At 45.4% G+C, this 57,671-nt stretch carries 45 protein-coding genes and 2 tRNA genes (2 of these 47 cut by a window edge); 17 read left to right on the forward strand and 30 right to left on the reverse strand.

Annotation, left to right across the window (positions count from 1 at the left end; translation table 11 throughout):
• The 11 genes from K1X61_13960 to K1X61_14010 form a co-directional block, all read right to left on the reverse strand.
• Window positions 1-372, reverse strand: partial view of a cation:proton antiporter gene (locus tag K1X61_13960; protein MBX7109753.1) — the beginning only. Its footprint begins 933 nt before the window's first position; the window shows 372 of its 1,305 coding nt (coding positions 1-372); its start codon is at window positions 370-372; the stop codon falls past the left edge of the window.
• Window positions 373-923: 551 nt separating this feature from the next.
• Window positions 924-1,166, reverse strand: coding sequence for an Rrf2 family transcriptional regulator (locus K1X61_13965; protein MBX7109754.1), 243 nt, complete (start codon window positions 1,164-1,166; stop codon window positions 924-926).
• Window positions 1,167-1,541: 375 nt separating this feature from the next.
• A complete protein-coding gene (locus K1X61_13970; GenBank protein ID MBX7109755.1) occupies window positions 1,542-2,390 on the reverse strand; it encodes a phosphate ABC transporter ATP-binding protein in 849 nt (282 codons plus the stop codon).
• 11 nt (window positions 2,391-2,401) lie between these two features.
• Window positions 2,402-3,253, reverse strand: coding sequence for a phosphate ABC transporter permease PstA (gene pstA, locus K1X61_13975; protein MBX7109756.1), 852 nt, complete (start codon window positions 3,251-3,253; stop codon window positions 2,402-2,404).
• A gap of 45 nt (window positions 3,254-3,298) precedes the next feature.
• Complete coding sequence (gene pstC / locus K1X61_13980; GenBank protein ID MBX7109757.1) at window positions 3,299-4,198, reverse strand: phosphate ABC transporter permease subunit PstC; 900 nt, start codon at window positions 4,196-4,198, stop codon at window positions 3,299-3,301.
• A gap of 10 nt (window positions 4,199-4,208) precedes the next feature.
• A complete protein-coding gene (locus K1X61_13985; protein MBX7109758.1) occupies window positions 4,209-5,201 on the reverse strand; it encodes a substrate-binding domain-containing protein in 993 nt (330 codons plus the stop codon).
• A gap of 174 nt (window positions 5,202-5,375) precedes the next feature.
• Window positions 5,376-6,539, reverse strand: a complete 1,164-nt coding sequence (locus K1X61_13990) for an OprO/OprP family phosphate-selective porin (GenBank protein ID MBX7109759.1) — start codon at window positions 6,537-6,539, stop codon at window positions 5,376-5,378.
• A 316-nt stretch (window positions 6,540-6,855) separates the two neighbouring features.
• Entirely contained in the window at window positions 6,856-7,287 is a 432-nt protein-coding gene (locus K1X61_13995) for an Rrf2 family transcriptional regulator (GenBank protein MBX7109760.1), read from the reverse strand.
• A 205-nt stretch (window positions 7,288-7,492) separates the two neighbouring features.
• On the reverse strand, window positions 7,493-8,881 hold the full coding sequence (lpdA, locus tag K1X61_14000; GenBank protein MBX7109761.1) for a dihydrolipoyl dehydrogenase: 1,389 nt from the start codon (window positions 8,879-8,881) through the stop codon (window positions 7,493-7,495).
• Between the two features lie 277 nt (window positions 8,882-9,158).
• Window positions 9,159-9,806 carry an outer membrane lipoprotein carrier protein LolA gene (locus K1X61_14005; protein ID MBX7109762.1) on the reverse strand — a complete coding sequence of 216 codons (648 nt, stop codon included), beginning with the start codon at window positions 9,804-9,806 and terminating at the stop codon, window positions 9,159-9,161.
• Window positions 9,807-9,872: 66 nt separating this feature from the next.
• Window positions 9,873-12,431 (reverse strand): DNA translocase FtsK, encoded by a 2,559-nt coding sequence (locus tag K1X61_14010; protein ID MBX7109763.1) that lies wholly within the window; start codon window positions 12,429-12,431, stop codon window positions 9,873-9,875.
• 195 nt (window positions 12,432-12,626) lie between these two features.
• Here K1X61_14010 and pruA point away from each other — a divergent pair, with 195 nt between their 5' ends.
• Window positions 12,627-14,258: an L-glutamate gamma-semialdehyde dehydrogenase gene (gene pruA / locus K1X61_14015; protein MBX7109764.1), complete on the forward strand. Its 1,632-nt coding sequence runs from the start codon at window positions 12,627-12,629 to the stop codon at window positions 14,256-14,258.
• Window positions 14,259-14,356: 98 nt separating this feature from the next.
• On the opposite strand, the gene argS is transcribed toward pruA, so the two are convergent.
• Window positions 14,357-16,135 (reverse strand): arginine--tRNA ligase, encoded by a 1,779-nt coding sequence (argS, locus tag K1X61_14020; GenBank protein MBX7109765.1) that lies wholly within the window; start codon window positions 16,133-16,135, stop codon window positions 14,357-14,359.
• A 111-nt stretch (window positions 16,136-16,246) separates the two neighbouring features.
• Complete coding sequence (locus tag K1X61_14025) at window positions 16,247-17,194, reverse strand: arginase (GenBank protein ID MBX7109766.1); 948 nt, start codon at window positions 17,192-17,194, stop codon at window positions 16,247-16,249.
• A gap of 264 nt (window positions 17,195-17,458) precedes the next feature.
• Here K1X61_14025 and K1X61_14030 point away from each other — a divergent pair, with 264 nt between their 5' ends.
• Entirely contained in the window at window positions 17,459-18,853 is a 1,395-nt protein-coding gene (locus K1X61_14030; GenBank protein MBX7109767.1) for an arginine decarboxylase, read from the forward strand.
• A gap of 60 nt (window positions 18,854-18,913) precedes the next feature.
• Entirely contained in the window at window positions 18,914-19,393 is a 480-nt protein-coding gene (locus K1X61_14035) for a methylated-DNA--[protein]-cysteine S-methyltransferase (GenBank protein ID MBX7109768.1), read from the forward strand.
• A 170-nt stretch (window positions 19,394-19,563) separates the two neighbouring features.
• Here the strand turns inward: K1X61_14035 and K1X61_14040 are convergent.
• From K1X61_14040 to K1X61_14060, 5 genes are all read right to left on the reverse strand, one after another.
• A tRNA-Leu gene (locus K1X61_14040) sits at window positions 19,564-19,647 on the reverse strand.
• Between the two features lie 91 nt (window positions 19,648-19,738).
• Window positions 19,739-20,554 (reverse strand): 2,3,4,5-tetrahydropyridine-2,6-dicarboxylate N-succinyltransferase, encoded by an 816-nt coding sequence (locus tag K1X61_14045; GenBank protein MBX7109769.1) that lies wholly within the window; start codon window positions 20,552-20,554, stop codon window positions 19,739-19,741.
• An 81-nt stretch (window positions 20,555-20,635) separates the two neighbouring features.
• Window positions 20,636-21,619 (reverse strand): 6-phosphofructokinase, encoded by a 984-nt coding sequence (gene pfkA, locus K1X61_14050; protein MBX7109770.1) that lies wholly within the window; start codon window positions 21,617-21,619, stop codon window positions 20,636-20,638.
• Window positions 21,620-21,771: 152 nt separating this feature from the next.
• The gene (locus K1X61_14055; GenBank protein MBX7109771.1) at window positions 21,772-22,173 is read right to left on the reverse strand and encodes a hypothetical protein; all 402 of its coding nucleotides are present in this window, start codon (window positions 22,171-22,173) and stop codon (window positions 21,772-21,774) included.
• Between the two features lie 118 nt (window positions 22,174-22,291).
• The gene (locus K1X61_14060; protein ID MBX7109772.1) at window positions 22,292-23,029 is read right to left on the reverse strand and encodes a VTT domain-containing protein; all 738 of its coding nucleotides are present in this window, start codon (window positions 23,027-23,029) and stop codon (window positions 22,292-22,294) included.
• A gap of 89 nt (window positions 23,030-23,118) precedes the next feature.
• Here K1X61_14060 and K1X61_14065 point away from each other — a divergent pair, with 89 nt between their 5' ends.
• Both K1X61_14065 and K1X61_14070 read left to right on the forward strand, forming a co-directional pair.
• Window positions 23,119-24,897 (forward strand): Na+:solute symporter, encoded by a 1,779-nt coding sequence (locus K1X61_14065; GenBank protein ID MBX7109773.1) that lies wholly within the window; start codon window positions 23,119-23,121, stop codon window positions 24,895-24,897.
• A gap of 24 nt (window positions 24,898-24,921) precedes the next feature.
• Window positions 24,922-26,583 carry a capsule assembly Wzi family protein gene (locus tag K1X61_14070; GenBank protein MBX7109774.1) on the forward strand — a complete coding sequence of 554 codons (1,662 nt, stop codon included), beginning with the start codon at window positions 24,922-24,924 and terminating at the stop codon, window positions 26,581-26,583.
• A gap of 9 nt (window positions 26,584-26,592) precedes the next feature.
• On the opposite strand, the gene K1X61_14075 is transcribed toward K1X61_14070, so the two are convergent.
• The 3 genes from K1X61_14075 to K1X61_14085 form a co-directional block, all read right to left on the reverse strand.
• Entirely contained in the window at window positions 26,593-27,018 is a 426-nt protein-coding gene (locus K1X61_14075; GenBank protein ID MBX7109775.1) for a MerR family transcriptional regulator, read from the reverse strand.
• Window positions 27,019-27,131: 113 nt separating this feature from the next.
• On the reverse strand, window positions 27,132-29,249 hold the full coding sequence (locus K1X61_14080) for a CotH kinase family protein (protein MBX7109776.1): 2,118 nt from the start codon (window positions 29,247-29,249) through the stop codon (window positions 27,132-27,134).
• Between the two features lie 62 nt (window positions 29,250-29,311).
• Window positions 29,312-31,414, reverse strand: a complete 2,103-nt coding sequence (locus K1X61_14085) for a tetratricopeptide repeat protein (GenBank protein MBX7109777.1) — start codon at window positions 31,412-31,414, stop codon at window positions 29,312-29,314.
• A 181-nt stretch (window positions 31,415-31,595) separates the two neighbouring features.
• On the opposite strand from K1X61_14085, the gene mazG reads away from it, so the two are divergent.
• Window positions 31,596-32,402: a nucleoside triphosphate pyrophosphohydrolase gene (gene mazG / locus K1X61_14090; GenBank protein MBX7109778.1), complete on the forward strand. Its 807-nt coding sequence runs from the start codon at window positions 31,596-31,598 to the stop codon at window positions 32,400-32,402.
• 90 nt (window positions 32,403-32,492) lie between these two features.
• Here the strand turns inward: mazG and ung are convergent, their stop codons facing one another.
• Entirely contained in the window at window positions 32,493-33,173 is a 681-nt protein-coding gene (gene ung, locus K1X61_14095; GenBank protein ID MBX7109779.1) for a uracil-DNA glycosylase, read from the reverse strand.
• 130 nt (window positions 33,174-33,303) lie between these two features.
• Here ung and K1X61_14100 point away from each other — a divergent pair.
• Both K1X61_14100 and K1X61_14105 read left to right on the forward strand, forming a co-directional pair.
• Window positions 33,304-33,379, forward strand: a tRNA-Arg gene (locus K1X61_14100).
• A gap of 54 nt (window positions 33,380-33,433) precedes the next feature.
• Entirely contained in the window at window positions 33,434-33,673 is a 240-nt protein-coding gene (locus K1X61_14105) for a hypothetical protein (GenBank protein MBX7109780.1), read from the forward strand.
• A gap of 123 nt (window positions 33,674-33,796) precedes the next feature.
• On the opposite strand, the gene K1X61_14110 is transcribed toward K1X61_14105, so the two are convergent.
• From K1X61_14110 to K1X61_14125, 4 genes are all read right to left on the reverse strand, one after another.
• Window positions 33,797-34,780 (reverse strand): threonylcarbamoyl-AMP synthase, encoded by a 984-nt coding sequence (locus K1X61_14110; GenBank protein MBX7109781.1) that lies wholly within the window; start codon window positions 34,778-34,780, stop codon window positions 33,797-33,799.
• Window positions 34,781-36,064, reverse strand: coding sequence for a TraB/GumN family protein (locus tag K1X61_14115; GenBank protein MBX7109782.1), 1,284 nt, complete (start codon window positions 36,062-36,064; stop codon window positions 34,781-34,783).
• 147 nt (window positions 36,065-36,211) lie between these two features.
• Window positions 36,212-37,069: an alpha/beta fold hydrolase gene (locus K1X61_14120; GenBank protein MBX7109783.1), complete on the reverse strand. Its 858-nt coding sequence runs from the start codon at window positions 37,067-37,069 to the stop codon at window positions 36,212-36,214.
• A 69-nt stretch (window positions 37,070-37,138) separates the two neighbouring features.
• Complete coding sequence (locus tag K1X61_14125) at window positions 37,139-38,179, reverse strand: alkane 1-monooxygenase (GenBank protein ID MBX7109784.1); 1,041 nt, start codon at window positions 38,177-38,179, stop codon at window positions 37,139-37,141.
• A 331-nt stretch (window positions 38,180-38,510) separates the two neighbouring features.
• On the opposite strand from K1X61_14125, the gene K1X61_14130 reads away from it, so the two are divergent.
• Together K1X61_14130 and K1X61_14135 are read left to right on the forward strand one after the other, a co-directional pair.
• Entirely contained in the window at window positions 38,511-39,257 is a 747-nt protein-coding gene (locus K1X61_14130) for a T9SS type A sorting domain-containing protein (protein ID MBX7109785.1), read from the forward strand.
• 129 nt (window positions 39,258-39,386) lie between these two features.
• Complete coding sequence (locus tag K1X61_14135) at window positions 39,387-40,691, forward strand: FAD-dependent oxidoreductase (GenBank protein MBX7109786.1); 1,305 nt, start codon at window positions 39,387-39,389, stop codon at window positions 40,689-40,691.
• Window positions 40,692-40,985: 294 nt separating this feature from the next.
• On the opposite strand, the gene K1X61_14140 is transcribed toward K1X61_14135, so the two are convergent.
• Window positions 40,986-44,015 (reverse strand): gliding motility-associated C-terminal domain-containing protein, encoded by a 3,030-nt coding sequence (locus tag K1X61_14140; protein MBX7109787.1) that lies wholly within the window; start codon window positions 44,013-44,015, stop codon window positions 40,986-40,988.
• Window positions 44,016-44,344: 329 nt separating this feature from the next.
• Here K1X61_14140 and K1X61_14145 point away from each other — a divergent pair, with 329 nt between their 5' ends.
• The 7 genes from K1X61_14145 (at window position 44,345) to K1X61_14175 (ending at window position 53,999) form a co-directional block, all read left to right on the forward strand.
• Entirely contained in the window at window positions 44,345-46,105 is a 1,761-nt protein-coding gene (locus tag K1X61_14145; protein MBX7109788.1) for a discoidin domain-containing protein, read from the forward strand.
• A gap of 125 nt (window positions 46,106-46,230) precedes the next feature.
• The gene (locus K1X61_14150) at window positions 46,231-48,324 is read left to right on the forward strand and encodes an aryl-sulfate sulfotransferase (GenBank protein MBX7109789.1); all 2,094 of its coding nucleotides are present in this window, start codon (window positions 46,231-46,233) and stop codon (window positions 48,322-48,324) included.
• A 324-nt stretch (window positions 48,325-48,648) separates the two neighbouring features.
• Entirely contained in the window at window positions 48,649-49,887 is a 1,239-nt protein-coding gene (locus tag K1X61_14155) for a phosphohydrolase (GenBank protein ID MBX7109790.1), read from the forward strand.
• A gap of 2 nt (window positions 49,888-49,889) precedes the next feature.
• A complete protein-coding gene (locus K1X61_14160) occupies window positions 49,890-50,399 on the forward strand; it encodes a histidine phosphatase family protein (protein ID MBX7109791.1) in 510 nt (169 codons plus the stop codon).
• Window positions 50,400-50,403: 4 nt separating this feature from the next.
• Window positions 50,404-50,748: a phage holin family protein gene (locus K1X61_14165; GenBank protein ID MBX7109792.1), complete on the forward strand. Its 345-nt coding sequence runs from the start codon at window positions 50,404-50,406 to the stop codon at window positions 50,746-50,748.
• Window positions 50,749-50,830: 82 nt separating this feature from the next.
• Complete coding sequence (locus K1X61_14170; protein MBX7109793.1) at window positions 50,831-52,591, forward strand: DNA polymerase III subunit gamma/tau; 1,761 nt, start codon at window positions 50,831-50,833, stop codon at window positions 52,589-52,591.
• Window positions 52,592-52,757: 166 nt separating this feature from the next.
• Window positions 52,758-53,999, forward strand: coding sequence for a pyruvate dehydrogenase complex dihydrolipoamide acetyltransferase (locus K1X61_14175; protein MBX7109794.1), 1,242 nt, complete (start codon window positions 52,758-52,760; stop codon window positions 53,997-53,999).
• A gap of 98 nt (window positions 54,000-54,097) precedes the next feature.
• Here K1X61_14175 and K1X61_14180 read toward each other — a convergent pair whose 3' ends face one another.
• From K1X61_14180 to K1X61_14190, 3 genes are all read right to left on the reverse strand, one after another.
• The gene (locus tag K1X61_14180; protein MBX7109795.1) at window positions 54,098-54,946 is read right to left on the reverse strand and encodes a T9SS type A sorting domain-containing protein; all 849 of its coding nucleotides are present in this window, start codon (window positions 54,944-54,946) and stop codon (window positions 54,098-54,100) included.
• Between the two features lie 383 nt (window positions 54,947-55,329).
• Window positions 55,330-56,181, reverse strand: a complete 852-nt coding sequence (locus tag K1X61_14185; protein ID MBX7109796.1) for a T9SS type A sorting domain-containing protein — start codon at window positions 56,179-56,181, stop codon at window positions 55,330-55,332.
• Between the two features lie 315 nt (window positions 56,182-56,496).
• Window positions 56,497-57,671, reverse strand: partial view of a T9SS type A sorting domain-containing protein gene (locus tag K1X61_14190; GenBank protein ID MBX7109797.1) — the 3' portion only. The gene runs 121 nt beyond the window's last position; 1,175 of the gene's 1,296 nt are visible here — the last part of the coding sequence; its start codon lies beyond the right edge, outside the window; its stop codon occupies window positions 56,497-56,499.

A 57,671-nucleotide genomic window follows, 5' to 3' on the forward strand; every position in this document is an offset into this window, starting at 1 on the left:
AAATCCAAAACCCATAGCCAGCGGGAAGATTATGCCTGACAGGCTGATTTTAGCCGCGGCTTTACCTCTTGTACGTATGTTTTCAAGTCTCACTTCCATTCCGGCAATAAAAAGGAGCAGCATAACGCTTAGTCGCGAAAGACCGTCAAAGGCAACTGACGATTGTTTGGGATCAATAAAAACCGATTGAAAAAATCCGGGAAATAATGCTCCGATAAAGGAAGGGCCGAGCAGGATGCCACCTAACAACTCGCCTATGATAGCAGGAAGCCCCAGTTTTTTAAAGAGTTCCCCCATAATACGTGCAGTAGATAGCAGTATTACCAAAATGACAAGAAACTCCAACACTTCGTTTGTAGCTAATTTACCCATGATCGGTTGCTTAATGACTGTTTGGTTGATGAAAGTGGCAATGTTACTTCTACAGAATCGGTCGTACTTTGTTACAACATGCCTGAAATTTATTTATACCGTAAACTGTATTCTTGCCAGGTAATTACTTCTACCTATTTAGTAGAACTTTGCGAAAGGTAGAAAGATTTTTTGAAAATCAAGTTGTTTTAAAATTAGCGGTTAATCGCGGCGATATAGTGGTAGGTAGGGCATAAACATTGAAAATTGCATATAAGGCATGGATCAGATATTGCCACATTACTTAATAAGCCAATACATTTATTTTCCCGGCCATATGATGAGAATTCCGGCCGTCTTTTTTCCATAGCTTGCTGTCTGCAATCTCCGGGAATGGCTTGTTACAGCATTGCCATGGCTATTGCATCGCGGTCAGGCTAACAGGCAATTTGAAACGTTTACAACGATTGATGGATTTCAGGCAATGAAACCGACGATAGTAGATTATGCCATATCAGTCAATATACTGCAACAACCTGAAGTTTTGATGCAAGGCATCCTCAAGCGAAGTCTTATCCAAAATCGAAACCCGTTGCATCCCGGACCAGCTTCATCACATTGCGTATTTCGCATGTTTTTGCGTCTTTGCAATCATAGCAGGGCTGATAATATCGCTCGCTGACGCATGGCAACGGACCTAAAGGGCCATCAAGGATACGTACAATCTCGCCCATGGTAATTTTTTCCGGGTGACGGGAAAGGAAATAACCTCCATTTCTGCCCATCCGGCTTTGTAATATCTGAGATCGCTTCAATTCAAGCAAAATTTTTTCAAGGAATTTGCGTGGTATATATTCCTTTTAGAAAGCTCCGCGGTATTGATATAGCCATCATCCTTGCTCTGGATTTTTGCAAGGTACAGTACAGCTTTTAAACCGTATTTGGCTTTTTTTGAAAGCATGATAGCTCTTTTGGTGATGCTCCTGAGAGATTATTTTGTTATGATTGACTTTTTATTGGCATTTCTGAGAAATGATTTACTGCCTGCTTTTTTTGTCAATATTCCTGATGACGGGAGCATAAACTCAAATGGTTGCTCTGTAAAGTATCGGGCATCAATCTCCCCTTTGTGTTGCTTCCGGTTGCGAAAAACGGACTTTGAATACTTCATAATAAGCAGATTTGTGGAATTAACTTATTGTACCTTTTACGTATTCGCGTGTCATGTCTTTTTTAGGATCCTCCAGTAATTGCTGTGCAGGTCCGTGTTCAATGATTTCGCCCAGGTACATAAAAACAATGTAATCTGCAATGCGCCGGGCTTGTCGCAGTATATGGGTTACCATTACAATTGTGTATTGATCTTTCAATTCAACAAATTTTTCTTCGATACGCTGACTGCTGATGGGATCAAGGGCTGAGGTGGGTTCGTCGCCAAGGATTATTTCAGGTTCCACGGCAAGTCCGCGGGCAAGACATAACCGCTGCTGCTGTCCTATGGAAAGTTTAGTGGCAGGCTGGTGCAGGCGATCTTTAACCTCATTCCACAAGCTGGCTTGCTTAAGATAATATTCTACTTTTTCCGACAGCAGGTTCTTTTTTCTTAACCCATGAATACGCATGCCAAAGGCGATGTTATCGAAGATGGACATCGGTAATGGCATCGGCCGTTGTGATAACAGCCCCATTTTCTTACGTATATGAGTCACTTCTACATTTTTGCCATAAATATTCTCGCCATCAAGAAGTACCTCGCCGTTAATTTTGATACCATCTGATGATTCAATCAACCTGTTGAATGTCTTCAGCAAGGTTGTTTTACCACAGCCGGAAGGTCCGATAATAGCGGTGATTTTCTTATCAGGAATATCAATGGAAACATCTTTCAGTATCCTGGATGTGCCATAGCTGATATTCAGGTTGCGGACGCTAAGATGTGTTTTTGCAGTATCAGCTGACTGTTTGGCCTGCAGTGTATTGATTTCGTACACGGATGTGATGAGTGGAGCATCGGCAAAAGTAGTAGTGGAATTTTGCATGGGAGTGAATTTTATTTAATCACATGTTTATTAAACCGTTTTGAAAGCATCCGGCTGCTGATGCTGATGATGAGAATCATGATTGTAAGGATGAGTGCGGATGCATAGGCCCTGTCAACAACTTCTGCAATAGGTGAACCCAACTGGAAAAAGATGGCGAGTGGTAATGTGGCAGCAGGTTGCAGGATCGAAGTCGGAACATTATCCGTGAAACCAGTAGTAAATATCACGGAAGCCGCATCACCGATAGCACGCCCGAAACCAAGCAGCATGGCTGTCAGTATGCCGGGTGCGGCCTGTCGCAGAATTACCCTGATGGCTGTTTCCCATTTTGTTGCACCAAGCGAGAGGGCCGCATCGCCCAATTCTTTAGGAATGGTTCTGATTACTTCATCCATAGTACGTGCCATGATGGGCAATACGAGCAATCCAACGGTAATAATTCCGGCCAGCAGCGACACTTTGAGTCCAAAGTAAATCATGATTATAAATCCAAAAGCCCCGTAAACAATGGAAGGAATGCCGTACAAAATATCGAGCGATGTTCTGATATACTGTGCGAACCGCGAATCGGCAGGTGCGTAAACGTTCATATATACCACCACCGGTATGCTCAGCAGCATGGCGAAGATACTGGCACCAAATCCCAGGTAAATTGAACCGGCAATGGCATTCAGGACGCCGCCTTCCTTGCCAAGGTAAAAGCCGCCGCTGGGTGATTTGGAAATCATGTCCCAACTCATAGCCGGCAGCCCTTTTACCAGTATAGTCAGCACAATAACGAACAGGCTGCTGATGATGATGATCGTAGCTAACCTGATCAGAATATTAAAAACCCGCTCCTCAAAATTTCTCCAAAACATAGATGTTATTTTTAGTGGTTCTTATTTGGTTGAATGAAAATTGATTTAGGCCGTTCTGCGTTCAACCCTCATCATGATAACGCGTGCGGCAACATTAAACAGGAGAATTACGGTGAGCAGCAGGAGTGAAGCGAACATCAATGCAGCGTCATACATCGGGATGGACATCATTTCGCCGTAATTATTTGCAATCAGTGCAGGCAAGGGGTAACCTGAATCAAACACTGAATGCGGAATAAGGGCGGTGTTGCCGACCACCATCAATACGGCCAGTGTTTCGCCAAATGCCCGGGAAAATCCGAGGACGATGGCAGCAATGATTCCCGGAGCTGCTTTTCTGAGCACGACCTTTTTAATGGTTTCCCATTTATTTGCTCCCAGCGAAAGAGATGCTTCTCTGAGTGCAACAGGTACTGTTCTAAGTACTTCCAGCATAATGTGTATGACAATCGGAAATACCATGATTGCCAGCACAAGTCCTCCTGCAAGTATGGAATAACCGGTGGTGTCTTCCTGACCAAATGCGGGAGCAAGCGTGTTGGAGATAAACGGCACGATCATGATAATGCCCCAGATTCCGAAAATAACGGAGGGCAGTCCGGCGAGGATATCTACCAGTGATGTTACAAAATTCTTAACACGCTTATTAGCATATTCCGACAGGTAAATAGAGCAGAGTATGCATAACGGGGCGGCAATCAGTATGGAAATAAGTGTAATGTATACCGTACTTAATATATAAGGCAAAAAGCCAAATTGATTTTTGCCGGGTTTCCAAACGGACTTGGTCAGTAAATCTGAAAGCGAATGAGATGACAAAATGGGGCGGGACTTTGCATAAAGCCCCCCCACAATCAGGAACAACAGGAAGCCGGCAATTACGCTAAGGCATAAAACGACCTTGCCAGCCACTTTGTCCTTGAGTATCCTTAAAGTAAGACTCATTATTCGATGATTAGTTTGAAGCTGTTAATGCTGATAATTCTTTCTTGAGTAAGTCAGCCGGCAATTTGACAAAGCCTGCTTCATCCAGATATTTTTGACCATCGGATAAGGCCCATTGGAGAAATGCAACCATTAGTGGATTTCCCGGTTTGCCTTTGGTAACCAGGTAAAGGGCGCGTGCAGGTGGTGAAGGGTAGGCCCCACTCAGAATAGCATCATCTATTATATCAAGCGAGCCGTACACATTTTCCGCCGCATCAAATACGCGGTTATTGTTGAGGTCGATAGGGCAGGGGAAAAGGCCGGGTTGCGGTTTTCTGCTCTTATTGTCGTAAACAAAATTGATATTGTTGAAGCCCATGGCCAGCGGATCTTTGGCAACCGCTTGTGCGAGCCCGGGGTCGCCGAAAACGCCTGTGCCACCCAAATCCTCCTGTTTATACGAACTGCCTAAAAACTTCGCCCATGATTCAGCGGCACCGGCTGCATCAGAGCGCGTAAATATTTTTATCGGTTTCATACTTTTATTGCCTAGTACTTCGCCCCATGTTGTTATTTCTCCCGAAATAAAAATCTTATAAAACTGATCACGTGTGATACCTTTTTGTTTAATCAGTTCGATATAAGGATTGTTGGGATTGATGACAGGAATAACAGCGATTTTACAGACGGCAATACCATAAGCACCTTTTTTGACTTCATCGGGCGAAATATCCCTTGACACCATTCCAAAGTTGACAGTACCCGACAGTACATCAGTCATTCCTTTACCAGCACCACCACCCTGAATATCAAAGGTGACGCCCGGATTAAGTTTCCTGAATTCTTCACCCCATTTAACTGCCATCGGATAGAGCGCATAAGCTCCGGACATTGTAATTTTTCCGGATAACGCCTTAGGCGGATGATTCGCTGCTCCTGCCGGCACTATCCGTGGAGTAGTGAAATTCAGCAATGTAAAAAGCGGGAGCAGGAGTAGCGGAAGGAGTAATTTTTTTTGCATTATCATGATTTTTGGTTGTGATTAAATAATGAGCGAAATGGCAAACGGTGTCAAATGTAAAAATGTTTTTTTAAAAACTACTAAATCTATAGATTAAATTAGAAAGGTCAAATATGTAGTTAAATGTGTAAAAAAGAAGGCGCCGGCTGCAGCGCCCTCTTTTGTATTATCCGGTCAGAAGAATATCTGCGCCTGCACAGAGAGCAAATCATTTTTCTTCTGTGTATCTGCGCCATCTTCATGCCTTATATCGTATTGCAACTGGATCTTTGTGAATTGGGCAAAGTAGTAGTTGAGCCCGAAACTAATGACACTGGTTGCATCCTTATCTTTATCCATATTGGGATCATATGAATCATACTTGACCAATGCTGCAAATTTCTTCGGAATGAAATATCCTTCCGCAAGGCCATAGTATCCTCCTTTGTTGGTGGTACTGTCAACCCCCTGCAGGTATTCAAATACGGCATAGATGTGTTTGCCATCCTCGTATGCAACATCAAATCCAAATCGATTCCTGTCTTTTGGTGTTTTTTTATCGCCTCCGTATGTTGCTTTTCCATTATAAAAAGAGCCTCCGATTGCAAGGTTCTTTATGGGGCGAACCACCACTCTTCCTGCGATATCTTTATGTGCATCAGCATCAGAGACATTTATGCCGCTTCCGTTGAATAGCCCGAGGGAATAATCCACCCAATTGGAATTTGTTGCAGCATTCGGAATACCGCCACTAAAGAGCAAACCAATGTCACGGCCATTATTATTAACGGCGGTAGTGGAATTGGCTGTTGCCAGCACATCTCTCGAACGGGCGGTGAGCGCTTCAACAGCCTGAGAACGGCTGATACTATGAATATCATAATCTGTGCGAAGACTTTCATAGGAGATAGGCGCTTTTTGCTGCCCGACCGTAAGTTTGGCAAATTTATTATATGTGTATGCCGCAGTCGCATCCATCAACCGGACAGTAGGCGGTGCAAAATCTGCCTGGAAATTGTATGATAAGTTTTTCAGCACAGTTCCCCGTAAGAAGAGCCGTGCATTTCTGATATCAAAGCCATTGGCAGGTTTGCCAAGCGCCGGATCAGTGAAATTGTATTGGTAGCGGACCTGGCTATACCCGTTAAGTGTCATTTTTGCCGTGATGGAAGAGATTGGGAATGTGAGCATTTGCGGAGGTGGTGCCTGTTCCTTTTTTGGCGAATCAGCCTGCATAGTCTCGATCGCCGGAAGATTAGTGTTGCTAAAATTGCCGGATACGGCTGCAAACGATCTGCTTTCATTGATGAAAATTACCAGGAAAAACAGTGATGCAGTGAGGGTAAATTTCTGTTGCATAAAAATCGGTTTTGGTTAGTAAGTACGCAAAAATATATAAAATCTATAGAAAAGGTAGAATAGTAAAAAATATTTTTTTGACGGGTTCAATGAACTATTTCCAGGCAGGTTTTTACCTGGATAAATTCTACTGGAAGCACAGCTCCTGATACTCGCAAGTATTGATGTCAGGAGCAGCATTTTTTCAAAGAGAGCGGTGCTGAAGTATAGTTCACGACAAACTGATGCAGCATGTTGCAACGTGTATTTTTGCAGATACAGGCTGGAAAAATGCCTTGATATACAAGGTGTGCACTATGATATATGTGCCATCCGCTTATTTGTGAAGTGTTAGCTTGGAATGCATGGCATCTGCCAGCGAAGTACGGTCAAGGATATGAGCAGTGGCATCTCGCACATGCTTCATCACTTTCCTGATTTCACAGGTGCGTTCATCTTTGCATTCCACACATCTTACATAAGCTGACTTACTGACGCATTGTACGGCAGCAAGCGGCCCGTCGAGAATGCGGATAATCTGGCCGAGGTAAATCTTATCGGGTGATTTCGCCAGTGAATAACCACCGCCTTTTCCCATTCTGCTGTATAAAATGCCCTGCTTTTTCAGTTCAAGCAAGATGTGCTCGAGGAATTTTTTAGGGATATATTCTGCTGCGGCTAAATCGGCGATTAATACCGGTCCATCCTCATAATGGCGGGCGAGATAAAAGGCTGCTTTCAAACCGTATTTTGCCTTATGTGATAACATGCTACAAGATAATTTTATTTTCAAAGAAGCAAAGAAGAGAAAGAGCGAAAGCTGAAAAACTGATTCTTAGAGCAACTTCTTGTTCGGCCGGCAAGAGCGGTATTCCTTTCATAGCAGATTGATTCATATTAATATCAGCAAGGCACATTTCCATTCGCGCAGGATTTTTAGCTGTAGCGACTAGGATTAACTATTTATCATCTTTCTATAAATGTATCACTTCACCATAGGCAGCCGCTGCGGCTTCCATTATTGCCTCGCTCATTGTCGGATGCGGATGGACGCTTTTAATAATTTCATGCCCCGTAGTTTCCAGTTTTCTGGCAACGACCACTTCAGCAATCATTTCCGTTACATTTGCACCTATCATATGAGCGCCCAGAAACTCTCCATATTTTGCGTCGAATATAACCTTTACGAAGCCTTCCTTGGCACCGGCCGCACTTGCTTTTCCTGAGGCGGAAAATGGAAACTTGCCCACCTTTAACTGGTATCCGGCCTCCTTTGCTGCTTTTTCTGTTAAGCCAACGGAAGCGATTTCCGGTGAACAGTAAGTGCAACCCGGAAGGTTATTATAGTCGAGCGGTTCAGGATTCTTTCCTGCAATTTTTTCAACACAGATGATTCCTTCTGCACTGGCCACATGTGCCAGGGCTGGGCCCTTTACTATGTCGCCTATTGCATAATATCCGGGAATGTTGGTGCGATAAAAATCATCAACACTAACCCTGCCTTTTTCGGTTTTGATGCCAGTTGCTTCTAATCCAATATTTTCAATATTCGTAGACACACCTGCAGCGGACAGCACAATATCGCAATCGATGTTTTGCACGCCTTGCGAAGTTTTAACCGACACCCTACAGGCAGTGCCGGAAGTGTCAACTTTTTCCACTGCAGCATTTGTCAATACCGTGATACCTTGCTTCTTATAACTTTTCTCCAGCTCTTTAGCTATTTCTTCATCTTCAACAGGCACAATGGAAGGCATGAATTCAATAAGCGTAACCCTGGTGCCCATTGCATTATAGAAATAAGCAAATTCACATCCGATGGCACCGGCACCCACAATCACCATGCTTTTGGGAAGCTGCGGCAATACCATCGCTTCGCGATAGCCGATTATCCTCTGGCCATCCTGTTTCATTGCGGGTAGTTCTTTCGATCTGCTGCCGGTTGCCACGATAATATGGCGTGCAGCAATTTCGCTTGTTTTACCGCTGCCATCAAGTATTGCCACCTTGTTTCCGGGTTTCAGTGTCGCAGTTCCCATTACTACTTCAATCTTGTTTTTTTTCATGAGAAACTGCACCCCGCGGCTCATTCCATTCGCCACATCGCGGCTTCGTTTTACAATTGCATTGAAATCAGGCGCGGCATCTCCAATGGTAATACCGTAATCTTTTGCGTGCTTTATATATTCAAAAACATTGGCGCTTTTTAAGAGTGCTTTGGTGGGAATACAGCCCCAGTTGAGACAAATTCCGCCAAGAGATTCTTTTTCAATAATTGCCGTTTTCAGCCCCAGTTGAGCAGCCCTGATAGCTGCAACATATCCACCGGGGCCACTCCCTACTACAATTAAATCGTAATTCATGTAAGAAATTGATTAGTGATGATAAATAACCCGGTGCAAGATAAGAAAAGTGCAATGGTTTAAAGTGTTGGGCCTTGTCACCAGTATGTCATGACCGATCATCACACGCGCGTCATCCACCTGCCATTGCGATTGCCAATATGTTCAGGGGAGCATGGTTATTTGCCTTGCTGCATTATGGTGCTGAAAAATGATGCTCTATCCCGGAAGCATAACTAAATAAAGCGAGTCAGCAAAGGCAAATATGCGAGGGTTACGGTACTACCGGGTTTTAGGATCACCGGAGATCTACCACTTCAATGCCGGGGTATTTTTTGGTATCAAACGCAAAGAATGCATCATTCAGCTCCACATTAGGAGTAAGCTTTTTAATTTCATAGGTGTACCTGTTTCCGTTTTTATCAAAGACGGTAGCACTCTGAATAGTTTTCGCAGCCTTGTCTATAGCCAACCGTACTTTGAAATAGGGTTTGTTCTTATCATTTGGCGTCAGATCGATGATCTGCAGCGTCTTTCCGGCTATTGTCTTTTCTTCGTTAAAAGCATAGAGGAAATTTTTCTCATAAATGGTAAAGATCTCTGTTGGTGAGATGTTGTTATCATCCTTTTCGAAAGTGTTGATCTGTACTTCATTTTCGGCTTTCAAGTAGGTCCAGACAGTGATATTATCAGAAATTATCTCCTGGTTGCTGAGCATTAATTTATACTTATTCCCTTTCAGGTAAAGTGTTCCCGATTGCTGATTTGTTTTGCTATCAGATCCGCCTTCCAGGGTAAGCGCAAAATCAGCCTGCACCGATTTATACCCTTTATATTTGGCACTTACGCCATTCAGAATCTGCTGTGCTTTGACGTCAGGCTGTTGTGCAGCTATGGATAAGCAATACAATACACAGCAAGTAAAGAGACCGGCTGTCTTCTTCATAAATGAGAAATTAAAGGTGTGTTGGTGAAAATGTGTTTCAGCAAACTGGCTTGATCGGGTGAAAGTCTAATAAATTCCGCTTTTCTCCTTCAGGTGAGCCAAAAACTGTTCCAATTCCAGTTCGTCCTTTATCAGCACATCACGGGCTTTACTGCCCTGATTAGGGCCAACGATGCCGGTGGATTCCAGTTGATCCATTAACCGTCCGGCACGGTTGTAACCAAGTTTAAGGCGTCGTTGCAGCAGTGAGGTGCTGCCTTGCTGATACTGTACAATCAGGCTTGCGGCTTCTTCAAATAATTCATCGCGTTCATTCGGATCCAGGAAGTCACCACCTTCGCCTTCTTCATCTTTTACTTCCGGCAGGAGGTGCGCTTCGGGGTATCCCTTCTGTGCGGCGATGAAATCACATACCTTTTCAACTTCAGGGGTGTCAACGAAGCCACATTGCAACCTGATAGTTTCTCCACCTATAGAAAGCAACAGGTCGCCGCGCCCGATTAGCTGATCGGCGCCGCCATGATCGAGAATTGTGCGCGAATCAACCTTGGAGGTTACTTTAAATGCTATTCGCGCGGGAAAGTTTGCTTTAATGGTACCGGTGATGATATTTACCGAAGGCCTTTGCGTAGCAATGATGAGGTGAATACCGATGGCACGTGCCAGTTGGGCAAGCCGCGCTATGGGTGTTTCAATTTCCTTTCCGGCAGTCATGATGAGATCCGCAAATTCATCAATCACGAGGATTATATAAGGCAGGAAGCGGTGACCTTTGGTCGGAAGCAGCTTTCGGTTCAGAAATTTCTCATTGTATTCCTTTATGTTTCTGCATTGCGCGTTTTTCAGCAGGTCGTAACGCAGATCCATTTCAACGGTCAATGCTTTGAGCGTATTCACCACCTTTTTGGTATCTACAATAATCGGGTCGGCTTCACCGGGTAATTTGGCAAGAAAATGTTTTTCAATGCTTGTATAAAGCGACAGTTCCACCTTCTTGGGGTCAATCAGTACAAATTTTATTTGCGATGGATGTTTTTTATAAAGCAATGAAACCAGTATGGAGTTAACACCAACAGATTTTCCCTGTCCGGTAGCACCGGCCATCAGCATATGCGGCATACGCGCGAGGTCAGCAATGAATATTTCATTCGATATTGTTTTTCCCAATGCAATTGGGAGGTCCATTGCCGCGTTCTGAAATTTTTCTGATGCCAGCATGGAACGCATGGAAACGGTCTCTTTGTGCATATTAGGCACTTCGATACCGATGGTGCCTTTTCCGGGAATAGGGGCGATAATGCGTATTCCCAGTGCGGAAAGTGATAAGGCGATGTCGTCTTCCAGGTTTTTTATTTTGGAAATCCGTACACCAGGAGCGGGCACTATTTCATAAAGTGTGACCGTGGGACCAACTGTAGCTTTAATATTTTGGATCTCAATGCCGTAATTCTGTAAAGTTTTTACGATCTGATCTTTGTTACGCATCAGTTCATCCGAATCGATCCGTATCTTTTCAGAACCATAATTTTCCAGCAGATCCAGTGTCGGGTATTGATACTTTGGCAGATCAATTGCAGGGTCGTAGTTTTCACGAACGGCTGTTTCCGCATCAGCCAGTTCTTCCTCTTTTGTTGCCACAATGTCGAGCGCTATATCCGATTCATCTCTTGGCGGCAAGCTGCTGAGCGGAGCATTGATTTCCCCGATTGGGGTGCTGATTTCTTCAGCTGTTTCCTCATCTTGCTCATCAATTGTTTCCACCACCAGCGACCCGACGGTAATTTTGTTAGCCGGTTCCAGTTCCTTCAACTCCATTTCAGCAGGTTCATGCTCCGGTGATGTGAATGTTTCGGCAGCAGGTAAATCAGGGGCGGCCGCAGGTGATTCAGCAATGTTATCATCTGCATTGCTGATTGCCGTACTTAGTCGTGGTGTAGCAGCAGTTTTGAAAGGATTAAAGTGATGAAAACTATAATTGAAAACTATAACCACATAAGCAAGCACTGCGAAAATCAGGAGTGCACCCGTGCCGATGACTCCGAGGAATCCCACCAGCCAGCTGTTCAGCATATTTCCCATTGCACCGCCGAATGGAAAGCCATTCCCGGAAAAAAAGAAACTCAAAGTGGCAGGCAGGAGAACTAATGCGAAAAGCGCGACTTTCAGCAATCTCGTAACAGCGAATACCCTGATGTTGAATAATAAATTGACGCCGGCAACGAATAGTACAGCAACGAATAGGAAAGAGGTGAGTCCAAAGGCATTGTACATGAAAAAATGAGAAACATAGGCGCCTAACCGTCCCAAATAGTTTTCTACTTCGAAGGTGCCGGTAAGGAAGTTTCGCCAGGAGAATTGAAAAATTTTGTCCTGGTCTGTCTTCCATGTAAAAAGATAAGAGACCAGCGCAACAAACAGGTACAATGAGGAAAGCAGCATGGTGAGGCCTGCCAGTTTTGGCAATCTTTCGTCGTTGCGCAATGAAGTGAACCAGCTTTCGGCCTGTTTCTTCTTTTTCTTTTCGCGCGTCTTTTCCGTTACCGCTTTGGATTCAGTTACTCTCTCCTCCTTCGTTTCTTTCGCCTTTTCTTTTTCCGCCTTTAATTTATTGGTCGTTTCAGCCATACGATTCCCTCTAAAAATGTTTGGTAAAGTTAGCTGTTACCTAAGCCGTACAGGTGTTACTGATTAAAAGTTTTCAACACGAAAATGGTTAAACGTCTATCTTTGCGGCCGTATTTTGCTAAGAGTGAAATTCATCTGATAAGCATGTAAACTGAAAGTACACCGCAATCAATCATAACGTTAAAATTATCTTTTATGAGCACCGGATTTTTTAAAGTACCAGTACCAGCAAATGAACCAAACCTGATGTATGCACCAGGTTCGGCGGAACGCGCATCGTTGAAAGCAGCGCTCAGTGCGTTTAAATCCGAGACGGCCGATCTGCCCATGTTTATTGACGGAAAGGAAGTAAGGACGGGTAAAAAAATTGAGATGCATCCTCCTCATGAACATCATCACGTGCTTGGCCATTATCATGCAGGCAGTGCGGAACATGTGACGATGGCAATTGATGCCGCTCTCAAAGCAAAGAGGAACTGGGAAAACATGCCGTGGGAACACAGGGCCGCTATTTTTCTGAAAGCAGCCGACCTGCTGGCCGGTCCGTATCGTGCGCGAATCAATGCAGCCACCATGCTTTGCCAGTCGAAGAATGCTTTCCAGGCAGAGATTGATGCCGCCTGTGAGCTGATAGATTTTTTAAGGTTTAACGTGCAGTTTGCAACGGAGATCTACAGTCAGCAACCACTTTCGTCCAAAGGAATATGGAACCGGACGGAGCAACGCGCGCTGGAGGGATTTGTATTTGCGATTACACCGTTCAATTTTACCGCTATTGCCGGGAATCTGCCGACCAGTGCGGCGATGATGGGTAATACGGTGGTATGGAAACCATCCAACACGCAAATCTTTTCTGCCTGGGTAATTATGGATGTTCTGAGAGCGGCAGGATTACCGGATGGTGTCATTAACCTGATCTATACACCAGGTGCTGAAACAGGCAAGATCGTTTTTTCACATCCTGATTTTGCAGGGATTCATTTTACCGGTTCAACGGAAGTATTTCAAGGCTTCTGGAAAACGATCGGCAACAATATCGCTTCTTATAAGACGTATCCGCGCATAGTTGGTGAAACCGGTGGAAAGGATTTTGTGCTGGCTCATGCTTCGGCAGATGCGAAGGCGGTGGTAACGGCACTGTCAAGAGGTGCCTTTGAATACCAGGGGCAAAAATGCTCAGCGGCATCACGGGCTTACATACCTTCCAATCTCTGGAAGCAGGTGAAGGAGGGAATCATTGCCGATACGAACTCCTTCCGGATTGGATCAACAGAAGATTTTACCAATTTTATCAATGCGGTAATTGATGAAAAATCATTCGATCAGCTTGCCGGCTATATTGACCAGGCAAAGCGGGATGCCGGCATTGAAATTATAGCAGGCGGAGGTTATGACAAACGGGAAGGATATTTCATTCAACCTACTGTTATCAGGGCAGATGATCCGAAGTATAAAACCATGTGCACCGAGTTGTTTGGACCAGTGTTATCGGTTTATGTATATGACGAGCATAAGTTTGAAGAAACGCTTGACCTGGTGGACAGCACTTCAGCTTATGCACTTACAGGCTGCGTTTTTTCACAGGACAGAAATATCATCAATCATGTGTCGAAGCGGCTTGTAAATGCTGCAGGTAATTTCTATATCAACGACAAGCCAACCGGTGCAGTAGTAGCGCAGCAGCCGTTTGGCGGAGCACGTGCATCCGGAACAAATGACAAAGCCGGCTCGATGATTAACCTGCTTCGCTGGGTTTCACCGCGATCAATAAAAGAAACTTTTGTGCCACCTACCGATTACCGGTATCCTTTTATGCTGGAAGCCTGAACTGTTTTGTTACATGTTTAAAGGTGGTAATGACGCCAAAAATGGCTGGCGGATTTTACGGAGCTGCATAATTAGCATTCAATATTTGTGTACGAATGCTACATCTGTTGCGGCACATCAATACCCAGCAGTTTCATTCCGCTCTTAATAACTGCAGCAGTGCGGCCTGACAGTTGAAGCCGGAACATGCGCTGATCAGTATTCTCAGCATTCAAAATCTGCAGTGATGCATAGAAGTGATTATACTCCTTTGCCAGGTGATAAAGGTAATTGGCCAGTGTGGAGGGTTCAAATCCCGCTGCAGCTTGCCGGATGATGGATGGATAATCAGCTAACAGCATGATGAGCTGCCGTTCAATACTTTCGAATGAGTTCACTATCGCTGTTCCTTCCACAGCTATGCTTCTTTCCGCAGCTTTCCTGAGAAGGGAACAAATCCTGGCATGTGCATATTGAATAAACGGACCGGTAAAACCATGGAAGTCGATCGATTCTTCCGGATTGAAAATCATTTTCTTTTTCGGGTCCACTTTCAGGATGAAGAACTTGAGAGCGCCAATCCCCAACTGATGAAAAAGAGTGCGTTGCTGTTCTGCCGTGAAATATTCAATCTTTCCAACTTCCAGTGTTTTTTGTGCAGCCGTAGCATCCATTTCATCGAGCAGGTCATCAGCATCTACCACAGTACCTTCCCGTGTTTTCATTCTGCCGCTGGGCAGATCAACGAGTCCGTATGACAGGTGATGAATGCCTTCGGCATAAGGCCGGCTGAGTTTCGAGCATACAAGTTTTAACACCTTGAAATGGTAATCCTGTTCATTCGCAACGGTATAAACCATAACATCAGGTGCGTATTCTTCATACCGGAGATCAGCCGTGCCGAGATCCTGTGTAATATACACGGATGTGCCATCTGCCCGCAGCAGCACTTTCTCATCCAGCCCTTCCGCAGTCAGATCAACCCATACCGAACCATCAGGTTTTTTGAAGAATACATTTTTGGCCAGTCCTTCCGCTACAATTCGCTTGCCTAACAGATACGTATCGGATTCCATATATGCCTTGTCAAAGTCATTGCCGATTTTCCGGTAAGTTTCTTCGAATCCCTGGTAAACCCATTGATTCAGCATTTGCCAGAGGTTCCTGACTTCAGCGTCGCCTTGTTCCCATTTCAGCAGCATGGCTGCTATCGCCTGGTTGAGTGGTGCCTGCTTTTTTGCAGTATCTTCCGGCAGCCCTTGTGCAATAAGTTCTTTTATCTGGTGGCGCAATTCCTGTTCGAATCTTACATAGTATTCGCCAACAAGATGATCACCTTTTATGCCTGTACTCTCAGGCGTTTCATGATTACCGTATTGCTGGTAGGCCAGCATGGACTTGCAGATATGTACACCACGGTCGTTGTAGATGTTAACCTTGATCACCTCATTGCCGGCAGCTTTGAGAATAGCCGCCATGGCATGACCGATGAAGATATTTCTCAGGTGGCCAAGGTGCAGCGGCTTATTGGTATTAGGCCCGCAATACTCCACCATTACTTTTTTTCCTGTTGAAGGAAGTACACCAAACCCGCTTGCGCTGACCTGTTCGTTGAAAACGCTTAACCAATAAGCATCCTTCAAACGTAGATTAAGAAATCCCTTCACCACCTCATATCGGTCCAGTAACGGCAATTCAGCGATGAGCTGTTCACCTATTTCGGAAGCTGTCTGATCGGGTGTTTTTTTGGATAACCTGGCAAAGGAGAAAGCGACGACCGTGAAATCAAAAGGGAAATCCTTAGGAGGAATATTGATCTGCACCTGTTCCGGCACTATATGATGGCCATATAGCCTTGCTATAATTTGGGCAGTTTTTTCTTTGAGCTGAGATTGCATGGTACAGGTGACTGGCAGTTAATATTTGGCGAAAGATGTGAAGCAGTTTCCCGGACTGGCATCGAAGCGGTTTCCGGGAATCAGGAAACACCGGCCCGGCTTGCCACGTTATCAGTCATAGAGCAACTGGTTGGTTACCTTCAGGAGAATCTCAAAAGCATTTTCCGCCATCAGGTTTTCTTTGTCGAGCGTAGGGTTGATTTCTGTTATTTCAAAACAACACACTTTAGGACTTTGCATGAGGCGTTGTAACAACGAAGCAGCTTGTTTTTCCGTAATGCCGTTGGGTGCAGGTGTACCTGTTCCGCGTGAGATGGTCGGGTCCATGCTGTCGACATCAAAACTCACATAGATGTAATCACACGGTTCCACGGCGGTTAATATCTCGCGTGCAATTTTATCGATGCCCAGGTTATTGATTTCATCGGTTGAAAACATCTTCACTTTGTTTTGGCGGATGAGATAGTCTTCCTGCGGTTCGGTATCACGTACGGCAACAAAAACAAGATTCTCATAGCGGAGCTTAGGGGCCATCCCGTTCATGTTTTTGCATTCTTCCCAGAATTCGCGGGTGCTTTCATCCGGTGTGTTAGAACCCTGCGAAATATTATCCTCTGCCAGCGACATTGCCAGTGGCATGCCATGCATGTTTCCCGAAGGGGTAGTGTAAGGTGAATGCAGATCTGCATGTGCATCAATCCATATTACACCGATGCGGGCATCAGGATACGCTGCCTTAACGCCAGCTATAGTACCGGCTGCCGAGGAATGATCTCCGGCAATGACTATGGGGAATTGATCTTCTTTCAACGTCTTCTCCACTGCCGCACTCACCCTTTGGCATACAGCGAGCACACCTTTACCTCGCCGGGCATGCGGAGAGCGGGCAGGTTCCAGCAGCATGCTGTTTTCATCAGCAATTTCCAGTTCGGGAAACTGCTTAAAAAAAGTACTGCCAAAATCAAGCGCTGCAATTTTTATGGCATCAAATCCCAGGCTTGCACCGCGTGTTCCCGCACCGATTTCTGATTTGACCGCGATAATTTTAATGCTTTTCATGGTGTAAAAATAATCACAAAATCGGGAGTTGAAGTTGGAAAGATGCGGAGGTAATTAAGAGTTGCCTTGCTGATTTGAATGGTAAGTATCACATTACTGTGTTTGACTTTTCAATTGGTGAATACTGGAGCAATGATCAGTTTTAAAGAAATAGGCCACCCTGTAAAGATTACCGGAAGGCGTAAAAAAATAATTTCAGAAATCTAAAAATCATGTAGTTTCGCACGTCAAAAAAATCACGCCTCTCATTGCCAGCCACAGGAAATGACCAACACCTATAAGGATCTCGTCCGCCAGACATTTGATTTCCCACAAGAAGGTTTTGAAGTAATAGAGAATGAGCTGTACTTTAACGGCGTGCCGGTGATGGAAGTCATTCAGAAATATGGCACACCCTTGAAGCTGATTTATCTCCCCAAGATCAGTTCACAGATCAACAAAGCCAAATCACTTTTCAAAAAAGCTTTTAAGGAACACAAATACGGCGGCAAATATTACTATTGTTACTGTACCAAGAGTTCACACTTCAAGCATATACTCGAAGAAGTGCTGAAGAATGATGTGCATATAGAAACATCTTATGCATACGACATCAATATTATCCGTAAGCTGTATGAGAAGAAACTGTTTGACAAAAACAAATTTATCATCTGTAACGGTTTCAAGACCCGCACTTACACCACCAAAATTGCCGCGCTGATCAATGACGGTTTCACCAACGTGATTCCCATACTGGATAATAAATCAGAGATAGAAGCTTATCAGCGCACGGTGAAAGGTACGTGTAACATCGGGATACGGATCGCGGCAGAGGAAGAACCGACCTTTGAATTTTATACTTCACGGCTGGGCATACGCTGGCGCGACATTCTTGAATTTTATGTGCAGAAGATTCATAACAACAAGAAGTTTAACCTGAAGATGCTGCACTTCTTCATCAATACCGGCATTCGCGACAATGCGTATTACTGGAGTGAGCTGAATAAAGCGTTGAATGTTTATTGTCAGCTTCGGAAAATATGCCCGACGCTCGACTCCATCAACATTGGCGGAGGTTTCCCGATTAAGAATTCGCTGGGCTTCGACTATGACTATGAATATATGATCCGCGAAATAGTGCTGCAGATCAAGACGGCCTGCAAAAAGAACAAGATACCCGTTCCGAACATATTTACCGAGTTCGGGAGTTTTACGGTAGGAGAGTGTGGCGCTAATCTTTATAAGGTAATCGCACAGAAGCAACAGAATGACTCCGAGTTATGGTATATGGTAGACAGTTCATTTATCACCACGTTGCCCGACACCTGGGGCATTGGTCAGCGTTTCCTGATGCTGCCGATCAACAAATGGGAAAAGGATTACCAGAAAGTTAACCTTGGCGGACTCACCTGCGACAGCCAGGATTATTACAATTCAGAAGTGCACATCAACCAGGTATTTCTACCCAAAAACAGCAATGGAGAACCGCTCTATATCGGCTTCTTTCATACCGGCGCATACCAGGATCAGCTTTCAGGATATGGCGGCATCAAGCACTGCCTGATTCCATCTCCAAAGGTGGTTTTAATTTCCAAGGATAAAAAGGGAAACCTCACCGACCGATTGTTCGCCAAGCAGCAGACTTCGGCGAGCATGCTGAAGATCCTCGGATATAAGTAGCTGCCTGTCACCATACAAATTATTCAGGGTTAACCCTAAATTCCTTTCGCTGTATCCGATATGATTTATACGGCCTGTTATCCTTCACCACTGGGAAACTTATTGCTGCAGGCAGATGATGCTGCTGTGATGAAAGTACATTTTATGGAAGAGACGGAAAGCGTTGCATCGGCCACTTCACCGGTTTTGAGCAGATGTATGCTGGAACTGGATGAATATTTTAAAGGAAAGCGCAAGGTGTTTTCCATTCCTGTCAATCCAAACGGCACAGCCTTTCAGCAAAAGGTGTGGACGCAACTGATGACCATTCCTTTTTCAAAAACTATCTCGTATGCGGAACTGGCGTTGCAACTGGGCAACAAAAGAGTAATACGGGCAGCAGGTACGGCGAATGGAAGAAATCCGGTTGCAATCATTATTCCCTGCCACAGGGTAATTGGAAGCGATGGCTCACTGACCGGTTATGGAGGCGGATTGTGGCGGAAGAAATGGTTGCTTGATTTTGAAAGGAAACAACGGCAGGGTGAGTTATTCGACTGAATCCATTAAAGGGTTCTTTGTCATACCGGATCACAGCTTTTTGTTGTTGAAAAAAATATTTCACTGCAACATTATGTGGCGGTAGTTACGTATTGCCCTGCCACAATAATAACTTCTTGCAGGAGAAACGGTTGGTTGCATGCCCTTCCATAAACAGAGCAGGATAATAGTGCCGGAGGAGAGATTCGAACTCTCATGCCCTTGCGAGCGCTGCGCCCTGAACACAGTGTGTCTACCAATTCCACCACTTCGGCCTGAAGAGTCGCAAAGGTAAAGGGAATTTACAGAAATGAAAACTGATTTCTGCATTTGTAAACCCGGCAACTCATGATATGCGTATGAAAATCATACGGAGACATTGAAGTCTCTCAATGCATGGTTCAGTGACGTCTTTAAATCAGTGCTGGCTTTACGCCGGCCGATGATCAGTGCAGCACTCACATTGTATTCACCGGCAGGAAAATGCTTGGTAAAGCTGCCGGGAATGACCACACTTCTCGCAGGAATACGGCCTTTATATTCTACAGGTTGTGCGCCGGTTACATCAATAATTTTGGTGCTGGCCGTCAATACCACATTGGCACCCAGTACTGCTTCCTGTTCTACAATCACACCTTCCACCACGATACATCTTGATCCCACGAAGCAATTATCTTCTATTATCACCGGGTTTGCCTGCACAGGTTCGAGCACACCACCAATGCCAACTCCACCACTCAGGTGCACATTTTTCCCGATTTGCGCGCAGGATCCAACGGTAGCCCATGTATCAACTAAAGTACCATCATCCACATACGCACCGATATTTACATAGGAAGGAAGCAGGATCACATTTTTGCCAAGGAAAGAACCGTACCGTGCGATGCCATGCGGCACTGCACGTACACCAAGCTCCTTATAGTTTTTTTTCAATGGGATCTTATCGTAGAACACCATAGGGCCGGCCACCATCTCTTCCATCGGGCTCACTGCAAAATACAGGAGGATGGCTTTTTTAATCCATTCATTGGTGACCCATTCAGTACCTGTTTTCTCTGCTACCCGGATCTTCCCCTGGTCAAGCAATTGAATAACTTCCGCCACGGATTTCTTTACCTGTTCATCCTGCAGCAATGCACGGTTGTTCCAGGTTTCTTCGATCAAAGCTTTGAGCTCGTTCATTAATGTCTTATTACGAAAATTAAATGAGCAGGTTCAGCCGGGAAATGAAGCGTATAACCAACTTTTCGGTCGGGCAAATTCTCAGATTGACAATACTGTTGCGAGTTTCATCAGAAAGGGACTGATCTCCAGATTGTGTTTGGTAGCTTTGGTAAACGGCGTGAAGGTGACGCTGTGATGCATGACACCAACCATTAAATTTTTCTTTCCTTCCAGCAATGCTTCCACGGCTGAAAGACCAAGTCTGCTGGCCAGTACTCTATCCTGGCAGGTTGGGTTGCCGCCGCGTTGCATGTGACCAATCACGGAGACTCTTGTGTCATATTGGTTAAACTTCGCTTTTACTTTTCTTGCCACTTCAAAAGCACCGCCTTCTTCTTCTCCTTCAGCGACCACCACTATACCGGATGATTTCTTGCGTTGCCAGCCACGTTCCAGTTTAGCAATGAGTTGATCAATGGAAAGCGGGCTTTCCGGAATCAGTATTGCTTCAGCGCCTGTCGCTATGCCACTGCGCATGGCAATAAATCCGGCATCGCGACCCATTACCTCTACAAAGAACAAACGGTTATGGGAATCGGCTGTGTCGCGTATCTTATCAATCGCCTCCATTGCTGTATTGATGGCGGTGTCATATCCAATGGTGTTATCCGTTCCATAGAGATCGTTGTCGATGGTACAAGGCAATCCGATAAAGGGAACATCGTAATGATTATTAAATTCCAGTGCACCGCGGAATGTTCCGTCACCACCGAGTGCAACGATGGCATCAATACCAAACTTCCGTATACTTTCATTGGCAGCTACCATTCCTTCCTCCGTCATGAAGCGCTTACTGCGGGCGGTCTTCAGGATGGTTCCTCCTCGGTGTATGATATTACTGACTGACCGGGATTGCATTTCAAAAATTTCTCCGTCAATAAATCCTTCATAGCCGCGCATGATACCATAAACTTTTATCCCGTTATAGACAGCGGTTCGAACAACTGCCCGTATAGCTGCATTCATACCCGGTGCATCGCCTCCCGAAGTGAAAACGCCGATTGATTTAATGTTTGATTTCATTACCAATGATTTTGCGGTGCGAAAATAGGAAATAGGTAGAATGTAGGTGTAAAATGCTTACAGGCCGACTTGTGATAGTGTCAAAAAAATAAATAAGTGATCAGGAGGTTGGGATGAAAGGAAAAATTGACGGGCGGTGAAACGCGATGGTTTCATTCCTTTGGCTTATAATGGTATTTTGTGCGAACGAGATCCGGCGACTGATATTCTATCACCATCTCTTTTTCATCTATACTTTTAATCGTGTAGGCAATTGTTTTTTTTGTCTTCAGATCAGTTAACGAAAGCACGCCTGATTTTTCATTCAAGGTCCAGTTACCCACAGTGCTCTTCTGTGCTTTATTAAAGAGATAGGTTCCGTCTGCCTTAATTTCTAATAAATCATTTTTAGCCGTACTATCCGGCGCCCTCACCACGCCGAATTCTTCCACACCGGCGAACCCCCACTTTTTTATGAGTCGTTCTTTTGTTGTTTGAGAAAAGCAAGTGTTGCTCATGAACAAAACCAGCACCAGGCAAACAGGAGTGTAATAAAGATGTTTAGTGATCGTCATCGTTATGAATTAGAGGAGAAATATAGTGATACCGGAGCTTTCCGGATAATCCGGATTAAAGAAAGACCAGCAATATAGTTTAAAGGATGCCCCAGTATAGTGTTGGTGTGGCAGCCACTCAGGCGGCCTGATCATTTTCCTTTTTCAACTTGCGCGATTCCCTGATAAAACGGATAATAATAGGTCCGGTAAAAACGATCACCATGCCGATAATGATGTATTCCAGGTTATCCCTGACAACAGGCTGCGTGCCGAGGAAAAAACCGGCTGTCACCAGTGGAAGTACCCAGACGATAGCACCAATCACGGAGAAAAGGAAGAATTTCCTGAAATCGACACGGATAACACCTGAAAGTATGGGTGCAAAAGTGCGGATGACCGGCAGGAATCGTCCGAGTATAAGGGCTGTGGGCCCATACTTTTGATAAAATTTATCTGCCATGATGAGATACTCATGCTTAAAAAATATGGATTCTTTTCTTTTAAAAAGCAGCGGGCCAGCCTGCCGGCCAAACCAATAGCCGACAATGTTTCCTAATGTGGCAGCAACAATCATGGTCAGCGATACCACGCAAACATTGCGGTGCAGGTCGCCGGTTGAGGTAAGCACACCGGCCGTAAACACCAGTGAATCACCCGGGAAAAAAAAGCAGAAGAAGATACCGGTCTCCGCAAAAACCATCAGAAACAGTAACACCAGGCCTCCATAAAGAATCAGTGTCTCAGGATTGAAAATGGATCCCGGTTCCTTAAGAATTTCCCGGAAGAAATTTATGACATCTAAGAATATCATTCGTTTGACAAAGTAGATAAATATTATTCGTATTGACTGCCAGGGTGTAAAAATTATATCCATGACAGGCTGTTATATCTTGCCGGTGTTGATATTTCGAAAATCCGCTTGCATAAAATATCCCTACTTTGGTTCACATAAATTCTTAACGGATGCAATTGGAAATTTTAGACTGGGCGATTATTGCAGTATATTTTATCGTGACTACCTATATCGGGCTTAAGTTTTCAAAGCAGGCAGGCAAAGACACTGCAGGATTTTTTCTTGGTGGAAGAAACCTGCCATGGTACCTCGCAGGCACCTCCATGGTGGCTACAACCTTTGCCGCGGATACACCGCTGGCTGTTACTGAACTGGTGTCGAAAAACGGCATTGCAGGTAACTGGTTATGGTGGAGTTTTCTGTTTGGCGGCATGCTCACGGTGTTTTTCTTTTCGCGGCTCTGGCGGCGCGCCAACATCATGACTGAAGTAGAACTCATAGAGCTACGGTATAGCGGCAAGCCGGCCGCATTTCTGCGAGGGTTCAAAGGAGTGTACCTGGGACTTTTTATGAATACACTTATCATTGGATGGGTCAACCTCGCAATGATATCCATCCTAAAAGTTTTCTTTGGTATCAGTACAGAGGAAGCGTTGCTGTATGCTGCAGTGATGATGTTGCTGACGGCAGTGTATTCTTCTATCAGCGGCTTACTGGGTGTAGCGGTTACAGACGCCTTTCAGTTTGTGGTTGCCATGACAGGCTGTATTGTGCTGGCTGTCTTGGTATTGCACAGCGAACGGATTGGTGGAATTTCCGGATTGAAAGAGCAACTTCCCGGGTGGTCGCTTGATTTCTTCCCGGAGATAAAAGGACATTCATACACGGGTAATGTGGCAACAACACTCACCATCAGCTTCGGTGCTTTCCTGGCATATGTTGGTTTGCAGTGGTGGGCCAGCTGGTATCCGGGCGCCGAACCAGGCGGCGGCGGCTATGTGGCGCAACGGATGATGAGTACTAAAAATGAAAAGCATTCCATTTATGCCACGTTGTTATTCCAGGTTGCGCATTATTGCATCAGGCCGTGGCCATGGATCATCGTTGGCCTTTGTTCTATGGTATTGTATCCCGAACTGGCAATGGAAGACAAGAAGGAAGGGTTTGTGATGGCCATGAAAGACTATTTGCCTACCGGCCTGAAGGGATTCCTGCTGGTCGCTTTTTTTGCGGCGTATATGAGTACGCTCTCCACACAACTGAACTGGGGTGCCAGTTATTTATTGAATGATGTTTACAAAAGATTTGTGAAGCAGCCGTCAATTTTCAGCGATGCAAAGTCAGGTGAAAAACATTATGTGGCCGTGAGCCGAGCCATCACCATTATCCTTATGGTGGTATCACTGGCTGTTACCACGCAGATGAAAACGATCTCCGGTGTGTGGTCTTTTCTGATTGAATGCGGTGCAGGGCTGGGACTTGTACTCATACTCCGCTGGTACTGGTGGCGGATCAATGCATGGAGCGAAATTGCGGCTACCGTAGCTCCGTTTGCCGGTTTTGCTTTTTCAAGATTTGTGATGCATTGGGAATTCCCGGACAGTTTCTTCGTGACAGTAGGATTTACCACCTTGTGCTGGCTGATTGTAACATTTATCACACCGCCTGCTGATGCAGCTACACTCCGCTCTTTTTACGAACGCATCCATCCCGGAGGCTGGTGGGAACCTGTGCGTTTGGCGGCAGGAATGGAACGATCATCACAGCAAATCGGTAAGCTCACTATTTGCTGGCTGAGCGCTGTTGTCATGACGTATTCCATTCTGTTTCTCACCGGTTCATTGATATTCATGGAATGGGCGTATGCGGCGATCTATGCCTGCACAGCGGTTGTCAGTGGGATCTTGCTGCGAACGTTTATTACCCGCACAAAAATTTTCATGGATTGATGCTTCGGTGAACTGAATGTTCTGATGATGAAAAAGCTGTTCCTGCTGTCGATAGTCTTCCGGATGAGTGGTGTAATGGCACAGAGTACTTTTCTGCCATTGCATGATGAATCCTATCATTACCTCCAACGGCTGGAAATAAAATCAGGCAACATCACAGATGCACTGCATTTTTCATCCCTCCCTTTGCAAAGGAAGGATGTTGTCATTTTCCTCGATTCCATCCAAAGGACTGCAGTAACAAATTCTGCTGTTGACAGCCAGTCAATTGATTTCCTGCTCACTGATAACGATGAATGGTCGGAATATGAAGGAGCAGCAAGCAGGAAGCCTTTACTGAAATATCTCTACCGCGACAAAGCCAGCCTTTATCAGCATCGCGATCCAGACTTTATGGTGAAGGTGAACCCGGTGCTTGATCTGCAGGTGGGCACTGAATCAGCTTCCGGGAAAACTATATATACCAATACCAGGGGACTGGAATTAAGAGGATGGATTGCAAAGAAAGTGGGTTACTATTTCCTGTTGAATGAAAACCAGGCGCGCTTTCCGCTCTACGTAAGAGAAAGAATTGATTCCTTCGGTGCTATTCCGGGCGAAGGGTATTATAAGCCGTTTAAAGAAGATGGAGTTGATTTCTTTTCTGCCAAAGGATACTTTGATTTCACTGCTGCCAGATTTATTACCGTGCAGTTTGGTAACGATAAGAATTTTCTGGGCAACGGAATCAGGTCGCTCGCCCTGTCGGATTTCTCGGAAGACTACCTGTTTCTGAAGTTGCAGACACACGTGTGGCGGATCAGTTATCAGAATTTATTCGTTGACATGACTGCCGATTTTTTACGCAGTGGTGATCAGCTGCTGCCGAGAAAATATGGCGCCATGCATCACCTAAGCCTCAATGCCACGCATTTTTTAAATGTCGGTGTATGGGAGAGCGTAGTCTTCCACCGCAATGATGGCTACGAGTTGCAATACCTAAATCCGATCATTTTTTACCGTTCGGTGGAACAGTTGCTGGGAAGCCCGGATAATACGATGCTCGGCATGGATGCACGTGTAAATTTCCTGCGCCATTTTTCCGGTTACGGTCAGTTCCTGATCGATGATCTTAATATTCAGGCATCGAAAGGTGAGAAAGGTTATTGGGGCAATAAAACCGGATTTCAGCTGGGCATAAAATATATTGATGTTTTTGGGCTTGATAATCTTGATGTACAACTGGAATGGAACCATATCAGACCTTATGTTTATACACACAACGACACGGTAGCCAATTATACCAACTATAATCAACCGCTGGCACATCCAACCGGTGCCAACCTCAATGAATGGATTGGTGTCGTCCGCTATCAACCGGTCTTCCCGCTCACGATTCAATGGCGTGTAACAGCAGCGAAGACAGGCAGGGATACTTCGGGCAGCAATTGGGGAGCGGACATTTTTATTCCCACAACTGAAGCGAATGTTGCATCAGTGTATGGCAACAAGGCAGGGCAAGGTGTGGGTACCGATTTATTCCTGAGTGAGTTTACTGCCTGTTATATGATCAGGCATAATATTTTTCTGGATGCGGCATTTATCTATCGGAAAACAACTTCAGCGGAAGACACATTTTCCTCCGGCACCACTGTTTTTCAATTTGGAATAAGGATGAATGTAGCCAGCAGGAACTTTCAGTTTTAAGAAAATCATTTATTCCTTTTCACCTGAGGATATCTCGTTTTCAGCAGCGTTTCCCGGTGTTATTTCGGCTATTGGATGGCGTTCGGTTTCATTTGTTTTTTTATCGAGATTGTCTTTCAGACTTACCAGGAATGACCGGATTTTCTTCAGCGATTCAATCATAGCCACCCGCTCCGTCACCTGGTCGGGATTCTGCATCAGTTTTTTTCGGGCACCTTCAATGGTATATCCTTTTTCCTTCAGGAGGTGATAAATGATTTTCAGGTTTTCGATATCCTGTTTGGTAAAGAAACGGTCGCCTTTCCTGTTCTTTTTTGGCCTGAGAATTTCAAACTCCTGTTCCCAGAAGCGAATGTTGGATATAGAAAGATTGAATTGCTTTGCTACTTCGCCGATTGAATGATAATATTTCTCCGATTCAACTTCGTCTGACATGCGTCATTTTATTGAATGGATAAAAATACGGGTAAGAACTGAAAACAGGAAGGAAAGTTTCATGCTGCAAGCAACACCACCGTTTGGCACACAACGGTTTCAATTGCACTCTGCTAAATGACGATGAGTTTCTTTGTCCACAAGCAGGATCCGTCGTTGACGGTAATCAGGTAGCATCCGGGTGACAGTTGCGGCGGTACCTTCCACGAAAGCTGATGTGTGCCGGCAGTAAGCACGCCATTAAAAATTATGGACAGTGGTTTTCCTGACATATCTAACAACTCTATTTTTTCTGTTGCATAGTTCGTGAGTTTCAGCATCATTGTCAAGCTGCCGTTAATGTTTACCGGATTAGGTGTTATTGTGATTCTGTTTTCAGTTGTTGTACCGATGAAAGCATCAGTGTAACAATCGGTTTGCAACTGATCATCCATCCAGAGTATTCGTGCAGTAATCCAGTTCTTTAATGTATCAACTTCCTCTGCGTAGGTAGCGGGATAATAAGCATTGGGCCAGACATAAACCCCAAGAATCGGATACTTCGCAAACTGCCGCTCTTTGGCGCTGTCTAACAGCAATGCGAAGGAATCTATGAGCTGATGCATGTGGTTCAGTTCAAAGACTGATGACCGCAAATCCTGCCACCTGCAACGCAAATGCTGGTAATAAACAGTATCCTGCAACAGCCGTTGCCACCAAAAGGGATTCAATCCACCATCGTAGTTGAAAGGGCAGGGAAAGTCCCATTGCCAGCCTATGCTGTAGGCGCCATTGTAGTAATCAGCATTGCCAAATGCAAGGTTGAAATCCCAAATCGGGCCCATCGTCATTTTTCCGTCCTTGCTTGCTTTGTCTTTATGAAAAAAACTGCTCCAGCGATAGCCATCTACATTTTTGCTTATCTCGTTCAGTAAGGCAAAATCAATGAACGATGCTTCATCGGCGTATTTTCTGAAACCGTTTTCAGGGTCATCAAAATCCGTAGCCATCAGGGCATCTTCAAATGAATCAGTATAAGCCTGTATGTAGCTCTTCTGCTCATTCGTTATCTGATCAGGCTGAGGATCGTGATACTGAATAAAAATTGTTTGCCAGATGTCGGGGCCATCACAGGGAGGATATGCTGAAGTAAAGCCATCAACCTGTTCACCGTCATATTTGTCTATTTTGAGAATGTATCCGCCTGTCAGTTCATCACCTGCATTGTCGTTCTCTTTCAATTCTGCAATGTTAACCCGCCCCGAATCCTGCTTGATTTTTTCTTCCAGCACATAAACTCCCTGGTAATCGTTGTTCAGGATTACTTCACAAAAACGTGTACGGGAGGCATAGCGGCCCATTTCGTTGGACAAACGATAGATCAGCGCATTGCGCATCATTGATTTATCGTTATACGGGGCATATAGTATCCAGTCGTTTTCTTCCGGCATGGTGAGCAACGATACATTGAGGTTGCCACCTGTATCATCCCGTGTTTCGAAAGAGTAGGAAGGCTGCGGGAAGGAGATGGAACTGCTTCCTCTTTTCTCAATGGAGATATGCCCGGAGAAGTTGTTGGGCACATCTTCCGGATGATTGGAAGATCCGGGGCCATTGTCAATGATGCCCATCTCTGCGTCGATACGCGCGAGATCAGAGATCAGCTGACCATTCGTATTGATGATGATCAACGGAAGATCGGATGATACGATTTGCGGAGGCGGGCTTGCAGCACCGGTATCAAAGGTAACCGACCAGTTGTGCAGGATGCCGAAATCAGCATAAGGATATTCATCAACAATCAGCAGTTGCCACGTCCCATTCGGATCCTGCGAATTATTGAATGTTCCGAGATTACCTTCCGGCAGATAAATACCTGTAAATGGAGCGCTTCCCTGCGTAATGCTGACCGTGGCATCCATCCAAAAGCAGGTATGCTGATAATCATCTCCATCTCCGCCATTGTGTGAGGTGAGTTCCACCAGGGTATTGTCTGGAGACTTAAGCCAGATCACCAGGTCATCGTCCCAGGTATGACTGACATTAATGCAGACCGAAACGATTCCGAAAGCCGAATCAATGGATGCCGGAATAACGCCGGTGACCTCAAGGTTATAGAAGTTGAGCTGACCATCATCGGTAACAACACCAGTATCTCCTTCAAAAGTCTGGGCACTCAGCACATTAATATGCAAGAAAGAAAGCAGCAGCAGACTTAGAAAATACAGTGGGAGGCGCCAGCGGATAGTCATAAAGCAAATTTGCAGGTTATTAAAATACAAGTGACAATTTTTATTGAATATGCCAAACAGTGTTACCTGGCTGGCAGATACTTTTTTGCATTCAGGGTATCACCCATGTAATAATACGTGGCGCCGATATTGTATCGCGCATTCTGATTCTCCGGATTCACTGACAGTGCTTTTGCAAATGCTTTCAATGCATTTGGAAAATCTTTCAGCGCACCATAACTATTACCCAAATTCACCCACACGATATCAGCCTCCGGATTGATGGTCACCGCTTTGTTATAGTATTCAATGGCCGTTTTATAGTCTCCCATTTCGGCATACGTGTTACCCATATTATACGGCGGAAATTCATCCTTTGGATTAAGCTCCATTGCCTTGTTAAGCATTGCGATAGATTGGGGGAAGTTATGCATTCGTGAAAAGAAAAGGCCCATGTTGTTATATGGATCTGAAGAAGTGGAATCAAGTTCAATGGCTTTGCTGAACATTTCAAAGGATTGCTGATACTGCTTGTTCTCGCCATAGGCAACGCCTGCCGCCACATAGAAATGCTGATCTTTTTTAGTCATGTTGTCGCCGGCGGTTTCAAAGCATTGCACGGCTTTCTTATAATCCTCCAACTCCTTGTAACCCATTCCCAGGTTAAACCATGCTTCACCGTAATCAGGCAGGATTTTAACAGCCTCTGTCAATTGCCTCACACCTTCAGTAAGAAATTGCTGTTTAATGCCTGCGTTTTTTTCCGTAAGGCCTTTTTCCATCACGAGTATACTGCCGTAAGCATAGCGGATACGGGCACTGTTGGGATGTGTTTGCACATCAGTTTTGGTGAGTGTGATGTTATCTTTCCAGTCGTTGTTGCGTGCGACGGTTTTTACAGCATACAAGACAAGTATGATCACTGCAATTGATATAATTCCCTTATTTGATCCTGCCAATGCCCTGATGTTCCGGTAGGCCATTGCGGCCATATCCGTATTACATATTTGCGCCAGCAAAAAAGCAATACCAATGCAGAAGCCAAGCGCCGGCATATAGAGAAAGCGCTCGGCAAGCGTAGCCTCAATAAGAAACAGGATGTTGGAGGTTAATGAAAGTGTTGCTGCAAAGAAGAATATGGAAAAGGCGACCGGTTTTTTTGATTTCCATCCGCGAACGGCAAAAACAATGCATCCGATAATGACGGCCACTGTCAGCCAAACCTCTGGTGCGGCCAGTGAAAAAAGCGGAATCGTATTGTAAGAATAATCGAAGCAAAGCGGAACAGGCATCACTAAAAGGAGCATGTATCTGCCGATGATATACAGCGCTGTTGTCAGACGTGTAAGCGTATCATCACCTGCCGCAGCCAGGCTGTTGTTGATGAGCAGGATTTCATTAAAGCCAGTAAGTCCGTTGAGCACCGCGACCCTGACGCCAAGGTATATAAGCAATGCTGCCACAAATGGAAGAGAACTGATGATGATTTTCCGGCTGCTTGCCGGTGAAAAGAAGTAAACTGCCAGGGGCGCCACTGCCACCATCGTAACCGCCGTTTCTTTAGAGAGTAAAGCCAATAGCTGTGTGACGCCTGCAAGCGATAGCAACCATAGTTGGTTAGTGCGCGCATACTTCACCGCCGCCCATAGTGAGATCATTGAAAAGAGGAAACACAATATTTCATCACAGCTCTTAATATTAGCTACCACTTCGGTATGTATCGGATGGGCAATAAAAAGCAGCGTTGCGATGAGCGGGATAACGATATTGGTTTTTTCGAAGAAATAGAGCAGAATACTCAGCAATACGCTGGCAGTGATCGCATACAGTATCACATTCACCCAATGAAAAAAGTGAGGGTTGGCAGGAGCTATCTGCCATTCAACAGCAAACAATGCGGTGGAAAGCGGCCGGTACAAGCCTTCTTCCCTGTCCCAAAATCCGGCGCGGTAAGCCGTGGTGAATATTTCAGGCATTGCAGTAATACCTTCTTTGGTGAATTTGTTTTTTCCAATCACCGTTTCATCGTCGAGTACAAAATCGTGCTGCAGTGTGTTGGCATAAAGTAAAAAGGCAAAGATGCCGGTTACTATCATCAGCCATCTTTTTAAAGATGAATGCACCTTACCTTTTTCAGCCGTCACCGCTTTTAATACTGTGTCAGTTTGTTTTTTATCTTTTTTCACCTTCACAAAATAATAAATCCGGCCACAGTATAAATCTGGGTTGGCACCTGTGATCTGCCTATTGCGTTTAAGGAGTCCCGGTACCTGTTTCCGGCAGAGAACCGGCATTTTCAATTGAGTAATCATCTGTCTTTTATCAGGAATAACATTTTCGTAATATCGCCGGCATAAAATCAACAGCATGACACCTGCACAGATTGCCTTCGACCGTTTGCTGATCATAATGAATCAACTGCGTGAACAATGTCCGTGGGATAAAAAGCAGACCCTTGAGTCGCTGAGGCTATTGACGATTGAAGAGACCTATGAGCTGGCGGATGCCATCGACGTGCAGGATATGAAATTGCTCAAAGAGGAAATTGGTGATGTGCTGCTGCACATGGTGTTTTATGCTAGAATTGCGGAGGAGAAATCGGCTTTTGATATTACAGATGTCATCAACACCCTCTGTGATAAACTGATCCGTCGTCATCCGCACATCTACGGCGATCCCGATAATGGCGGTGAGCTGGTGAAAGTTGCGTCGGAGCTCGAGGTGAAACACAACTGGGAGCAGATCAAGATGAAGGAGAGAAAGAAATCTGTGCTGGAGGGCGTGCCTGTTTCGCTGCCTGCCGTGGTAAAGGCTTTTCGTATTCAGGATAAGGCCAAGCAGGTTGGCTTTGAATGGGAAAACAAAGAAGATGTATGGAAGAAGGTGGAGGAGGAACTGGATGAATTCCGGCAATATACCAGCCGTGAAAAACTAACGGAAGAAGAAAAGGAACGGATGCAGCAGGAGTTTGGCGATGTTCTTTTTTCATTGGTCAACTTTTCGCGTTTCCTTGAAATTGATCCTGAAGCCGCGCTGGAGAAAACCAATAAGAAATTCATCGCCCGTTTCCGGATGATGGAAGACCTTGCGCTGCAACAGGAGCGGCCATTAAAGGAAATGACACTTGCCGAAATGGATGCGCTTTGGAATAAGGCGAAGGAAGTATATCGCTGAACAGATTGCTGCAGTTGGTTTCAGGAATTTATTCCTGTGTAACTTTTTGCGCGGATATTTGAGGAAGCTAAAAGCAAGAACACCGGCTGATCATACAATTTGCCAGTCTATCGGTGTTTTTCCCCCGCTAATCAGCAAGCTGTTTGTTTTGGAAAAATGCCTGCATCCATAAAAATTAGTGGCAGAAAAAGGAGATGGATGAGCAGCTTTCAGGATATGATGTTTCGACGAATCAATTAATGCCTGCTTTTCCTGCGCGAATTTGCCCCATAACAGAAAGACAACTCCGGCACTTTTTTCAGAGATGGTTCGAATCACGGCATCGGTAAAGATTTCCCATCCTTTGCCATGATGAGAGGCAGGCTGATTGGCTCTTACGGTGAGCAGGGCATTCAGCAACAACACTCCTTGTTCGGCCCATTTGGTGAGATTGCCTGACGTGGAGACAGGAATGGCGAGGTCATTTTTCAGTTCTTTAAAAATATTGATCAGCGAAGGAGGAGGAGGAATTCCATCTGCCACGGAGAAGCACAGTCCATGCGCCTGCCCCGGACCATGATAAGGATCCTGCCCGATGATAACGGCTTTTACGCGAGGGAAAGGAGTGAGGTTGAAAGCATTGAATATCTGCGGGCCGGGCGGATAGATCACCTGTCCGGCTGCTTTTTCTTGTTTTAAAAATTGTCGCAGGTTGTCGAAATAGGGTTGCTCAAATTCATCATGCAGCAGTTGCTTCCAGCTTTCTTCTATCTGCACTTCGATGCGGCTCATGGATAAATGGTATAAACACAAAAGTAATGTTCACTTTTCTTTTTCTTTATCTTTGGCAGCCTGTTTACGGGTGACTGCATACATTCCTCTGCATGATGGAGCAGTGATGCTTTAGTCGTCTCCCTCAAATGGTCTCGTAGCTCAGGGGATAGAGCAACAGCCTTCTAAGCTGTGGGTCGTTGGTTCGATTCCAACCGAGATCACCACCGGTTTATCAAGGCGTAACAGCTATTACCGCCTTTAACGTCTGCTGTACATACATGACAATTACCATTTTGTTTTTTCACCAGGGCGAGCTGATCCGTTTAACGGTGAGTTATGCACCTTCACTCGATCACGCAGAGCGTGAAGGAACCTGGGATACAGACAATAACCACGTTGCGCTATCCTGGCGGCTCTTCAAAGAATTTAAACAAGAACGGGATTATGCGAAACGAAAAGAGCTGCTTGCATCCATTCGTCATGATGTGGAAGATACCAACCGGAAAGCTTTAGGTTGACTGTTGAGCTTCAGGGTTATACCGGCATTCCAGGCTTGCATTGGTTACTGTTACTTTCATCGCGCCAGAAGTGACAAAAGCATTTATAATACACCGAATGATGATGGTGTAATTTTTCGAGGTTCAGTCCAATATCTTATCCAGCCTGTTTTGCAGTGCTTTACCTAATGATGAATCTCCGAAATCTGGTATAAGGAAATAAGCTTTCGCAAGATGCAACTGATCGACAGAAGAAATGACCTGGTAAAAATTTCGGGCCATTGATCGCAGATCAGCAAGTGAACCTAAAGAAAGCAGATGAATATTTTTTGCCGTCAATACAGGAAATATACTGCGGGCGATACGCTGCATATCTTCCAATACAAGGAAAACGGCACTGCCCGGGTGATTGTTTATTTCGTCTAAGTTTTGCAACCTGAAGACCGGTGTGGCCGGTGCATAATGCCGGTATTTTGTTCCCGGAATGGCAGCAGGTGTTTTATCGGTTTGAGTGCTGATAGTTACATCCGGCAATACCGATCTTATTTCTGCTTCTCCAATTATTCCTGGCCTGAGGATGATAACTTCATTATGGCTTCTTGCATCCACAATGGTTGATTCCAAACCCACAGCGGAATCACCGCCGTCCACAATGCCGGCAATCTTAGCGCCGAGATCAGCTGCTACCATAGCAGCGGCAGTGGGAGAGATGGTGCCCGATGTGTTGGCACTCGGTGCTGCCAGTGGAACATTAATTTGCGCTATAATGGAAAGAAAAACCGGATGGCCGGGAATGCGCGCAATAACCTGCCGGTTACCCGCAGTGGCAAAAAGTAATGGCGAATCATCAGGCAGGTCAAGCATAAAACTCAATGGCCCGGGAGAGAAACGATGCATCAGTAGCAGTGTGTTTACAGGAATGGCCGCAACAAATGAATAAACCTCTTCGATGCTATGAAAATGACAAATCAGCGGATTGTCGGCCGGCCGGTTCTTTATTTCAAAAATTTTTGCAACGGCTTCGGGGTTGGTGGCAATTGCGGCAAGTCCGTAAACGGTTTCCGTTGGTACGGCCACTGCTTCTCCCTGCAGCAGTAACTTAACGGCATCTTCCGCGGAGATTATCATTCAGGGTAACAGTTGAAATGAAGTGAAAAACCTGTTCCTGAATTCTTTATTATACTTCTTCCTGTAGGTATAAAGCAAAACGTAAACGGTCCCGCTTTTCTCATAACAATGCACATGGCAGTTTCTGCCGTCAGTGGTTTTAAGTTCGAACTGCAGCCTGTTGTTGTGAACGGTGTCTGCAATAGTTTTATCGAAGAAGACCGGCATTTTAAACTGATGTTGTATGACAGATCTCAACACGCTATCCTGCAAGCCGCTGCCCACATACAGATCGTAGCTGTGCTTTTCCGTGCTGTAGGTGGAAGACGTTGCGGAGTAATGCATGGCTGTCAGCGAACCGATTTTTTCACTGCTCAACCATGGCAAGACCGGAAAATCTGCCCTGAATTTATTTTGCGGAGATGATTTGCGAAACCAGCCATTCGCCAGGTAATTGTTATAGGAAGGAATCACCGGCAATACGGAATAGCCCTTGTCGCGCAGCAAATTCACCAGCCCTTCTGTTTCACCAAGATGGCCTGCCCCAACCGCTATGAAGGTGGAATGTTTTTTTATCATCGTGTCGATCCTGTCCGCCATGCGGTGGTTACGAATCGTGATGAGGCCGTCGTATAAACTGTCGGGAAGGGAGAAATCATTTTCGAATGACATCATCCGGACGAGATCATTGTCGAGGTAATAACGTACAATCTCATTGTACGTATTCGATTCTTTACCGGATTGTCTGACGGTTTCCATCAGCATCATGGCCTGGTCTGCATAACTGAGCACATCAAAGACATGCAATTGTTCGGCGATGGTTTCCAGCCCCTGTACATTTTTCTCCTGTTCCATGGCAAGGTGCTGAAAGTATTCATCCAGAAAGTAGGTATTGTTGTTATCCGCCGAGTCAGCTGATGAATACACTGACTGTGAAAGGATGGCAGCAGTATAGACAGGTTTGAGCCGCTCATAATTCCTGATGCTCTCGCCGGTTCTTGCGCGGCAATAACGGTCAACGGAATCATACTGTGCCGCGGTAAGTAACCTGTTAAGTGAATAGCTTGTATCCATGAATAATCCCTGCATGATGTTGAAACGGGAATCATCATCGATAACAATTTCCATGGCAAACGCCTCACAGGATTCAAAGGCAGCCGGCACAGAATCAGCGAGGCGGAACACTCTCGCATCTCTTGTATGCATGGTGCCATAGAGATAGGAAGGAGCAGATAGGCCATTTCCGGTTATCTTCCATAACAGGGAATTTCCCTGCGCTGATGCAGTGTTATGTTGGTAAAACACCCCTAGGGCAATTACAAGAAAAACAGCGGATCTCATGGAATGGTGCAAGATAATACAACGCCGTGCAAAACATTAAACCCATAATTTCGAAAATGACTTTTGCGACGTTGCACCTCGCTGATCAATGCTGATAAAAGCAACCTGTTCTTATTGCATAAATTTTTCAATTGCCGCCGCCACTTCATCAGGTGATTCCTCCTGCGGAAAGTGCCCGGTGCCCGGCAATTTCAAAACTTTGGAAGATGGAAAACCTGCTATGAACCTATCCAGGTAATGTGGTTTGATCACGGCATCCTTCATACCCCAGATCAACAGTGTTGGTTTATAAGAAATCGCTTCCCGTTTTTCCCATAGTTCACCAAACCATTCCTGGTCGTTTAATAACGATTTTGCAAATGCCAGCGGGCCGTTGCGCTCCTTGCTGTTTGCAAACGGTTTCGTAAATTGCTTGAGTGTCTTACGCGAAAGTTTTTTATCGCCGAATGAGTTTGGCAGGATAAATCGTGGCGAGAAATTCAGGTACCGGTATAATAATGGGAGCAGCGGGCTCCTCAATATTTTGCTGAACTTTTTAAAGCCGGGATCTTCACTGCTGTTCCACAGCCATGTATTGAGAATTACCAGTCTTTTGATTTTGCCCGGATTCCTGATTGCGAAATGCAATCCTATCGGTCCGCCGAAATCATGCACGACCAGCGTTATATTATCCAGTTGCAGGTCCAGTATGAATTTTTCCAGCGTCAGGCTGTGGTTTAAGGTGGAATAGTCATAGTGTTCCGGTTTATCGGAGAGGCCGAATCCAATATGATCTATGGCTATGCAGCGATACTTTAATTTAAGACGCTTGATGACATTGCGGAAATCGAAACTCCAGGATGGTGTTCCGTGAACAAAAACCAAAGTTTCCCCTTGTCCTTCATCAATGTAATGCAGCCGGAAGTTCCCGATGTGATAATATCCGGAGCGGAAGGGATAAGCCTGTTTGTCGAGCCATTGATCATGCATAGTTTGTCATGCTATACGGTGATGATAAGTTTTGCAGTGAAATTGAACAGCTTAAAAAAAATGGAAGATTCAGGCAGCATCTTTTCTTTTTTGAAGAAAATCATTCAGCACCGGATGCACTTTTTTGAACCATAGCGGCGGGATCATGGCCCAGTAAAATGATCCGAAATAACCTGCAGGCAGTACGGGGCTCTCTTCGTAGTGAATCAGTTTGTAATAAGGTTTTGATGCAGTGATATGATGATCGGAATGACGCGACAGCTCAATCAGGGCAAAGCGGCTGACAGGTAAATCGCACTGCCAGCTGTGTGTGGCATTTACTTTCTGGCCCTGTTCACGGGTAAGTCCATAGTGTTCGATGTAGTTCACATATTCCAGCAGGAAGAATGCAATGAAACTCTGGTGCAGATATGCCATCAAGCCAATTGTACCTGTCCAAAAGAAAATGATTGCACAGAGCATCAGTTGCAGGATAACCAGTTGAACCACGATGTTTTTTAAGCCGGCCGCAGGTTGGTTTGCTTTAAGCAGGCGTTCCGCTTCGAGTTTAAATGCGCTGCGTATTTGTGCCGGCACTGTGCGGACGAAGAACCGGTAAAACGATTCGCCGTAAAGCGCTGTAGCCGGATCGCGCGGTGTTCCCACATAACGGTGATGTCCACGGATGTGTTCTACGTAAAAATGACTGTAATTCACCAGCAAAAGATTCCAGATACCACCCAGCCGCGCGAACCATTGTTTACGGTGGATGAGTTCATGTGCGCTGTTGATACCTTCTATGCCTCCGCTAATTCCGGTTGACAGCGATGCAATCCATATAAACCTGCCTGTCAGCATGCCGGTGTAAATACCATACAGCAGTGTGAATATGGCGAGTGTATGGAAAAGTATGTGTAATCCGAGCACAGTGTTGGGCACCGTTCCGTCATCAATATCATTGGATGCTTTAACAGGTTTGGTAATGTGTTCGATGCAGATCAGCAGCAACATGGTGTAAACGGTATTGCTGCATGACCACCAGCCGCCGGCAAGGTTGCCGGCAATGGTAACGGCGCCCGGTGTAAGACTGAGAAAATAGCGAAGAGAATGTTGAGCGGAACGGCTTTTCATCAGGATTCAAATCTACTGATAAACCTTTTCCGTTCAAAAAATGAAAGTAATAAGCATGCGGATCCGGATCGCAAGTTGGCGAAAGTATTGGTATAGATTCCCGTGCAGGTTGAACAGCTGCATTATCCGCTAAAGGGGTTTATGTGGCAGCATGAATCCAATTTTACCGTTTGAAAAAATGCTGAACGCAATTCAGGCAACCTTACTCTTGTTGAAGCGGCACGGAGAATGCAAACATGCCATAAAAACGCTGCATTAATGTTTTGATAAAAATCCATTACCGCTTCTGAAAATCATTTTTAGAATTTATATTTACAGGAAACGGCTCATCATGAAGAAATTAATACTGTGCGGCATAACCATTTTGTTTTCCATAAGCATCGCTTACCCGCAGGCTTGTACGCCTGAATGGTCGCAGCCGGGATCCGGTATCTATCCTGATACGGCCACCAATATGCCGGCGGGACCTGCGAATGTGCCGTATGATTTCACGGTGCAGTTTAAAGTGCCGTTAAAAGATTCATCTGTTATTGCAACAGGTATTGATGTGAACAGGGTGGAACTAACCGGTGTAACTGGATTAGATGCCATACCTTCCACAGTTGCCTTTCATTACAACTGCAATCCCACAAACTGCACATTCAAAGCGGATTCCGTTGGGTGCGTGCGTATTCAGGGTACTCCTACTACAGAAGGTGTATATCCGTTAACCATATCGGCAAAGGTCTTTATTACGCAGAATACTTTTCTTCCGGTAGATTTCTCCGGATACTATATCACCGTCAGCAACAGCATTGGAATTCCCGGTTTATCCACCAACCGGTTTGATGTAGGACAGAACACCCCGAATCCCGCTCAGTCAAAAACTGAGATTCCTGTAAACCTTGTACATGGCAGCATGATTGAAATAAAAGTTTCGAACGTCATTGGCAACCAGGTATATAAAAATTCAATGGTTGGCCATACAGGGCTGAATTCCATTTCACTCGATGTTTCAAAATTTAAACCGGGTATTTATTTTTATACGGTAAGCGATGAAAAGAATGCTATCACCAGGAGGATGGTGATAGATAAATGAATGCTGTATTGCTGTACGGCCGATCCCCGGCTTCCACTCACAATCGTTATGTTTTTTCCCGCATAGGCCGGCTCGAAAACGGCTCTTACCTCAGCACGTCATGTTCACCAGTCAACAATATTTTTCCCGATGCAACCTGAAAGAATAATTGTGATTGGAGCAGGTGCCGCCGGCTTGATGGCCGCATATGAACTGGTTAAAGAAGGCAAAGAAGTGATCATTTTGGAAGGGCGTGAACGGGTTGGTGGTCGCATTCACACACTGAGCAATAATGCTTTCTCACATCCTGTTGAATCAGGCGCTGAATTTATTCACGGTGCTTTACCTGTAACGCTTCAACTGCTGAAGGAGGCAGGTATTGAATATGAAGCTGTATCAGGATCTGTCTGGCAGATAAGATCCGGCATGCTTCAGCAGGAAGAAGCATTTTATGAAAACCAGGCATTGCTGGAAGAACGGCTGCGAGAATTACAGCGTGATATGACCGTGGAGGACTTTATCAATGCCTTTTTCAGTGATGAAAAACATGCTGCCATTCGTGCCTACATTACCGGATTCGCGGAAGGATATGATGCTGCTGATATCAAAAGGGCCAGCATATTTGCGTTGCGTGATGAATGGATGAATGAAGAAGCCGGAGCGAATTTCCGGGTGAAAGGAGGTTATATAAAAATGATTGACTTCCTTTTAGCGGAATGCCTTGCAAGAGGTGTTATGCTGCAGCTTCATGCTACCGTTAAGGAGGTGACATGGTCAGGCAATGAAGTGATGGTAAGTTGTCGTAACGGCAAGCAGTTTACCGGGAATAAAGTCATCATTACCGTTCCGCTGGGTGTGCTGTTGCAGCAGGCAGGCGGAGAAAGTGCAATCTCATTTACGCCGGAAATTACAGACGCAAGGAATGCGATTGCAAAAATGGGTTTTGGGAAAGTGATCAAAGTGCTGATTGAATTCAGGACTGCATTCTGGAAGCAGGGCGATACCACTAAACGTGTCGGAAGAGATGGGCGAGATTTAAGTTTCCTGATTTCAGATGCACCCATTCCGACATGGTGGACGCAGCATCCTGAGCAAAGTACATTACTGACAGGATGGCTGGCTGGTCCTGCTGCAGGAAAATGGCAAATAACCTCTGAGGAATTTATTTTGGAGCATGCCATGCAATCGCTGGCTGCAATTTTCGGGACAGAGAATGATGAACTGAAAAAAATGGTTGTTGCCTCGCAAGTGGCGAACTGGGCAGCTGATGAATATACATTGGGTGCCTATGCTTATGCCACGCTTGATACAACGCAGGCAATTGATACATTAAACAATTCAGTGGGTGATACTTTGTTTTTTGCGGGAGAGGCATTTTACCTGGGACCGGCTATGGGCACTGTGGAAGCGGCACTGACGAGTGCTATTGCGGTTTCAAAGCAGATACTGCAATAAGCCGATCCGGTCAGTATTGATTTTCAAAGAAGAAATAGTATAAGCATTCAAAAAATAAATGCCGGATTGTTGCTCATTTGTACAAAAGCGTTTTTTAGTCCGATGCGTTTATTTCAATATGGTACTGTGCTCTTCTTATATTTTGGATGCCTTAGGATATGCTGTAACCATACATTGGTTTTTCGCAAGCGGTGTATTCAGGAGATAAAAAACTTCCACCGGAAAAAATATTTTTTACGCTGAGCTACAGATCAGATTACAGCAACACCTGATTGAATGTTTCAGGAAAACTTTTCATCGTACCAATGTCAGATTACCTTTCCTGAGTTCGTTTTTTCCATTATCAAACTCCAGGCTGATCCAATAAATATACACACCTGCTTCAGCCGGCAAGCCGTCTGTATTGCCATCCCAGCCGGTATCTTTTGAAGTTGACTGAAAAATCAGGTTGCCCCAGCGATTAAATATTTTCATTTCCAAAGCCTGCAGATTCATGTTTGCAGGAAGGAAGATATCATTCAATCCATCGCCGTTAGGTGTAAAAGCATTGGGTATGAAAGCGATGGTGGCAGGAATCACTTCCACAAATGATTTCATTATTGTATCGCTGCAATCACCTGTTCCGGTGGCCATGAGCGTGACGGAATATTCGCCGGGTGTTGCATAACGATGAGCAGGATCTTCTTCACTGCTGAAAGTGCCATCATCAAAATCCCAATAAAATGCAGCAGCGCCAATGCTCTTATTGGTGAACTGAAAAAGTGCATTGGTTAATTCCACCGGCAGATTCATTGCAGGCGCAACGGAAAAATCAGCAACGGGATTTGCATACACCTGTATCAGATCGGTGAGCACTAATGTAGTGCTGCAACCTGCTGCATTGCTGACAGTTTCTGTAACGGACCATTTGCCTGTATCAAATGTATGCGCAGCATTTTGCGCCGCTGAAGTATCGCCATCGCCAAATGACCAGTGCCATGCAATGCCGCCATTACTCTGATCAGTAAAAATTACCTGCAGCGGTTCGCAGCCTTCGAGCACAGAAGGATAGAATGCAACAGAAGGTGATGCTACCACTTTGATGAGGACTGAATCAGTTGCTATGCAATTGCCAAGGATGCCCGTAACAGAATACAGCGTGGTATCAGTAGGGAAAACGGTTACCGAATTGCCATTGAGATTGCCCGGGCTCCAGGCGAACTGCGTGGCCGTACCGGAAGCATGCAGCAGCGTTCCGGCGCCCTCGCAAATCAGTGTATCATCGGCAGTAGCGGTTACCGTTGGCAGTGGTTCCACGGCAACGAATACTGTTGCAGCGCCATTGCATCCGTTGGCATCCGAGCCGGTAACTGTGTAGGTGGTGCTGTTCAGTGGGCTTACTGTGACGGGTGAAAATGTCTGCCCTCCGGGATTCCAGGAGAAGAAGCTTAATCCTGTAACAGTAAGTTGTGCCTGCCCGCCTTCACAGATGCTGACAGGGTTGGCAACTGCATTTACTATAGGCGCCGGATAAACAGTGACTGTTGATGTTGCTGTTGCGCTGCAACCTGATGCATTGAAACCTGTTACCGTATAAACGGTGGTAGCAGCCGGATTGGCCGTCGGATTCGCAACGTTCGGATCATTCAAGCCTGTTGCAGGCAGCCAACTATAATTGATGCCGCCGGCCGCAGTAAGCGTTGTTGCATCGCCTGCACAAATAGCAACGGCAGCAGGATTACTGGTAACGGATGGTAATGGATTCACCGTAACGGTAACAGTTGCTTGACCGCTGCAGCCATTAATATCATTGCCGCTGACCGTGTACGTTGTAGTAGTGGCAGGACTGACGTTGATGGGTGATGTTACCTGACTGCCGGGGCTCCAGGTAAAATTATTCAGGCCGATTACTGAAAGTGTGGAGGTTTCTCCTGAACAAATAATTGCCGGATCTGCAAGTGTATTAACCACCGGATTTGAATTGACGTTAACAGTAGCGGTGGAGGAGTTGATGCAGCCATTAGCGCCAATACCAGTTACTGTATAAACCGTGGTAGCAGCCGGATTAGCAGTTGGATTGGCAACGGTGCTGCTGCTTAAGCCAGTGGCGGGTGACCAGCTGTATGAAACACCGCCTGAAGCCAGTAAGCCAATTGCTCCACCTGAACAGATCGAAGCGGGATTTGGATTGACTGTAATGAGCGGCAAAGCATTGACAGCAACGGTTACAGAATCCTGCCGTGTACATCCATTAGCATCTGTGCCCGAAACCGTATATACTGTTGTCACTGCAGGACTGACCGATACCGGAGAAGCCGACATATTGCCAGGCATCCATGTAAATGAAGAAATGCCTGAAACGGTTAATTGAGCAGCAGAACCGGCGCAGATGAAGTTGGGATTTGCCTGCACACTGAAAGGCAGGGAAGGAAGCACGGATACTGTAACAGTGTCGTATGTAATACAACCATTGATGTCAGTGACGGTGCATACATAGGTTCCTGAATCCAGGTTCGTGGCATTCACCGTTGTTTGTGGAGGAACAGTATTCCAGGAATAAGTAAAAGGTGCGGCTGTTCCACTGACAAATAAATTGATGCTGCCATCACTTCCGCCATGACAAGTAACATCGTTTGGGATGGCAAAAATATTCTGCGAATACGGCACACCGGAGAGTGCAAGAATAAAGGCATTGGTAAAACCAGTGGTGCCATTCAGGTTTTTAATCGTAATGGTTTGCAGGTTTTTTTTCTGATCAGCACAGGTGAGTGAAATATCTATTGGATAGAAACGCGGATTGGAAGGCAAACCATCGATGTTGTAGGGAGCAGCAGTGGTTCTGATGCACCGGCTGAAACAGCAATACACGGCATTGGCGCCATTGAACCAATCCGACAAGGTAAAATTTCCATAGTTAGATGTACTACCGTCAGTGAACGTAAGTTTGATGTTGAGGGTGCTGTTCCCTTCTGCAGAAAAACCCATCAGGCTGATCTTAGCGTAAGAGCCGGTGGTGAAGAGTGTGATCAATTTGGTTTGGCCAACATCAACATATACTGCATTCGCAGCATTGTAAGGCGCCATCTGATAAGTCCTCGTGCCGCTAACCACTGTACCATCATCAACAATTCCGGCAGCTAATCCTGCACCGGCTGCAAAAGTTTCAGAGTACAACACATGAGCGGTGAGGTCGGTTGACATGGAAGTGGTAGCGAGTGAATTCGGCGCAGATTCTGCAACAAGATCACTGTTGAACCCGGTGATTACAACCGGCGAATACGTTTGTGCCATGGATACTGCCTGCAACAGCAACAGGAAAAACAGGAGCAGGCAAAAACAACGCATTACGGTGTGGAATTGATGCCCAAAAATAACCGATTTTGCGACTTGAATGCTATATTAAAAGCCTGTTGAACCCCTTGCCTGCAGCAAACAACGTTTTGCCAATTTCCATGCTTCAAATTAATAACAGATATTGACCGCAGCATTTTTTGAAATGCAGGAGAGAAGAAGTCTGGATAGGTGCATTTTCACAAATGGATTGCATGCTGGCATGTTAACACTGTGCGGTAGCAAGCTGATTTCAATGAATACTCAATTTTCATTTTTTGACTGCTGCCGGATTCGATCTATTGTAGCAAGCATTAAACGATCAACACATTAAACAACTGCATATGAAATTACATCAGAACCTGCTTTTAATTTGCTGCATGGTGGAGTTATGCCTCTTGAAAGCCACTGCACAGTCATCAGGCATAACCACGTATTGTAATCCTATGGATATTAATTACCAGTATAATTTTGAGCAACTCAACAGTAAAATATCATATCGTTCCGGTGCCGATCCCGTTATCGTAAATCACAACGGGACGTATTATTTATTTGTCACCATATCCGGCGGTTACTGGCATTCAACGGATTTGTTACACTGGAATTATATCACTCCGTCTAAATGGCCAATGGAGGATATATGCGCTCCGGCCGCTCTTTCGGTGCGTGACACGCTTTACCTGTTTCAATCCACCTTTGATCAGCGCCCTATTTTCTTTACCACAACACCGGAAAACGGGAAACTTCATTTCTATAACCGGTGGTTGCCGCAACTGCCAAAGGAAGTGGGACCATGGGATCCTTGCATATTTTATGATGAAGACAAAGACCGGTGGTATATGTATTGGGGTTCGTCCAACGTATATCCGATTTACGGAGCAGAATTGGATAAGCAACATCAACTCACTTATAAATCTGCTTATAAAGGACTGATCAGCCTGCATCCGGAAGAACATGGCTGGGAGAGGTTCGGAAAGAATCATACGGATACCATCCGGCCTTTCATTGAAGGTGCCTGGATGAATAAATACCATGATAAGTACTATCTGCAATATGGAGCACCGGGCACTGAGTTCAATGTGTATGCCAATGGCACATACATTGCCGATGATCCTTTAGGGCCATTTGAATATGCGCGCTACAATCCTGTCTCGTACAAACCCGGCGGCTTCATGACCGGCGCCGGTCACGGTAATACGTTCCAGGACAAATACGGCAATTACTGGAATACCGGTACACCGTGGATTGCCATCAACTGGAATTTCGAACGGCGTATCGCCATGTTTCCGGCAGGCTTTGATGCAGATGATCAGCTTTATTCAGATACGCGTTTTGGCGATTTCCCGCATTACCTCCCAACAGGGAAATGGAATAACCGGAATGAATTGTTTACCGGCTGGATGTTGCTGTCTTATCAGAAAACTTGTACTGCCGCTTCGCAAATGGATACCTTTTCCGCCGATAAGGTGACTGATGAAAACCCAAGAACGTTCTGGGTAGCTGCTGCCAATAACAATGCACAATGGCTGAACATTGATTTGCAGCATATATGCGAAGTAAGAGCGATGCAGGTCAATTTCGTGGATTACAAATCGGCCATTTTTTACAGTGATTCTACTGTGTTCACCCAATTCAGAATGTATGGATCTGTTGACGGAAAGCAATGGGAAATGATTGCCGATCTTACCAAAGAAAAACGTGACCGGCCCAATGCTTATATCGAATTGCCGCAGGCAAAAAAGGTTCGTTATATCCGGTATGAACACGTTTATGTGGCTGCGTCTAATCTTGCCATCAGCGATATCAGGGTGTTTGGGAAGTATGAAGGCGCCCCGCCGGAAACACCACGTATGTTTATGGTTGCGCGGCAGGAAGATGCCCGCAATGCAGTCATTTCCTGGAAGCCCGGAAAGGATGTAGTCGGTTATAACATACTATGGGGAATCGCAGCAGACAAACTGTACCAGACGTACCAGGTATTTGCCGGCGGAGAAGCAAGACTCGAACTGCGTGCGCTTACGAAAGGGCAATCGTATTATTTTTCCATAGAAGCTTTTAATGAAAGCGGAGTATCGCAACCGGCTAAAGTGGTTTTCATCCGTTAAACAGGTGACAGATCATTTTCTTCCTCCTGATCACCCCACGGTTTGATCAGGAGAAAAGCTGTTAAAAGAATTTTATCTGTAGTCTTATCGATGATTTATCTTTGGTCGCTATAAATTTCACTTTCATGGTAAACAGCTTCGTACGTAGTCTTTTCCTAATCATAGTTTATTGCCTGTCAAGCAATGCAGTCTTCGCGCAGTTTCAGTATATCTCACCGCTTCCGGGTTCGAAGATGCATCATCCGCAAACCAATATCATACTGCGCAACGGCAACCTGATTGCTGCTTCCACGCTAAGGCCGGAAAATTTTGTGGTGTCAGGTTCTGCCAGTGGAAGACATGATGTGGATGTGATACTTTCTGATGATGGAAAGACCATACTCCTTCAACCCACCGTACCATTTGCCAATAATGAATCAGTGACCGTTGCCGTATCTGATGCATTGCGCACTAAGCAGAACGAAATCATCAAAGGCACCGAGTTTAATTTTCAGACGGAACCATTGTACAATGCAGCAGACCAGCAGCGATTGGCCGATGCACACCGGCATGTGTTTGAAGAGGAATTCGGAACAGCAGCGGCGGAGACCACAAGTGATACACGTGACCTTTCGGACTGGACCGGCGGATTACCACCACTTACCATCTGGGCCAACAACAATCCGGCACCGGGAAGTGTGTTTTTTCACAACTTCGATTTTTCATATCAGCCTACTGCACACTATTGCATCATGGGCAATAATGCCGATTCAGTTTACGGAAAATTCGATCAAACCAAAGGAATCGGATTCACCATTAATCAAAACGGTTACCTGACGCTGTTTAACAACAACCTCAACAGGCACGAGATGCTTGACTCAAACTATAAGATGATTGATAAGTTCTATTGTGGCAACGGATATATTGCCGATGTGCATGAGTTTATAGTGTTGCCGAACGGGCATTCCTACCTGATAGCCTACGACCCGCAATACGTGGATATGACGGTTTATAATCCCAATTACAATCCAAATGCTGTGGTCATCGGTGCAGTTATACAGGAACTGGATGCTTCAAAGCATGTGGTGTTTCAATGGCGCAGCTGGGACCACTTTGAAATCACGGATGCCACGCATATTTTGTTATCTACCAGTGAAATTGATTATGTGCATGCTAACTCTATTCAGCTCGAGGCAGATGGTACCAGCTTTCTTTTGTCGAGCAGGCACATGGATGAGGTAACGAAAATCAGCTTTACTACCGGCGATATCATCTGGCGGCTGGGCGGACTGCACAACGAGTTTACCTTTATCGGCGATCCGCAGAAGTTCTCTTATCAGCATGATGTGCGGCGTCTTTCAAATGGTCATCTCACTGTTTTCGATAATGGAAACTATCACAGCCCCGCTAAAAGCGCAGCGAAAGAATATATTCTCGATGAAACCAATAAAACCATCACGTTAACCTGGAAGTACGAAAGAAACCTGACCGGCAGTAGTTCAGCCATGGGAAGCATGCAGCGTTTGCCTAACGGGAATACATTTATCTGCTGGGGCCTCGTCTATAGTGTTCAGTTTCCCAGTGTTACAGAGGTGACGGCGCAGGGCGATGTTGTTTGGGAGATGAGATTGGATCCTGAATTCAATGATGGTATTTATCGTTCTCACAGATTTGAATGGACTCCGTGTTCGAGGCCTTCATTCGGTACCATGCAGGCAATTGATATCACTGCCGTTTCCGCAAAACTTAAATGGTCAAGTGCAACAAACGCTGGTTCTTACCAGGTACAGTACAAACCAACCACATCATCCGTCTGGACAACGAAAAACACCAATAAAAAATCTGTAACTGTTGGCGGGCTTGCACCGAATACAACCTACGACTGGCAGGTGCGATCCATTTGCAGTTCTCCCAATCCTCCGATGTCAGGTTATACCGCCAAGCGAAAATTTACCACACTGCCCCAGAAAATAGCGGATGATTTACTACCGATCACGCTCAATGCTTACCCTAACCCTGCCTCAGGGAACCTGACGCTGGATATTACTTTGTCGGCAGATGGCCCGGTATCACTCCACGTCTACAATATGCTGGGTCAGCAGCAGATGTCCGGAAGCTATGATGCGCAGTCCGGCACCAACAGCATTGCAGTGGATGTTTCACGTTGGGCTAACGGAATTTATTTTGTTGAAGCCATTTCAGGCACACAGCGCACTACGAGTAAAATAACGATCGAGTAGCCACGCTGTTAAAATCTGATGGTTCTGGTTAAGTCATCATGATGTGGATACTGCATGGCTAAAGGGCGAAAGTGGTCCGTTATTTTTTATTCCGGCCAGTAACAGTAATCCGTCACTGGGATTCATTCCTTATCTTTATGCACGCATCCGGCATTCAAGTCGTCAGGTTAAACGTTTTGCAGAGCTGCCTGTGACATGCGTGATAGTTTCATTTCAATAAATAATATGTAAGGCAACGGCATCGCTGAATAGCTGCATGCCGTGGTCTTACCGCTGAGGAATCAGTTTCAATTATAGATTTACCTTGTACGAGCGAATATCTTTATGAAAAAAGCATCTCCCATTCTGCTGAAATCCGCCGACTATGTATTCAACCTGTTGCGCGAAAAATTACCCGCTAATCACATCTATCATAATTATGCGCACACTACGGAAGTGGTGGAAGCAGTGGCTGAAATTGCGGAAGGCATTGGCTTATCGAAAGAAGAAACGGAAATGGTGCTGTTGGCAGCATGGTTTCACGATACGGGGTTCATTGAAGTCTATGCCGGCCATGAGGAAAGAAGTAAGGCAATTGCCGAACGGTTCCTGGTAGAAAATCTTTATCCCGCTGAAAAAATTGAACGCATCAAAGGATGCATTGATGCCACCAAATATCCGCAACGGCCGACCAACCTGCTCGAATACATTATTTGCGATGCAGACCTTTCAGGCATTGCCAGTAAAAAATACTGGGAGAATGCAAATTTCCTGCGGCAGGAACAGGAACTCGTGCTGAACAAAAAATATACGGAGTCTGAATGGATCAAAACGGAAATAGAATTTCTGACGCAGCATAAATATCATACACCTTATTGTTACCTGGCGTATGAGAAAAGAAAAACACAGCATGTGCTGGAACTCAGGCAGAAACTGGAAGATTTGGAAAAGTCGGAAGGAAAGGAGCGGGAAAAGCGCAGCCGGAAAGAAGAAGAGCGGTTAATAAAAGAAAGCAGGCCTGATCGAGGCATAGAAACCGTTTTCCGGCTCACCATCAACAACCATATGAGTCTTTCAAAAATGGCGGATGACAAGGCGAATTTTTTGTTGTCCATTAATGGTATCATTCTGTCTTTTGCATTGGCAAACCTGGTGTCGAAGCTGGATGTGCAAACCAATTACTTCCTTGTGGGGCCAACGGCTATTCTGATGCTGGTCTGTCTTGTCTCTATCATCTTTGCTGTGCTCTCCACGCGTCCGAAGCTGATTGCCGGAAGCACTACGAGAGAGGATATTGAAAAGAAACGCGCCAATCTTTTATTCTTCGGAAACTTTCACAAGATGCAGCTGGATGAATTCAACTGGGGTTTTTCAGAGATGATGAAAGACAGGGAGTTTCTCTATGGCAGCATGATACGCGACCTTTATTATCTCGGGCAGGTTTTGGGAAGGAAGTATTTCCTCATTAGAATTGCTTATACTGTCTTTATGTGGGGAATCATTATAGCCGTGTTGTCATATGCAGTCAGTTACTGGTATTACTTTATGTATAGTCCGCTGCCACAATATTCTTATCCCCAGTAATCATGAAACAGCTTATAATAGTTCGTCATGCAAAATCGAGCTGGAAGGATGAACGCGCCGATGACCATGACCGCACCTTAAGCAAGCGCGGCGAACGGGATGCACCATTCATGGCCGGCGTGCTGAAGCAGTTAAAAGTCGAACCTGATCTGATGGTATCGAGTACGGCGAAACGTGCATATGCAACGGCCAGTTACTTTGCAACGGTGCTTGGCTATAAGAAACACCATATTGTACAAAACAACAGGTTATATCTTGCTGCACCGGATGAGCTGTTGGAAATTATCAATGAACTGCCTGATGAAAAGAACACCGTATTGATCTTTGGTCACAATCCGGGAATTACCACGCTGGTGAACGACCTCTCCGGCGCCGGTATTCAGAATGTGCCAACCAGTGGTATCTGCGCCATCAGCATTGATGTAGATCAATGGCAGGATGTGCGGACAGGCAGCGGACAACTGGTTTTCTTCAAGTATCCAAAGTTGTACTTTAACGATTCAGATGATTAAGGATATGAATCTGCTTGTCAAAATATTAATCAGTGGCCTGGCGGTATTAATTACTTCCTACCTTCTCCCGGGCGTTGCAGTGGAAGGCATGACCAGCGCCGTAATTGTAGCCGCTGTGCTGGCTTTGCTGAATGCAGTCATCAAGCCGATCATGATTATTCTCACGTTTCCTGTAACCATTTTAACGTTAGGTTTATTTCTGCTGGTGATCAATGCCTGTGTGATATTACTGGCCAGTGAACTGGTGCCCGGATTTTCGGTAGATGGCTTCTGGTGGGCGTTACTTTTTTCTATTATCCTGTCCATGGTGAATGCAATATTTGACTCAATGGCTTCCGGTAATCAATAAGGGTTGATTGTCAGTCGCGGCTGCATGGCCGCTCATTTTTATCATCTGTTTTTGTAGAGATGGAATATATTTGTAACCCGCCATGGAAAACTTCATTGTATCAGCACGGAAGTATCGCCCCGCTCGTTTTGAGGATGTGATTGGTCAGCCTCAGGTTACCGGCACCCTGAAAAATGCCATACGAACCAATCAGCTGGCCCAGGCATTTCTTTTTTGCGGCCCGCGTGGTGTAGGTAAAACAACCTGTGCAAGGATTCTGGCGAAGGCGGTTAATTGTGAAAATATTTCTGCGGATTTTGAACCGTGTAATGAGTGCGATGCCTGCAAAGCCTTCAATCATAATGCATCCTTCAATATTCATGAGTTGGATGCCGCTTCCAATAACTCAGTAGAAGACATCCGTGCCCTGATTGAGCAGGTGCGCTTTGCACCACAGACCGGTAAAAAGAAGATCTATATCATTGACGAGGTGCACATGCTTTCCCAGCAGGCCTTCAATGCCTTTTTGAAGACACTGGAAGAGCCTCCGTCCTATGCGATATTTATTCTTGCCACCACGGAAAAGCATAAGATCATTCCCACCATATTATCACGCTGCCAGATTTTTGATTTCAACCGCATCAAAACGGAAGAGATGGTAAAGCACCTGCAGGGCATAGCGAAAAAGGAAGGAATAAGCGCGGAGGAGGATGCATTGCACATCATTGCACAAAAAGCGGATGGTGCATTGCGGGACGCATTATCCATGTTTGACAGAATCAGCATATTCTCCAACCGCAAAATTCAATACGCTGCCGTTGTTGAAAACCTGAATATCCTCGACTACGATTATTTTTTTAAGCTGATTGACTATTTCGTGGCCGCCGATACCTCTTCGGCATTGCTCACATTTGACCAGGTGCTGCAAAAGGGTTTCGACGGTGAAAATTTCCTTTCCGGCATGGCTGATCACTTTCGCGACCTGCTTGTAGCCAAAGACACTGCCACACAGGTGCTCATGGATTTCTCTGAAAACATTCGCAAGCGATATGTGCAACAGGCGCTCTATACACCTGCCGCCTTTATTATTTCAGGCCTTGCCATTATCAATGATGCGGAAATCCAGTACAAAGCAAGCAGGAATAAAAGATTGTGCGTGGAACTGGCGCTTATCAGGCTATGCCACCTGCAACAGGTAATTGATCTCTCTAAAGAATTTTCTTCGGGAGTAAAAAAAAAATTCCTGAATAAGGAGGAAGAGGAACAGCCTGCAACAAAACAGGTAACCACAGATTTCCCTGCTTCCGGTAAACCCGTAACTGCACCTTCCGTTACAAAAGATAAGAAGACTGAGCCCGCTGTAAAGACCGGCGGCGGAGGGTCCGTTCGGCTTACATCACTGGATAATTTAAAAAAGGAACTGCTGGAAAAACCAAAGGCGGAAGACGCGGCGCCAGTGCCGGAGGCCGCAGAAGCGGTTTATGATGAAATTGACAGCTATGCCTTTCAGCAGGTTTGGAAAAGTTACCTGGAGATTATTGAAAAGGATAAGAAGCAGGTGATCTTAAAGATCCTCGAAGCGTTTCCGCCGGAAGTTGTTTCCGGTAAAACGATTCTGATCCTTGTTGGAACAGAAGCCTATCTCAGTGCCTTAAACTCTGAAAGGGAAGAGATGTACTACTTCCTGAAAAAGGAATTGGATAAAAAGGCTATAGACCTTGTCATCCAGGTAGATAAACAAAAATCACGGACAGAAACTGCACGCAAGCCATATACTACGGGTGAAAAATTCAATCACATGCTGCAAAAAAACCCGAAGCTGCAGGATTTGAAAGACAGGCTGAAGCTGGAGTTGGATTATTAAACTGCATCGGATTTTCTTATGTAATCAGTGCCGCACAACACAGGTCCGGCAGGCTTGTGCATTAGTTGCAAAACGGATGACAGACTGAATGGAATGGCAAGCGGCGTCCATTGTGTATTCGCTCTGCTTTTTCCTATTTTTGATGCGATCAAAAGAAATTTAAGACATGGCTGATGTAGTACGAATGCCCAAGATGAGTGATACGATGACGGAAGGTGTGATCGTTGCCTGGCATAAAAAGGTTGGTGATAAAATTAAATCCGGTGATCTGTTGGCAGAGATTGAAACTGATAAAGCGGTAATGGAATTTGAAAGTTTCCAGGAAGGAGTTCTTTTATACATCGGCCCCGACAAAGGTGAAGCAGTAAAGGTGGATGAGGTAATTGCCGTGCTCGGTAAGGAAGGAGAAGACTACCAGGCATTGCTGAAGCCGGCAACAAACGGAACTGCCGAGAAAAAACCTGATGCGGTTACAGCGGAGGTTCCTATAGCAACGAAAAATGAAGTAGCTGCCACCGGCAATGTAACAGCAACTGAGCAGGATAGCGGACGGATTAAAGCATCTCCGCTTGCTAAAAAGATTGCCAGTGAGTCCGGTGTCCCGATAGCGAAGATTAAAGGTTCCGGTGATGAAGGGCGGATTGTGAAGCGCGACGTAGAAAATTTCCTGACGGCGAATACAGGAGCCGCCGGCTATGTTTCCATGCCTGCCGTTGCCGGAGTGGAATCATTTGATGAGGTTCCCGTATCGCAAATGCGCAAAACGATTGCAAGAAGGTTGGCGGAGAGTAAATTCAGTGCGCCTCATTTTTATCTTACGATGGAGGTCAATATGGACCGTTGCGTGGAAGCGCGAACCGCTTTAAATGAAGAATTTCCCGACCGGAAGGTTTCCTTTAACGATATCATCATCAAGGCAGCGGCATTGGCTTTAAAAAAGAACCCGAAGGTGAATGCCAGCTGGCTGACCGATAAGATCAGGTACAATCATCATGTTCACATTGGTATGGCTGTAGCGGTGGAGGAAGGGTTACTGGTGCCTGTAATCAAATTCGCTGATCAGAAATCATTATCACAGATCAGCGAAGAAGCAAGGATGTTTGCAGGTAAGGCAAAGGAAAAAAAGTTGCAGCCGGAAGAGATGCAGGGCAATACATTTACAATTTCCAATTTAGGCATGATGGATATTGATCATTTTACGGCCATCATTAATCCACCCGATGCATGTATACTGGCTATCGGTAAAATCAGGAAAATTCCGGTAGTGATACATGACCAGGTAAAAGTCAGCAGTGTGCTCACTGTTACACTTTCCTGTGATCACCGTGTTGTGGATGGTGCTACCGGTGCGCGCTTTCTGCAGACTTTCAAATCATATCTCGGAAACCCGCTGAGCATGCTTTATTAGCAGTAAGATCAATTGCGCGGATAACAAAGTCCGCAGGAAGTTTCAGGCGTTTGATGCTAAACGATTCAACGATCTGCTCTCCGCGCAGGTTGCGGCTCTTATATTTTTACAAATTTCCGTGTTATCGTTTTATCGCCCGTTCTCAACTCAATAATATAAGTTCCATTAGCAAAATCTGACAATGAGAAGGAGGCGTATTGCTTTCCTTCCTGCTGTATGTCTTGTTGCAGCATGGCCAGCCTTTTTCCTGATAAGTCATATAATGAAATGACCACTGCAGTGCTGTTGGACAGATAGTAACTGAGCAGTATTTCAGATGACGCCGGGTTAGGGTAGAGGCTGAACTCATGGCTATCGCAGATATCATCGATTCCTACACCAAATGCTTCCGGTATTGTAAGTGTGGAAGTGTGGATCACATCACCACTCGTATTGTTATTGTTGTTGGAAAAGTTAAATGCACCGTAAAAAGTTACATCACCGGTGCCTGCAATTGGTGCTGTCCAGGAAAAACTCCAGGTGGCAGTATGGCCGGGCCAAGTTGTTCCTGCACTTTTATGGGTGATGTACTTATTCGTATTGCTTGTAAATTTTGTCTTATTGGCATCCAGCAAGGCCATTGTTCCTAAAAGTGTACCGGCATTATTCTGCGGTGAAATCTGAAAGCCGAATTTAGTCAGCGAAGGATCAGTGATGCTGGCAGTAATGGTGTAGGTATAGCCGGGCACATAACCGGTTGCCGGCACATCGGAAGTAATCACATCAGATATCAGCGTAGCAGTGCCCGGGTGGCAGCCTAAGCGTGCGCAGGTCTTGTTATCAGCCGGTGATCCTGTATTGCCTGCCGGCGCACCTGAACCATTACCTTCCGCTGGCTGCAATGAATTACCGGCGACAATAATTGCTGCAATGAGGGAGAAAACTATGAATCGTGTATTTCTTTTCATGGCAAAATTAATTCGGCCGCAAAGCTAAACTATGCAACTGAGATTCTTCAGCAGCTGCGGTAAAAGCGATAGTATCAAAACTGATGCTTTCATTTTTTTTGAAGGAAATCAAAGCTTAATAAACAGCGGGCAGCAGACAGCGGACAGTCAGCCGGAAATTTTGATGATAATATTTCGGCAGCGGCTGCCGGGAAAAAGCAAACCCTTCCGTTGCCGGAAGGGCTTGCCTCGCATGAATCAAATGGAATGAGGGGTTTAAAGGAATTATCTTTTATGCATTGCAGCTGACTTCAGTAAACAACATCGGATTTGACTGAAGCAAAACACAGTCGGGGAAATTTACTGATGAACATATCCTTGAAATTTTCGAATGAAGCATCATGTTAAAGCCTGGTAACTTTTCTCGTAATCACCTGGTCGCCGGCATGTAGCTTTACTATATACACACCCGATCCGACATCGCTGAGTGGAAGGTCAATATGATAGGTGCCGGGAGCCTGGTCATTCCTGCTCAGTTCCTTCACTGCTTTGCCCGACAAATCAAACAAAGTAATATCCACCGGCCCTGCCTGTGAAAGTGCGTAGCTGATATTCACATGATCGGCTGCCGGATTCGGAAATACATTAAGTGATTCTATGCTTACCACATCGTTGACAGCCGTGCCAAAGCCTTCGGGAATCACAAGTGTTGCAGTATGAATCACATCGCCGCTTGTTCCGCCATTGTTGTTGGCAAAATCAAATGCTCCGTAGAAAGTTACATCACCTGTTCCTGCAGCAGGAGCGGTCCAGTGAAATGACCATGTTGCCGTATGATCAGGGAATAAGTTTCCATTGCTGGTATGGGTAATATATTTATTGGAGCTGCTCGTGAATTTGGTTTTTACGGCATCTGATATTGACATAGTTCCAAGCACAGTGCCCGCTGTATTTTGCGGTGTTATTTCAAACCCGAACTTAACCAGGTTTGGATCGGTGATGGTGGCTGTTATTGTGTATGTAGAATCCGGAACATAACCGGTTACAGGAACATCGGAAGTGATTACATCAAAAATTGCTGTTGATCCGCCGGGATGACAACCGCTTTTTGCACAGGTCTTACCATTATCACCCGGAGCTCCGGCAACCGATGATGGCGCTCCTTCGGGATAGCTTGTGGCAGAATGCATGGACAGACCGATGATGGCCATGCCGGTGAAAAGTGTAAACGCAATAAAAAGTAAGTTCTTTTTCATACCAATTTTGTTTGCCGCAAAGCTATCCGTCAGGCCCTTACCCTTAAAATGTTATGCACTGAGCGGGCGATTTTTGAGCTCGACCGGTAAAAACACACCTTCGGATAATATCATCATTCGAAAGAGCTTCATTATCAGCTATCTCAAAACAAGCAATCAATGCGGTCATGCCGGATTTATTTCTGCATCTTAAAAAGTTGTAATTGAGGTTCAGCGGAGCAACGATTTGGAGTTGAAAAGAACACCCGTCGGTATGCAGGTGGACAAAAAAAAGGGGGAACATTGCCCCCCTTTTTTAATTTTCAAACGCTAAGATTATTCTGTCTTAACGATTTTAATGACCTGTTGAACGTCACCTTGTTCGATTCTCACAAAGTAAATTCCGGGTGTAAGGTCTTCATTGATTTCAAAAGGCATTGCAGGGTCAACATCATTATAAATATGAATGGCTCTGCCACTGATATCCAGCAACCTGATGATGGCCTTTTCTTTAGACAATGAACCGATTTGTATGTTGACCGCATTGCTGAACGGATTAGGATAAGCGGCAGCATTAATGGCAGGCTCTTCACCCATCTTGCAACTAATCGTAACGGCTGTTGCTTTGGATGTTTTATTGCAACCGGTTGCCGTTATCGTCACTTTCACGGTATAGGAACCAGATAGTGTTGCGAGGTAAGTACTGTTGGTCGCACCACTGATATTCACACCATCTTTCTGCCATTTGTAGGTAACACCGGTTGTTGGAGTGCCGCCTCTGGTCAGCAATATGCTGCCTGCTGTACAAGCCCCTGCTGAAATAGTAGCGGTAGGTGCCGGATTTACGGTTATCGTTACCGTCTTACTGCAAGCGCCTCCGTCTCCGGTAACCGTATAGGTAGTTGTTGAAGTGGGTTTGGCAACAACAACAGCACCGGTCGTAACATCAAGGCCGGTGGATGGTGCCCAGGTATAGGATGTTGCTCCGCTGGCAGTAATGGTTTGTTTGCTGCCTTTGCAGATAGTAGCGGCCACCGGTGTAACAGTAAGGTTACAGGCAGATACGGCTTCCTGCACCGTGTAGGTGGAGGTTTTAACTATGTCGCCACTTGTGCCGCCATTATTATTGGCATACATGAAAGAACCGTAAAAGGTAACAGCGCCTGTTCCTGCAACCGGAGCTTTCCAGTTGAAAGACCAGGTGGCAGTATGCCCGTTCCAGGTATTGCCTGAAGTGGTGTGGGTGATGTACTTGCCGTTTGATGCAGTGAATTTGGTTTTTGTTGCATCTGTCAGGCTCATCGTACCCAATACTGTACCGGCTGCGTTTTGTGGTGAAATCTCAAAACCGAATTTCACCAGCGATGGATCTGAAATGGTTGCCGTTACCTGGTAGGTTGTGCCGGGCACATAACCGGCTGCCGGAATGTTTGATGTCATGGCATTCAGCATGGTGCCTGCCGTTCCGGAATGGCATCCGCTCTTTGTGCATGTTTTGTTATTGTCGCCGG

The organism is Chitinophagales bacterium (assembly GCA_019694975.1).
In the GTDB taxonomy this organism is placed as follows: domain Bacteria; phylum Bacteroidota; class Bacteroidia; order Chitinophagales; family UBA10324; genus JACCZZ01.

Coding starts and splice junctions, on each gene's coding strand:
- K1X61_14070 (MBX7109774.1), top strand. CDS start 24,922: ATGATGAAAAAGCTGTTCCTGCTGTCGATAGTCTTCCGGATGAGTGGT.
- lpdA (MBX7109761.1), bottom strand. CDS start 8,881: ATGAATTACGATTTAATTGTAGTAGGGAGTGGCCCCGGTGGATATGTT.
- K1X61_14135 (MBX7109786.1), top strand. CDS start 39,387: ATGCAACCTGAAAGAATAATTGTGATTGGAGCAGGTGCCGCCGGCTTG.
- K1X61_14180 (MBX7109795.1), bottom strand. CDS start 54,946: ATGAAAAGAAATACACGATTCATAGTTTTCTCCCTCATTGCAGCAATT.
- K1X61_14155 (MBX7109790.1), top strand. CDS start 48,649: ATGAAAAAAGCATCTCCCATTCTGCTGAAATCCGCCGACTATGTATTC.
- K1X61_14045 (MBX7109769.1), bottom strand. CDS start 20,554: ATGAACGAGCTCAAAGCTTTGATCGAAGAAACCTGGAACAACCGTGCA.
- K1X61_14170 (MBX7109793.1), top strand. CDS start 50,831: ATGGAAAACTTCATTGTATCAGCACGGAAGTATCGCCCCGCTCGTTTT.
- K1X61_14145 (MBX7109788.1), top strand. CDS start 44,345: ATGAAATTACATCAGAACCTGCTTTTAATTTGCTGCATGGTGGAGTTA.
- K1X61_14075 (MBX7109775.1), bottom strand. CDS start 27,018: ATGTCAGACGAAGTTGAATCGGAGAAATATTATCATTCAATCGGCGAA.
- K1X61_14105 (MBX7109780.1), top strand. CDS start 33,434: ATGACAATTACCATTTTGTTTTTTCACCAGGGCGAGCTGATCCGTTTA.
- K1X61_14005 (MBX7109762.1), bottom strand. CDS start 9,806: ATGAAGAAGACAGCCGGTCTCTTTACTTGCTGTGTATTGTATTGCTTA.
- K1X61_14025 (MBX7109766.1), bottom strand. CDS start 17,194: ATGAAAAGCATTAAAATTATCGCGGTCAAATCAGAAATCGGTGCGGGA.
- K1X61_14060 (MBX7109772.1), bottom strand. CDS start 23,029: ATGGATATAATTTTTACACCCTGGCAGTCAATACGAATAATATTTATC.
- pruA (MBX7109764.1), top strand. CDS start 12,627: ATGAGCACCGGATTTTTTAAAGTACCAGTACCAGCAAATGAACCAAAC.
- K1X61_14140 (MBX7109787.1), bottom strand. CDS start 44,015: ATGCGTTGTTTTTGCCTGCTCCTGTTTTTCCTGTTGCTGTTGCAGGCA.
- argS (MBX7109765.1), bottom strand. CDS start 16,135: ATGCAATCTCAGCTCAAAGAAAAAACTGCCCAAATTATAGCAAGGCTA.
- K1X61_14125 (MBX7109784.1), bottom strand. CDS start 38,179: ATGAAAAGCCGTTCCGCTCAACATTCTCTTCGCTATTTTCTCAGTCTT.
- K1X61_13985 (MBX7109758.1), bottom strand. CDS start 5,201: ATGCAAAAAAAATTACTCCTTCCGCTACTCCTGCTCCCGCTTTTTACA.
- K1X61_14185 (MBX7109796.1), bottom strand. CDS start 56,181: ATGAAAAAGAACTTACTTTTTATTGCGTTTACACTTTTCACCGGCATG.
- K1X61_14160 (MBX7109791.1), top strand. CDS start 49,890: ATGAAACAGCTTATAATAGTTCGTCATGCAAAATCGAGCTGGAAGGAT.
- pstA (MBX7109756.1), bottom strand. CDS start 3,253: ATGTTTTGGAGAAATTTTGAGGAGCGGGTTTTTAATATTCTGATCAGG.
- K1X61_14035 (MBX7109768.1), top strand. CDS start 18,914: ATGATTTATACGGCCTGTTATCCTTCACCACTGGGAAACTTATTGCTG.
- K1X61_14065 (MBX7109773.1), top strand. CDS start 23,119: ATGCAATTGGAAATTTTAGACTGGGCGATTATTGCAGTATATTTTATC.
- K1X61_14030 (MBX7109767.1), top strand. CDS start 17,459: ATGACCAACACCTATAAGGATCTCGTCCGCCAGACATTTGATTTCCCA.
- K1X61_14110 (MBX7109781.1), bottom strand. CDS start 34,780: ATGATAATCTCCGCGGAAGATGCCGTTAAGTTACTGCTGCAGGGAGAA.
- pfkA (MBX7109770.1), bottom strand. CDS start 21,619: ATGAAATCAAACATTAAATCAATCGGCGTTTTCACTTCGGGAGGCGAT.
- K1X61_14010 (MBX7109763.1), bottom strand. CDS start 12,431: ATGGCTGAAACGACCAATAAATTAAAGGCGGAAAAAGAAAAGGCGAAA.
- K1X61_14165 (MBX7109792.1), top strand. CDS start 50,404: ATGAATCTGCTTGTCAAAATATTAATCAGTGGCCTGGCGGTATTAATT.
- K1X61_13990 (MBX7109759.1), bottom strand. CDS start 6,539: ATGCAACAGAAATTTACCCTCACTGCATCACTGTTTTTCCTGGTAATT.
- K1X61_14150 (MBX7109789.1), top strand. CDS start 46,231: ATGGTAAACAGCTTCGTACGTAGTCTTTTCCTAATCATAGTTTATTGC.
- K1X61_14175 (MBX7109794.1), top strand. CDS start 52,758: ATGGCTGATGTAGTACGAATGCCCAAGATGAGTGATACGATGACGGAA.
- K1X61_13995 (MBX7109760.1), bottom strand. CDS start 7,287: ATGTTATCACATAAGGCAAAATACGGTTTGAAAGCAGCCTTTTATCTC.
- K1X61_13970 (MBX7109755.1), bottom strand. CDS start 2,390: ATGCAAAATTCCACTACTACTTTTGCCGATGCTCCACTCATCACATCC.
- pstC (MBX7109757.1), bottom strand. CDS start 4,198: ATGAGTCTTACTTTAAGGATACTCAAGGACAAAGTGGCTGGCAAGGTC.
- mazG (MBX7109778.1), top strand. CDS start 31,596: ATGACACCTGCACAGATTGCCTTCGACCGTTTGCTGATCATAATGAAT.
- K1X61_14120 (MBX7109783.1), bottom strand. CDS start 37,069: ATGCATGATCAATGGCTCGACAAACAGGCTTATCCCTTCCGCTCCGGA.
- K1X61_14080 (MBX7109776.1), bottom strand. CDS start 29,249: ATGACTATCCGCTGGCGCCTCCCACTGTATTTTCTAAGTCTGCTGCTG.
- K1X61_14130 (MBX7109785.1), top strand. CDS start 38,511: ATGAAGAAATTAATACTGTGCGGCATAACCATTTTGTTTTCCATAAGC.
- K1X61_14055 (MBX7109771.1), bottom strand. CDS start 22,173: ATGACGATCACTAAACATCTTTATTACACTCCTGTTTGCCTGGTGCTG.
- ung (MBX7109779.1), bottom strand. CDS start 33,173: ATGAGCCGCATCGAAGTGCAGATAGAAGAAAGCTGGAAGCAACTGCTG.